The organism is Microbacterium sp. CFBP 13617 (genome assembly GCF_014839445.1).
Lineage (GTDB): Bacteria > Actinomycetota > Actinomycetes > Actinomycetales > Microbacteriaceae > Microbacterium.
The window spans coordinates 967,984-1,024,672 of record NZ_JACYNW010000001.1 but is presented as its reverse complement, the minus strand read 5'-3'; the positions used below and the strand labels follow the sequence as shown (position 1 = coordinate 1,024,672).

Below are 56,689 nucleotides of genomic sequence, written 5' to 3'. Positions count from 1 at the left end.
GGCTCGACGACGTCGAGCGTTCCGGGCCGGAGGGCGGCCATCTCGTCGACGTAGCGGTTGCGCACGGCGACCGGCCGGCGGCCCCACCCGATCCACGATGCGAGAGACCCCGACGCCGACACGTGACGGTGCGCGATCACCGGGACCGCGACCCGCCGCGCCCGCGCGATCATGTCGGCGTCGTCGAGCCACCCGGTCACCTCGACGGTGACGCCGGCGGCGGCCGCGCCGCGGACGAACGCGTCGAGGTCGGCCGCGTGGCCCTCGGACGCGCGCCCGAGCACGCTCAACCGCGTCAAGCCCGAGGCGGCGGCCGCGGCGAGTGCCTCGTCGTGCCCCTTGCCGGGGTAGAAGTAGCCGAGGACGCCGACCGCGTCGTCGGAGGGAGCGGAGACCGAGGGCGGAACGCTCGCGACGGGGAGCGGAACGACCGTCACCGGGCCGTTCCACACCCCCTCTTCCCGCAGGAGCTCCCGCTCGTGCGCGCTGTTGACGGCGACGGCGCGCGCCGCCTCGCTCACGGAGCGGTAGAACGCCCGACGCCGGGGGCGGTTGCGTTCCCCGTCGGAGGCCTGCGGCACGTCGTGCAGCGTCGCGGTCAGCGGATGCCGTCGGGCCAGCGCCTCGACGGTGCGCGTGGCCTCTTCGGGTGAGGAGCCCCAGAGCCGATCGGTGATGTGCGCGTGCACGGGCGTGCCCGGGGGAAGGGATGCCGCCTCGTCGGGCGTGATAACCCGCACCCCGGGGGCGCCGCTCACGACCTCGGCGGCCATCTCGCGCGCGTACACGGCGACGCCGTGCGGCCCCGGGTGGGCGAGCAGCACCGGGAGGGTGGCATCCGGGATCGACGTCGTCATGCGGCCTCCGCCCACGTGCGCAGCAGCGGAGCCAGACGTTCCGCGACGGCGGCGAGCAGTTCGGGGCGCTCGGCGTAGTACGCGAGATGCGCCTCGCGCACGAGAGCGGCCGGCACCGTCTCGCCGTCGACGATCCAATCGGGCCGGGGCGCGGTGTCGAGATCCCACGCGTCGACGACCCACCTCTCGAGCGGCGCACGGACGGCGGCGAGGATCGGGCGGCCCGGGTCGACCACCCGGCCGGGCGCCCCGAGGGCGGCGACGATGCGCTCCCCCAGGGGGAGGAAGAGCGCGTTGCCGGGATGATTCACCGTGCGAGCGAGATCGTCGACCACCGGAGCGAAGAGATCGGATGCCGCGACGTCGAGCCCCCGGGCCTCGCGGCGCCGCAGTTCCGCGATCGAGGCGTCGGCGATCGCGCGGACCGTCTCGGCCGGCACGCTCGAGGCGACCGGAGCGCCCAGCGCCTCGGCGACGATCCGGACGTCGTGGTACGCGACGAGCGGCGGATCTTCGGGGAAGTCGGGGAGGCGCAGAACAGCCTGGAACGGGTGCAGTCCGGCGAAGCGCACGGCCGGGACCGTGACGGTGCGGGCCGCGGCGGGAAGAGCGGCGCGCAACTGGGCGGTACCCAGCGGAAGGCCGCGGTAGTCGTCGCGGATCGGCTGCGCGACCAGGAACGCGGCATCGGCGAGGAGGACGTGCAGGCGCCGGGCATCGTCGGCGGTGAGCTCGTGCACCGCGGGGACGCGCACGGCGGGAAGAACCTCGGACGAGATCACCAGCCGCAGTGACTCCGCCTGGCAATTGCCCACCACCAGGCCGAAACCGTCGGCCGGGGCCTTCTCGCCGTAGAACTCGGCGTAGTGGCGACGGCGCGCTATCACCGCGTCGCCGTGGTCCGCAAGGCTTCGCAGTCGCGCCCTCTCACCACCCATGATGTGAAGGTATCCGTCGGTGTCATCGTCGTCCCAACCGCCCCGTTGCATTGCGATGTGCCTGGCGATGCGGTACGCGCACCGTCACGCACGCAAGCACGAGGAGAACACGAGATCGTCGTCACCACCGTCCCCCCGGTCCGGGTCGCGGCCGTCCCCTCGGCCCACCCCTATGTCGCCGCCATCACCGACCGCGACCACGTGACGCTGCTGTCGGACCCGCCGCCGCCGGGAGCCCCCGCCGGCCAATGGTGGCCGCCGCAGGTGCTGCTGCCCTCGTGGCTCGAAGCGCACGCCGACGACTTCGACCTGGTGCACCTGCACTTCGGCATCGAGTCGTACAGCCCGGACGAACTGCGCGCGACGGTCGAGACGCTCCGGCGGATCGGGCGACCCCTCGTCTACACGGTGCACGACCTCGAGAACCCGCAGCTGAGCGAGCAGGACGCGCACCGGGCGTCGCTCGTCGTTCTCGCCGCGGGCGCCGACGCCCTCGTCACCCTCACCGACACGGCCGACGCCGAGGTGCGCGGGATCGTCCACCGACCGACGACGGTGATCGCCCACCCCACGCTGCTCGGCGACGCACCACGCCCCACCGGTCACGTCCACGATGTCGCCCGCATCGGGGTGCACCTGCGCGATCTCCGCCCCAACATCGACGGGGTGGGGACCACCGCGACCCTCGTCCGCGCCGTCGCCGCCCTGCGCGCGCAGGGTGCGCGCATCGAAGCCGTCGTGCGGATGAACGAGCGGGTGCGCGACGCCGAGGCGGCGGCATCCATCGACCTCCTCGTCCGTGACGCCGACGGTGTCAGCGTCGAGCGCGGAGCCCGTCTCGACGACGACGCCCTCGCCGAGTGGCTCGCCGACCTCGACGCGTGCGTGCTGCCGTATCGGCACGGCACCCAGTCGGGCTGGGCGGAGCTCTGCTACGACCTCGCCGTTCCGGTCGTCGGCACCCGCATCGGCCACATCGCCGCCCAGCATCCCGGCGACTTCCACGCCTTCGACGTCGGCGACCCGCTCTCGCTCGCACGCGCGATGGTGGAGGCCACGGCTCCGGCCTGGTCGACGCCGGGATCGACGCCGCGCACGGCCGAGGTGGACCGGCGACGGGCCGAACGTCTTGCGGAACGGAGCGAGGTGCGTGCCGCGCACGTCGCCGTGTACCGCCACGCACTCGACACGGAGGTGGCCGCATGATCCGCGGCGCACGGTCGCTGCGGGTGCTCGTCGTCGCCCCGTCGCGCTACCCCCTGCGTCAGCCGCACGCCGGCGGACTGGAGGCGTGCGTCTGGGACCGCGTGCGCTGGCTGCGCGCGCGCGGGCACGAGGTGACCCTGTGCGCCGCCGAGGGCTCGGACTTCCTCGGTGACACGCCGGAGTTCTCTCTGCCCGCTCCCGCCTGGACGCGGCCGGAGGCGGCATCCGACACCGAGTACCCGCACGGGTATGCGGCGGCCGTCGACACCGCCTTCGATGCGGCCCGCGACCGCCTCATCGCCGACCGCCACCTGTACGACGTCGTGGACAACCACAGCCTGCATCCCGCGCCCATCCGGTGGAGCCGCGAGGCGGACATCCCGGTCGTCACGACCCTGCACACGCCGCCCCTGGAACACATGCTGGAGGCCGCGGCCGACGTGCGCGACAGCCCGCACCGTTTCATCGCCGTGAGCCAGGCGACCGCGCGCGCGTGGTCGGTCGAGGGGGTCGACGCCTTCGTCTTCCCCAACGGCATCGACACCGACCAGTGGACGCGTGGCGCCGGCGGACCGTCGTGGGTCTGGTCGGGGCGCGTCGTGCCCGAGAAGGCACCGCACCTGGCCATCGAGGCCGCCCGCTCGGCGAACGCCCACATCGTGCTCGCCGGCCGGATCGGCGACGTCGACTACTTCGAGCAGGAAGTCGTGCCCCGGCTCGGCGTGCACGCGCGCTACGTGGGCCCGCTGCATCAGCCCGACCTCTGCCGCCTCGTCGGATCGTCGGCCGTCGCCCTGGTCACGCCCATGTGGGAGGAGCCCTTCGGCCTCGTCATCGCCGAAGCGCTCGCCACCGGCACCCCCGTCGCGGCCTTCGACATCGGCGGGGTCTCCGAGGTGCTCGCGGGCATGCCCGGATCGGCGACGGTCATGCCCGGCGACGTCGTCGCGTTGGGCAAGGCCGCGGCCGAGCTCGCCGCACAGGGCGCGCGCGAACCCCTCACGCGCGTCTGGACCCGCCGGGCGGCCGTGCGACAGCACTCGCTCACGGAGCGCTACCGCGAAGTGGAGCGGGTGCTCACCCACACCGCTCAGCCCGTCGCCGCGCGACGCGTGCCGGCGGTGTCGCGGTGATCGGCTGGTACGTCCACCACCACGGCTTCGGCCACGTCGCGCGTTTCCTCGCCGTGCACCCGCACCTGCGGACCCCCGTCGTGGCGTTCTCGTCGCTCGCCCGTCCCGCCGGACTCGCCCCCGAGACCCAGTGGATCGTGCTCCCGCCGGACGCCGACGTGGTCGAGGCCGCCGACGGCACGGTGCTCGACCCGCGCGAGGCGGAACCGACCGCCCGGGGGAAGCTGCACTGGGCACCCCACGGGCACCAGGGACACCGCGCACGACTGGCCATGATCGCCTCCGCGGCGGTCGACCTCGATCTCGACGTCTTCGTCGTCGACGTCAGCGCGGAGGTCGTGGCTCTCGCGCGACTTTTGGGGCTCCGCACCGTCGCGGTGACCCAGCCCGGCGCGCGCACCGACGCGCCCCACGCCCTCGCCTACGCCCTGGCCGATCGCATCGTGGCCCCCTGGGCGCACGGCGCGGTGCCGACCCCCGCCCTCGCCGAGCACGGCGACCGCGTGGTGTGGACCGGGGGCATCTCGCGCTACGACGGACGCACCCCGCCGGAGCCCGCGACCGAGCGATCGGTGCTGCTGCTCGGCCGGGTGCTCGAGCCGGAGGTCCGCGACGAGGCCACCGCACGTCTTTCCGCCCGCGGCTGGCGGGTCACCGCGATCGGGCACGACGAGGCCTCCCGCGTCGACGACCCCTGGCCGTTGCTGGCCGGCAGCACGGTGGTCGTGAGCGCCGCGGGCCAGAACAGCGTCGCCGACCTCGCGGCATCCGGAGCCCGCGCCGTCGTCATCGCGCAGGACCGCCCCTTCGACGAGCAGCGGGCGACCGCCGACGCCCTCGCCCGCTGGGGCCTCGCGCAGCGGGCGGACGACACCGTTTCGGCCTCCGACCTGGTCGATCTGGTCGAGCGGGCCGCCTCGACCGAACCGGACTGGTCGCGCTGGCAGGTCGCGGGCGCGGCCCACCGCATGGCCGCCGCCCTCGAGGCGGTGCGGCCGTGAGGACGGCGCTCATCACGGTCGCCTCAGCGGCGCGGCGCGAACACCTCGAGCGCCAGCGCCGCGTGATCGCCGAACTCGCCGACGACATCGTGCGCGTCGAGGCGTGGCTGGACGAGACGCCCCCGGACGGTGTCGCGGAGGCGGGGACGCTCACCATGCTCGTGCCCCCGGGGCCGCACGGACTGCGGGTGGGCGAGGGGCGGAACCGCGCGGCGGACGCGGCGATCGCCGCGGGCGCCGAGCTGCTGGTGTTCCTCGACGTGGACTGCCTGCCCGGGCCCGACCTGCTGTCCGCCTACCGCGCCGCCACCCGCGCGCACCCCGACGCGGTGCTCTGCGGAGCGGTGACCTACCTGTCGAGCGTGCAACGGCCGGAGAACCTCGACGACCTGCCCCTTCTCACCCGCCCGCACCGCGCCCGCCCGGCGCTCGGACCCGGCGAGACGCGGCGGGCCACCGACCGGGATTACGACCTGTTCTGGTCGCTGTCGTTCGCCGTGACCCCGGCGACATGGGACCGCATCGGCGGCTTCCACCCCGGGTACGAGGGGTACGGGGCCGAAGACACCGACCTCGCCTGGTCGGCTCGTGCTGCGGGCGTCGAGATGCAGTGGGTCGGCGGGGCGGACGCGTACCACCAGTGGCATCCGGTCTCTTCTCCCCCGTGGCAGCACCTCGACGACATCCTGCGCAACGGGGGCACGTTCTTCGAGCGGTGGGGAGCGTGGCCGATGGGGGGATGGCTCGACGCCTTCGCCACGGCCGGGGCCATCGAGCGCCGCGGCGACGGCTGGGTGCGCGTGCGCTGAGCCGGGGGGGGGGACGGCGTTGAGTGTCCGAGACACGCCGCCATCGTGCGGCGCTCTACGGCGTGTTTTGGACACTCAACGGGTGTTTCGTCGACGCGGCGGGCGGGCGGACGACGGGCGTGCGGCCGTCGCGGGGCGGAGGGCGTGTGGCCGACGCGTGGTGGCGGGCGTGTGGCCAGCGCAGGGTGGTGCGCGTGCGCTGAGCCGTTGAGTGTCCGAGACACGCCGCCATCGTGCGGCGCGCTACGGCGTGTTTTGGACACTCAACGGGTATCCGCGGCGCGGGGCGGAGGGCGCGGGAAAGCCCCGGCGCGGACGCCGGGGCTTTCGGGGCGGGTCAGGCGCCGCGGAGCCAGACCGTGGTCTCACCGGGCAGCGTGTCGCCGTCGAGCGCGACGCTGGCGAGCAGCACCTCGCCCGCGGGCAGCGCCGCGGGCTCGGTGCCAAAGTTCGTCACGACCGTCCAGCCGTTCGGGCGGGCGAACGCCACCACGTCGTCGCGACCCGTCTCGATCCACTCCATCTGCTCGTCGGTCTGCAGCTCGTGCCGCAGGTCGAGCGCGCGGCGGTAGAGCGACAGCGTCGAGGCCGGGTCGCCGTCCTGCAGGTCGACCGCGTACGTGCCGAACCACTCCGGCTGCGGAAGGTGCGCGCCCGCCGAACCGAAGCCGAACGCCGGACCGTGCTCGGTCCAGGGCAGGGGCACGCGGCATCCGTCACGGCCCTGATCGACGCCGGGGCTGCGGAAGAACGTCGGATCCTGACGGTCGGCGTCGGGGATCTCGGCGACCTCGTGCAAGCCCAGCTCCTCGCCCTGGTACAGGTACGCCGACCCGGGAAGGCCCAGCACGAAGGCCGCGGCGGCGCGGGCGCGGCGCTCCCCGCGGCGCGAGTCGAGAGCCGGGGACTGCCCGCCGGAGAGCAACCACTCGTTGCCGTGCTTGAGGGTCGGGCGCCCCTCGGCGTCGCGCTCGGCGTCGGGGAGTCCGTACCGCGTGGCGTGGCGGACGACGTCGTGGTTCGACAGCACCCACGTGGTCGATGAGCCCGACTCCGCGGCCAGCGCGAGGTTGTCGGCGACGATGCGCCGGAACTGCGCGGGGTCGAAGTCGGCCTCGAGAAGGTCGAAGTTGAACGCCTGGCCGAGGCTGTCGGCGCTGGCGTACAGCGGCACGCGCGAGGGGTGCACCCACGCCTCGGCGACGGCGGTGCGCGGCGGGTCGTAGGAGTTGAAGACCGCGCGCCACTCGGCGTAGACCTCGTGCACGTCGTCGCGGTCGATCATCGGGTGGGTGCCGTCGTGCGGCAGGGCCTCGAGCTCGGCGCGCGAGCGCAGGGGCTCGCTGAGGTCCTTCGTGAGCATGTGCGCCACGTCGATGCGGAACCCGTCGACCCCGCGGTCGCTCCAGAAGCGCAGCGTCGTGACGAAGTCGGCGCGCACCTCGGGGTTGACCCAGTTCAGGTCGGGCTGCGAGACGTCGAAGTTGTGCAGGTACCACTGCCCGTCGGCGACCCGCTCCCACGCCGACCCGCCGAAGAGCGACACCCAGTCGGTGGGCGGCTCGGCGCCGTCGACGCCCGACCCCTCGCGGAAGACGTAGCGCTCGCGCGCCGCCGAGCCCCGGCCCGCCGCCAGCGCCTCCTGGAACCAGGCGTGCTTGTCGGAGGTGTGGTTGGGGACGATGTCGACGACAACCCGGATGCCGTGGGCGTGCAGCTGCGCGATGAGCTCGTCCATGTCGGCCAGGGTGCCCAGTCGCGGGTCGACGTCGCGGTAGTCGGCGACGTCATACCCGCCGTCGGCGAGGTCGGAGGGGTAGAAGGGGCTCAGCCAGACGGCATCCACCCCCAGCTCGGCGAGGTACGGCACGCGCGAGGTGATGCCGCGGATGTCGCCGAGGCCGTCGCCGTCGCTGTCGGCGAAGCTGCGGGGGTACACCTGGTACACCACGGCCTGACGCCACCAGTCGGGGGCATCGGACAGCTCGCGGGTACGGGCGGAGGGGGATGCGGTCGTCACGAAGAGGGTTCCTTTCGAGGGGAGGGGAGGGGAGGGGAGGGGGTCAGCCCTTGACGGCGCCCTGGGTCACGCCCGCCATCACCCAGCGCTGGGTGAAGAGATAGGCGACGATCGCGGGGGCCATGGCCATGAGGTAGGACGCGAAGGCGACGTTGTAGTTGTTGCTGAACTGCGTCTGGAAGAGGTTCTGCCGCACCGGAAGGGTTTGCAGCGTCGGGTCGCTGATGATGAGCGAGGGCATCATGAAGTCGTTCCACGCGTAGAGGAAGGCGAAGATGCCGACCGTGGCGCTCATGGGAGCCAGCAGCGGGAAGATGAGCTGCCAGAAGGTCTGCCAGGTCGTCGCGCCGTCGATCCGCGCGCTCTCTTCGAGCTCCAGCGGGATGGAACGCAGGAACGCGGTGAACAGCAGCACGCTGAAGCTCAGCTGGAACATCGTGGCGAGGATGATCACGCCGAACGGGTTGTCGAGGCCCACCCGGCCGGTGAGCTGGATCTGCGGCAGGGCGACGACCGGGAACGGGATGAACATCGCCGCGAGCAGGTAGAAGAACGAGTACCGGAAGAGCTTGCGCTCCCAGTTGCGGGCGATCGCGTACGAGGCGAACGCCGCGAGGACGATGGTCGCCATCACCGTGCCGGCCGTGACGAGGAGCGAGATCGCGAGCCCCACGGGGAACTTCGTCAGCGTCCACGCCTGCACGAAGCCGTCGAAGCTGATCGGCGAGGGGAACGAGAACGCGTTGCCGTCGACGATCTGCGTGCCGCTCTTCAGCGCCATCGAGACGGTGACGTACAGCGGCAGCAGGACGGTGAGGGAGCAGAGCACCAGGATGGTCGTCGTCGACCAGTTGATGCGCTCCATCCCGACGCGACGGATGCGGCGCTTCTGCGGCTGGTCGGCGGGGACGGCGAGTTCGGCCTGCTCGAACGCGAGCGCGGGCTGGTTGAGAGCGGTCATGACAGGGTGTTCCTTCCCCGGGTCAGCGAGAGCTGCAGGAGCGAGATGACGATGGCCACGACGAAGAAGAGCGCCGCGTTCGCCATCTGGTACGCGTAGTCCCCGCCGTTGAAGCCGAGGATGATCGACATCGCGACGCTGCGGGTCGCGGTGCCGGGACCGCCGCCGGTGAGGCCGACGATGATGTCGTAGGCGTTCAGGAAGCCCTTGAAGCCCAGGATGATGTTGATGACGACGTACCCCGCCACCAGCGGGAGGGTGATGCGCAGCAGCTGCTGGGTCTTGCTCGCCCCGTCGAGGCCCGCGGCCTCGTAGACGTCGCCGGGCACGGACAGCAGCCCCGCGATGTAGATCAGCAGCGTTCCGGGGATCGCCTGCCACGCGGTGACGATGACGATCGCGACCCACGCGAGGTCGGGGTTCGCCAGGAGCGAGGTCTCGAGCCACGGGATGCCGAGCGAGGCTCCGGCCTCGGGCACCGAGTTGCTGAAGAGGAAGTTGAAGACGTAGGCGATGATGATGCCCGAGATCACCATCGGGATGACGAAGACCGTGCGCAGCGCCTTCTTGAAGCGGATCTGCGAGGTCAGCCCCACCGCCAGCAGGAACGCCGCGATGTTGACGACGATCACCGTCGCGACCGAGAAACCGAAGGTGAACAGGTAGCTCTGCAGGATGGCCGGGTCGCTGAAGATCGCGATGTAGTTCGTCAGCCCGGTGAAATTCCACTCGCCGAGGCCGATCGAGTCGGTGAAGCTGAAGAAGATGCCGATGATGCCCGGCACCGTGATGGCGAGGGTGAACAGCACGAGGGTCGGCAGCAGGAACAGGTAGTAGATCGGCTCGACGCGGCGGCTGCTGCGCCGAGCGGTCGTCTTCCCGCCCGTCACGATCGTGGTGGTGGTGGTCATCGCGCGTCCTCCTCGACGGCTGCGTCGGTCGTGGACGCGGGCGGCTGACGGAACGCGAGCCGCGACCAGTCCTCGTCCATGGTGCGAAGGGTGGCCTCGGGCGAGGCGCCGAAGATCATCGCCTGGGCGTAGTTGAAGGTGGGGATGGTCTTGGGCACGAGCACCGAGGCACCCTGGTAGATGCGGCCCTCGTCGTAGTACGGGATCATCCCGGCGACGCGGGGGTCGCTCGGCGACGGAGCGTCCTTGGTCGGCGCGAAGCCGAGCTGCGACTCGTTGTAGGCCTCGATGATCTCGGGCTGGTACAGGTACTCGAGGAAGTCGCGCGCGGCATCCTGGTGCCGGGAGGCCTCGGGGATGATCGCCGCGAGATCCATGTTGACGCGGACGGCGAGGTCGTCGGGGTCGTCGGTCATCGGCAGCGGGAACGTGCCGACCGCCAGATCGGGCGCGGTCTTCGCGATCTCGCCCAGCGCCCACGGGCCCTGCAGGTACATCGCGGCCTCGCCCTGGGCGAACGCGAGATTGCCGTCGCCGTAGGCCCGGCTCTCGGCATCCGGATTCGTGTAGTTCTGGGCGAGCTGCATCATGCGGTCCATCGGCTCGGTGAAGTCCTTGGCGAACGAGACCTGCGACTCGGGCCCCACCTCGGCGCCCTCCGCGGCGAGGCCGTCGAAGAAGTCGAGGACGTCGAGCGAGCCGCCGACGGAGTAGTCGTACCAGCCCTGCGCCACGGTCCAGTCGTCTTTGAAGGTGCCGTAGAACGGCGTGATGCCGTTGGCTTTCAGGGTGTCGGCGACGGCGAGGAGCTCGTCGTAGGTGGTGGGGACCGACAGGCCCAGCTGCTCGAACATCTGCGTGTTGTAGATGACGGATGCCGCCATCACCGAGTACGGGAGCGCGCTGGTGCGCCCCGCGCAGGAGCCGTACTGGTCGAGGAGCGGCTGCAGGTCGTCGCGCACGCTGGCCGCCGCCTCGGTACCGCCGAGATCACTCAGCGCGCAGCGCTGCACGAAGCGGGCGACCTCGTAGTTGTAGTTCGCCAGCATGATGTCGGGCGGGTTGCCGCGCACGAAGCTCGCCGACACGACGTCGACACCCGAGCTGTCCATCTCGACGCGCACGCGATCCTGCGAGGCGTTGTACTCGGCGACCACGTCGTTCATGAACGACAGCGCCTCGCGCTTGCTGAAGGTGAATCGAATGGTCTCGCGGCCGTCGGAGGAGCAGCCGGCCAGCATCGCCATCCCGAGCACCCCCACCGTCGCCGCGGCGACCCATCGTCGGCCCGCTCTGGTCTTCGTCGACACGTGTTCCTCCTTCGCTGCACTGCGAATATGTTGTCCCGTCGAGTAAATCTACTCGTCAAATCAATGTCGTGCAGGCAGTATTGCAGCAGAACGAAAGGGGGTCAAGAGTGTCGATGGATGCCATCACGACGACGCCGTCGCTGCGTCGCCACAACCTCGATGCGGTCCTGGGCTACGTCTGGGACGCCGACGCCTTCACCGCGAGCGACGTCATTCAGGCCGTGGGCGTGACGCGCTCCACCGCCATCGACGTGCTCGACGAGCTGACCGCCCGCGGCCTGCTCACCGAGATGCCGAACGCCCGAGCGGTGGGCGAATACTCCAAGGGCCGACCGGCCCGACGCTTCGCCTTCGACCCCGGCGCGGGCCTGGTCGTCGGCGTCGACGCCGGCCGGGGCCACCTCACCGCCACCGTGGCCGACCTGCGCGGACGAGCACTCGCCACCTCGCGGCTGACCGTCGACCCCGAGCTCGATTCGCCCGAGCGACGCCGGCGCGCGGCCGAGGCGACGGTGGACGCCGCCCTCACCCGCGCACGACGCGCGCGCACCGAGATCATCGGCCTGTGCGTCGGAGTGCCCGCCCCCGTCGCCCGCTCGGGGCGCTCCCCCGTGCACCACGACGGCTTCTGGGCGCGCATGAACCCCGACTTCATCGACAGCTTCGCCGCGTGGGCACCCGTGGTGCGCGTCGAGAACGACGCCACCCTCGCCGCCGTCGCCGAGCGCACGCACGGAGCCGCGGTCGGCAGCGACGACTTCGTCGCCCTGCTCGCCGGCGAGCGTTTCGGCGCCGGCATCAGCGTCGACGGACGCCTGCTGCGCGGCGCTCACGGCGGAGCGGGCGAGACCGTGGCGTTCGATCGCGTGGACGGGGTCGGCAGCGCCTGGGGCCTCGCACCGCGATGCGTCGACGCGGCGCGCGAGGCCCTGGCCTCGGGATCCCTCCCCCTCGACAGCGCCCTGCGCGACATCGACCCCGACACCCTCGACGCCAAGACCGTGCTCGACCTCGCCGCCGCCGGCGACGCGGGGGCCCTCGGCGTCGCCCGGGCGGTGGGCCCGGCGCTCGCCGGGGTCGCGGCGGTGTTCGGCAGCCTGTTCGACGTGGAGCGCGTGGTGGTCTCGGGCGCGATCGCCGCCGGAGCCGGACCCATCATCGACGCGGCCATCGGCGCCCTGCCCGCGTCGCTGCACCTGCCGGCCCCGCGCATCATCGCCTCGACCCTCGGGGCGGACATCGTGTCGATCGGGGCCGTGGCCGCGGCCGTGGAGACGGCCCGCACGCACGCCCTCGACCTCGACGCCTTCGCCCTGCCCGCCGATCGCGCGCGGGCGTGACGGGGAGACCCTCGGGCGAAGAGAGGGTGACGGGCCGCGGCATCCGAAGCCGACGCCGACCGCACGACGAGAGGTCGGGCGGCGGCAAGCCCCCTCGCCGGATCCGCCGCTGCGGATAGCGTCGGGACCGTCTCATCCCCGATCGAGAGGAAACCGGATGCCCGCGTGGCCCGAGCACGTCTTCTGGTGGCACGTCTACCCGCTGGGATTCGTCGGCGCTCCCATCCGCGACGACGTCGACCCGGATGCCGAACCCGCACACCGCCTCGACCGCTTCGAGCCGTGGCTCGACCACGTCATCGAGCTAGGACTGAACGGCCTGCTGCTCGGCCCGGTGTTCGCGTCGGAGACGCACGGCTACGACACCGTCGATCACTTCCGCATCGATCCCCGCCTCGGCAACGACGAGGACTTCGACCGTCTCGTGTCGGCGGCGCGGGAGCGCGGCATCCGGATCCTGCTCGACGGCGTCTTCAATCACGTCGGCCGCGGGCACCCGGCGTTCCGCGCCTTCGCCGACGGCGGCGACGACCCGGGGCTGTTCCGCGCTCGTCGCGTCGACGGCCGGGTCGAGGCCGACGTCTTCGAAGGGCACGACGCGCTCGTGGCGCTGGACCACTCCTCGGAGGCCGTGGCCGATCTCGTCGTGGAGGTCATGTGCCATTGGCTGGAGCGGGGCATCGACGGCTGGCGATTGGATGCCGCCTACGCGGTGCCCCCGGAGTTCTGGTCCCGGGTGCTCCCCCGCGTGCGCGAGCGGTTCCCCGAGGTGTGGGTCGTCGGCGAGGTCATCCACGGCGACGCCGCCGAGATCGTCCGCGCCTCGAGCATGGACGCGCTCACGCAGTACGAGTTGTGGCAGGGCGTCTGGCACGGGATCTCGGACCGCAACCTGTTCGAACTGAGCCACGCGATCGAGCGTCACGACGAGCTGCTGGCGACCTTCGTGCCGCAGACCTTCGTCGGCAACCACGACGTCACGCGCATCGCCTCGGCGGTGGGCCCCGACCTCGTGCCCCACGCCCTCGCGGTGCTGTTCACCGTCGCCGGCACGCCGTCGGTCTACGCCGGCGACGAGTTCGGGTGGACCGGGGTGAAAGAGCAACGCCTCGGGGGCGACGACGCGGTGCGGCCCGAGTTCCCCGCCGATCCGGGCGAGGTCGATGCCGACGCGCGGATCCTGCGAGCGCACCAGGCGCTCATCGCCCTGCGGCGTCGGAAGCCGTGGCTCTGGCGCGCCCACACCGACGTCATCGAGGTGACGAACACCGCCGTCGCACTGCGGACGGCCGTGGGCGACGACGCCGTGGTGGTGGCGCTGAACATCGGCGACGAGCCGGTGACCCTGCCGGTCGCCGACGGGCGGACGGTGGTCGCCGGCGAGGGCACCCCGGCCGACGGGCGGCTCGAGCTGGGCCCGCGCGGGTGGGCGGTGCTGGAGGCCTGAGTCGGCGGCATCCACCTCGTTCCCGCCGGGCATGTCCCGAAACGTGCGAGTTCGACGGGCTGGAGCTGCACGAAGTGGGACATGCGACGTGGCGACGGCGACGCAGCAGCAGCGGCGACGACGTGGCAACGACGACGCAGCGGCGACGCAGCCGCTCAGGCGCCGACGCGGAAGCGGTGCTCGGGGCGGCCCGTCGAGCCGTACCGGAGGCTCACCTGCACCAGGCCGCGCTCGGCCAGGGCCGTCAGGTGCCGCTGCGCGGTCGCACGCGAGACGCCGATGCGCTCGGCCACCTCGCTCGCCGAGGCCTCGTCGGCGCCCAGAGCCGCCAGCACGGTCTGCTCGGTCGCCGAGCGGGCGAGCGACGGCCCCTCGCGCTCCCCGCGCATCACGGATGCCGCGCGGTCGATGTCGTCCTGCGACAGCGGCCGCGAGCTGGAGAGCAGGTTGCGGTACCGGGCGTAGCGGTCGAGACGCTCGGCCAGCACGCGCGTGTCGAAGGGTTTGACGAGGAAGGCCAGCGCCCCGGCGGTGAACGCACGGCGGACGGTCGTGGCATCGGTCGCCGCGGACAGCACGAACGCGTCGACGCCGACCGAGCGCACGAGGTCGACACCGTCGCCGTCGGGCAGGTACACGTCGGCCAGCAGCAGGTCGGGCTGGTGCGAGGCGACCGCGGCGCGGGCCTCGCCGACCGTCCGCGCCGGCTCCAGGGCGACGAAGCCCGGGCGGGCCGCGACGGCGTCGCGGTGCAACCCCGCCACACGGAAGTCGTCGTCGACGACCAGGACGCGGATGTCGGTCATTCGTTCTCTCCTCGCAGGACTCCCGGCAAGCGGGCGGCCACGACGGCACCGTGGCCGTCACCACCCGGGTCGACCACCCACACCTCGCCCTCGCGACGGCGGGCGAACTCGCGCGAGAGCGGCAGCCCGATCCCGAGGCCGTGCACCGCGCTCGGGTCGTCGTCGCGCTCGCGGGGGGCGAAGACGGCATCGACGTCGGCGATGCCCCCACCCGTGTCGGTCACGGTCATCACGATGGCGTCGCCGTCGCCCAGCACGGCGACCTCGACCCCGCGCGGCGCGGGGGCCGAGGCCGCGGCGGTCACCGCGTTGTCGACGAGGTTGCCGAGCACGGCCACGACGTCTTCGACGTCGTCGACGGTGCCCCGCAGGAACGTGTCGTCGGAGACCCTCAGCGTCACCCCGCGTTCGCGTGCGGCGAGCGCCTTCGCCCCGAGGAAGGACTGCAGCATCGCGTCGCCGACGAGGTCGATCCCGGGCACCGCCCAGTCGACCGAACCGCGGTCGACGAGGTCGGCGAGGAAGGCGCGGGCCTCGGCCGTGCGCTCCGCATCCAGCAGGCCCACCGCCGCGTGCAGACGGTTGGCGTTCTCGTGCCGCTGCACGCGCAGGGCGTCGCCCATCGCGCGGACGCTGTCGAGACGCCCCGACAGCGCGGCGACGTCGGTGCGGTCGCGCAGCACCGCGACGCGGCCGAGCGTGCGCGCACCGCGGCGGACAGGGCGCACGTCGATGAAGACGACCCGGCCGCCGACGGGCAGCCCCGTGCTCGCGCCGGTGCCGGCCAGGGCGGTGGCGACGGCGGGCGCGAGGGCGAGGGCGGAGAGGGGGCGGCCGACGGCATCCGTGATCCCGAGCAGTCGTTCGGCCGCGGCGGTGCAGACCCGCACGATCCCCGCGTCGTCGAGCGCGAGCACCCCCTCGTCGGCGCCCTCGAGCACGGCGGTCTGGGTCTGCACGAGAGCGACGAGCTCCTCGGGCTGCACCCCGAGCGTCAGCCGTTCGAGCCGGCGGCGCATGAGCAGCGCGACGGCCGCGCCGATGGCGACGGCCAGCAGCACCGCGACCGCGATGCCGACGAGGAGGGCGGGGAGGTCGTCGAAGACGCTCGCGCGCTCGAACCCGACGCTCACCTCGCCGACCGGGGCACCGCCGGCGGGCGGATAGACGGGGACCTTGGCGCGGGCGGACTCCCCCAGGGTGCCGACCTCCCACGTCACGACCTCGCGGCCCGCGAGCGCGTCGCTGAAGCTCGTGCTCACCACCTCGCCGAGGCGGTCCGGATCGGGGTGGGCCAGACGGATGCCGTGATCGTCGGTGATCACGACGAACAGGCCTTCGGTGCGCGCGGTGACGTCGGCGGCGTACCGCTGGAGGACACCGTCGCGGAGGGTCGCGGCGACCGGCGTGCCGGGGTCGGCGGAGTACTCGGCGACGAGGTCGCGCACCTGGGGCGACTCGGCGACCGAACGCGCGATGTTCAGGGCCGAGGAGTCGGCCTCGGCCCTCAGCTGCTGCACGCCGAGCCACGCGAACACCGCGGTGCACACCGCGACCACGGCGACCTGCGTGGCGACCTGCACGACGAGCATCCGGGTGGCGAAACGCATACGCACCTCCGGGCTCGTGCTGCGCGAAATGCGCAGAACACACGGTACGCGCATAACCCGCCGCAATGCGAGCAAGCGCGCGCCCGGGGGCACGGCATCCGTAGTGTCGCCGGATCGAGAGCGCGAGAGCCGCGCCCGTCACGACGAAGGAGTCGCGATGACCCCCCTGATCCTTGCGGCCGAAGCGGCCGAGTACCCGGTGGCCTATACGCCCGCCGACGGGGTGCTCGTGGCCCTCGGCTTCCTCATGGTCCTGTCGTTCATGGCGCTGATCATGACGCGGCGCCTGACCCCCATGGTCGCCCTCATCGTGGTTCCCACGGTCTTCGGCCTCATCGCCGGCGCGGGCCTGGGCCTCGGCGACATGGTCATCGACGCGATCAGCACGATGGCGCCCACCGCGGCCCTGCTGATGTTCGCGATCATGTACTTCGGCATCATGATCGACGTGGGGCTCTTCGACCCGCTGATCCGCGTGATCACGCGCGTGCTGGGCGACGACCCGGCCAAGATCGTGCTCGGCACCGCGATCCTCGCCGCCGCCGTGTCGCTCGACGGCGACGGGTCGACCACCTTCATCATCACCACCTCGGCGATGCTGCCGCTGTACCTGCGGCTGGGCATGAGCCCCGTCGTGCTCACCTGCGTCGCGGGACTCATGAACGGCACGATGAACATCGTGCCGTGGGGTGGCCCGACCGTGCGCGCCGCGACCGCCCTGGGCCTGCAGCCCACCGACGTGTTCGTGCCCATGATCCCCTCGTTGATCGCGGGCCTGGTCGTCGCGCTCGCCTTCGCCTGGTTCCTCGGTCTGTCCGAGCGCAAGCGTCTCGCGGGCTCGGTCGACACCTCGAAGCTCGACGCCCCCGGTGGATTCGGTCGCCTCGGCGCTCCCAAGATCTTCCGCGGCGCGGAGCACAAGCCCGGCGCGGTCGCGTCGCTGCGCACCGGCAACATCGTCACCGTCCGCGGCGGGCGCGACGCCGTCGCCGCGACCCAGCTCGTCGACACCGCCGACACCGCGATGGCCGACACGATGCTCGATCCGAACCGCGCGACCCTGCGCCCGAAGCTCATCTGGTTCAACCTCGCGCTGACGGCCGCCGTCATGGTGCTGCTGGTGATGGACCTGTTCCCGCTCGCGTTCGTCTTCATGGTCGGAGCCGCGGTCGCCCTGATCGTCAACTTCCCCAAGCTCCGCTCGCAGGCCGATGAGATCGTCGCCCACGCGCCCAGCATCGTCGGCGTCGTGTCGATGGTGCTCGCCGCCGGCGTGCTCGTCGGCGTGCTCAACGGCACGGGCATGGTCACCGCGATGGCATCGTGGATCACCGAGGTGATCCCGACGTCGATGGGCCCGTTCCTCGCCGTCATCACGGGGGTGCTGTCGATCCCGTTCACGTTCTTCATGTCGAACGACGCGTTCTACTTCGGCATTCTGCCCGTGCTCGCCGAGAGCGCCGCGAACTACGGCATCGCCCCGGTCGAGATGGCGCGCGCCTCGATCACCGGCCAGCCCGTGCACCTGCAGAGCCCGCTGGTTCCCGCCATCCTGCTGCTCGTCTCGCTCGCCGGCGTCAACCTCGGCGACCACCACAAGAAGGTGCTGTGGCGCGCGACGATCGTCTCGCTCGTCATGCTCGGCGTCGGCGTGCTGGTGGGCGCGGTGCCGCTGCTGGGCTGAGACTGCGTGCTCGAACGAAGACCCCGGATGCCTCGGCATCCGGGGTCTTCTCGGTCGACGGCGTCAGCGCGCGAGAGGCGCCGACGACCGCACGACGAGACGGGTCGGCAGGGGGGTGCTCTCGGTCGCGGTGTCGGGCTCCTCGACCGATTTCTGGCCGCGGAAAGTCACGGATTGATCAAAGTGAAGCCTCACGCCGAGCCGCCGGGCGGGGTGTCGACGGTTTCGCCGTGTTGCACCGACGACGCCGACGCCCGCGCAAGCGTTTACCGTCGTAGTCATGACTTCGCTTCCGCACGGGAACCACGAGAGCACCCCCGCGATCGGCACCACCGTCTCGGCGGACGACTTCAAGCGCGCCTTCCGGGGCCACCCGGGCGGCATCGCGGTCATCACGGCCTACGGCGAGAACGGCCCCGTCGCACTGACCGCTTCGTCGGTGTCCTCGGTCAGCGCCGACCCGCCGCTGCTGATCTTCTCGGTCTCGGCGCTGTCATCGGCGACGCCGACGATCATCGCGGCCGACACGATCGTGGTGCACCTGCTCGACGCCGAAGACATCGGGCTCGCGCGAACGGCCGCCACGAGCGGTCTCGACCGCTTCGCCGACACCTCCACCTGGTCGCGGCTGGCCACGGGCGAGCCCGTGTACCACGGGGTGCGCGCGTGGCTGCGGTGCCGGATCGTGAGCCGCATGGATGCCGGCGGCTCGACCGTCATCGCCGCCCAGGCCCTGCAGGTCGACGTCGAACGCGACCTCGAACCCGGCGAGTCCGGCGCCGCGCTGGTCTACCACAACCGCGCCTGGCACCGCCTCGGCGACCACTCCCGCCTGGACGACTGAGCCGGGCGACGGTCGCGCGGTGCGCCGTCGGCCGCGAGAACACCCGTTGTCGCCGAGCGCACACGCCGTCACGTGTGCGCTCGTGCAGAGCGTGTGACCTCGCGAGTGCGGCGGGAGGCACGGCCCCGCGGCCGGCGGGCGGCACGCTCCTGCGGCAGGCGGGCGGCGCGGTCGCGCGGCGACGACCCGCGTCAGGCCCAGGTCACCTCGGCGGTCGCGAGCACGACCTCGCCGGGGCCGAGGGCCACCACGCGAGAGGCGTCGGCGGTGCCGCACAGGCGGATCGCGGAGTCGACGAAGGCCGGCGCGGTCATGCGCACGCGCAGCGCCGTGAGGCGCCGTGCGGGGGCGTGGCGGCGCGCGGCGTCGACGAGCAGGATGCGCAGCAGCGGACCGTGCACGAGCATGTCGTCGAGCCCCTCCTCGTCGCGCGCCCAGCGGCGGTCGTAGTGCACGAGGTGGGTGTTGAACGTCAACGCCGAGAAGCGGAAGAGCTGGCGGGCGTCGAGGGTGACCTCGTCGATCCACGCGGCCTCGGCGGCGGCCGCGGGGTCGGTCCGGGGCGGGCGGGCGGGGCCCGAGGCCGCTCCGAGGAAGACGTCGTGCCAGGTGCTGCGCACCACGACCTCGCCTCCCACGGCGATCGCGCGCTCGATGTCGGCGAAGACCAGTCGGCCGCTCGCTCCCGTCTTCTCGACGAGCGAGCCCGCGGTCGCCGTCTGCGTCGCGACGTCGCCCACACGCAGGACGCCGGGGAACACCGTGTCCTCGCCCGCGTACATCCGCCGGGGCAGATCGATCTCGGGCAGGATGCCATCGCGCGCGGGCGTCCCGTCGGGGCGCAGGTCGTCGAGCGCGACGGCGAAGGGGAAGAAGACGCCTTCCCACCCGGGCGGGAGCGTCGCGCCCTCGGCACGCACCGGGTCGGCGAGGGCGAACGTGCCGCGGAAGGCCTCGACCGGCACGGCATCCAGGACCTGCGTGCGGGTGGTGCTCACGACAGCGCGCCCGAGGCGCGCAGCGCCGCGATCCGGTCGGCGTCGTACCCGGCGAGACCGGTCAGCACGGCATCGGAGTGCTCGGCGAAGCGGTTCGCGACGCGCGCCGGCGTGGCGGGGGTGGCGCTGAGCTTGATGGGCTGCCCGAACATGCGCAGCACCCCCAGGTCGCCGTAGTCGGCCTCGACGATCATGTCGCGCTCGGCGATGCCGGGGTCGTCGACCACCTCGCCGATCGTCTTGATCGCGGTGAGGGGGATGACGTCGCCGGCGAGGGCTTCGAGCTCGGCCTTGGTGCGGTCCCGGAGCCACCCCGCCACCACCGGCTTCACCCGGCGCGCGTAGACCTCCGCGTCGAACCTCTTGCGCATCGTGTCGATCTCGGGATCGTCGGCCACCTCGGGCGACCCGAACAGCTCGCAGCTCGCGCGCCACAGCTTGTCGGTGTAGGCGCCGAAGAACACCTGACCGTCGGCGCAGTCGAACAGCTCGTACGGCCGCACCCACGCGTGCTCGTTCCCCGCGGGCTGGGCCTCGACCCCGCGCACGGTGTAGTCCACGACGGCGGTCTCGGTGAGCGCCAGGATGCTGTCGACCTGGGCGACGTCGACGAGCTGGCCCTCGCCCGTGCGCTCCGCGTGCCGGAGGGCGGCGAGCGTGCCGATGACGGCGAACAACGTCGCCGAGAGATCGCCGATCGTCACCCCCACGCGCACGGGCGGCTGCCCGGGGTAGCCGTTCATCGACCACATGCCGCCGGCCGCCTGCGCGGTGTTGTCGAAGGCGGGGCGGCGGCTGCGCGACCCGGTCTGGCCGTAGCCCGAGACGGCGACGTAGACGAGGCGCGGGTTGGCCGCGCGCAGCACGTCGTAGCCGACTCCGAGCTTGTCCATCGTGCCGGGCCGGAAGTTCTCGACCAGGATGTCGGCCCGTCGCACGAGGTCGAGGAGCGTCTCGGTGCCGCCCGGAGCGGCGAGGTCGAGGCCGACGCCGAGCTTGCCGCGGTTGTACTGCGCGTAATAGGCGCTGAACTCCTCGTCGCCGTGCGTGAGGTACGGCGGGAAGCCGCGGGACACGTCGGGATCGCGGGGGTTCTCGATCTTGATGACCGTCGCGCCGAGGTCGGCGAGCGTCTGCGCGGCGTAGGGTCCGGCGAGCACGCGCGACAGGTCGAGCACGACCACGCCCGCGAGGGAGCCGGATCCGGGGGCCAGGGGAATGCTCATGCGGGGGTCTCCTCCAGGGGGACGGGGGCGGTGCGGGTGAGCGCGGCCGCGACGCGGGAGACGTGCGGGCGCCCGCGGACGCCCGCGAGCCAGGCGCTCGTGCGGGCGAGGGCGACGAGGTCGAGCCCGGTGCGGATGCCGAGACCCTCGAGCATCCACACCAGGTCTTCGGTGGCGAGGTTGCCGGTGGCGCCGGGGGCGTAGGGGCAGCGGCCGAGGCCGCCGACCGAGGAGTCGAACTCGGTCACGCCGTTCTCCACCCCCGCGAGGACGTTCGCGAGGGCCTGACCGTAGGTGTCGTGCAGGTGCAGGGCGAGGGCGGAGCGCGGGATGCCGGTACCCGCCACCGCCTCGATGACCGCCTCGACGTGTCCCGCCGTGGCGACCCCGATCGTGTCGCCCAGGGCGAGGGTGCGGCATCCGGAATCGTGCAACGCGGAGGCCGCGTCGACCACGGCGGCGAGGTCGACGTCGCCCTCCCACGGGTCGCCGAACGCCATGGAGACGTAGCCGCGCACCGGGACCCCCTCGGCCCGGGCGGCCGCGACGACGTCGGTCGCCCGGGACACCGCCCCGGCGCGGTCGGTGTTGAGGTTGGCGCGGGCGAAGGACTCGGTGGCGCTCACGACGACGGCGACCTCGCGGATCCCGGCGGAGAGGGCGTCGTCGAGGCCGCGGCGATTGGGGACGAGGGCCACCGCGCGGCTCGCGGCGGGGACGGCGACCGACGCCACGAGGGGGCGCGCGTCGGCGAGCTGCGGGATCCACGCGGGCGGGACGAAGCTGGTCAGCTCCAGCGCCGTGACGCCCGCGGCGTAGAGGCGTCGGCAGAGCTCCGCCTTGACCGCCGTGGGAACGACGTCGGTCTCGGCCTGCAGACCGTCGCGGGGACCCACCTCGTAGACGGTGACCTCGGCCGGCATTCCCGCACGGGCGACGACACGGGGGAACGGGCGGGGCGCGAGGCCCGTCACGACGAGGCTCCGCGCAGCTCGGCGAGCACCTCGCGTGCGTCCTCGACGCGGATGCGACCCTCGGCGACGATGCGGGCGGCGACGGCCGCGACCTCGTCGACCGCCGCCCCCGCGCTGGCGGCGATCGTGCGGGCGTGCAGCGTCATATGACCGCGCTGGATGCCCTCGGCAGCGAGCGCGCGGCACGCGGCGAGGTTCTGGGCGAGCCCCACCGCCGCGATGGCGGCGGCGAGCTCGCGCGCCGAGCCGACGCCCAGCAGCTGCACGGCCGCACGGGCGGCGGGGTGCGCGCGCGTCGCTCCCCCGACGAGCCCCACCGCGAGCGGCACCTCGAGGGTGCCCACCAGGTCGCCGTCGGCGTTCTGCTCGAACCGCGAGAGGGCGCGGTACGCGCCACTGCGAGCGGCGTGCGAATGGCATCCGGCCTCGACCGCCCGGGTGTCGTTGCCGGTGGCGAGCACGACCGCCGAGATGCCGTTCATGATGCCCTTGTTGTGCGTGGCGGCGCGGTACGCGTCGGCCTCGGCGAACGCGCTCGCCGCCACGATGTCGGCCACGACGCGCGGCCCGCCGAGCAGGTCGGCAGGGAAGACTGCGCGAGCGCGCGTGAGGCGCAGCTCGGCCTTGTTGGTGAGGATGCGCAGCAGCGTGCGGGCTCCGGCGATCTCGGCGATCCGGGGGGCGAGGGCCTCGGCCATCGTGTTCACGGCGTTGGCGCCCATGGCGTCGCGCACGTCGACGTGCAAGTGCAGGATGACCTGCACCCCGGCGCGGGTGGCGAGGGTGCGCACCGACACGTCGACCGCTCCCCCGCCGAGCGAGACGAGCATCGGGTCCTGCGCGTCGGCCAGGGCGAGCAACTCGTCGCGCGCCTCGAGCAGGCGCAGGCATGCCCCCTCGGGATCGACGGCGTCGAGCACCTGCACCTGGGCGATCATCACGTCGCCGGTGGACGAGGTGAAGAAGCCGCCCGTCTCGCGGGCGATGCGCGCGGCGTTCGAGGCGGCCGCGACGACCGAGGGTTCTTCGGTGGCCATCGGTACGAGCCGGTCGATGCCGTCGACGCGGAAGTTCGTGGCGACTCCGACCGGGATGCCGATGAGCCCCACCAAGTTCTCGACGAGGTGGTCGGCCTGCGACAGCGACAGACCGTCGCGGGGATCGAGGGCCGCGAGGTCGTCGGCCGACAGACCGGCGGCCTCGGCGACGCGCGCGCGCCGATCGAGCGGCTCGTGGTCGCGGAGGCCCGGGAGGCGGCTGTTCGTGGTCACGGGGGCTCCTTCGCGGGCGGGATGCCGCCGCGTCGACCGCGGCGTCCCTTCGACGCTAAGACGAGACCCGGTGGCGGCATATGGACCGCCGACACACCGGATGACTCCCCCACTGCGTCGATCACCCATCGCCGCGCGACCCCAGCCGCTCGCGCAGTTCGTCGAGGCGGACCGCCGTCGACAGGCGGAAGAAGCGCTCGTCGTCGCGCCACCCCTCGCCCAGCAGCGCGTCGAGCTTCTCGAGGCGCTGGAGGATCGTGTTCGTGTGGAAGGTGAGGGCCCGCGCCGTGCGCGTGGGGCTGGCGCCGTGGCGCACGAAGGCCCGCAGGGTCGCGAGCAGATCGCTGCCGCGAGACGCGTCGTGCCGCCGGACGGCGCCGAGCATCGTGTCGAGGAAGGCGTCGAGCACCCGCCGGTCGGCACCGATGGTGGCCGCGTACGGCAGGAGGTCGTCGGCGGGGACCCGCGCGTCGTCGATGCCCAGGGCCTGGGCGAGGGCGAGGGCGGAACGCACGTCGGCGGCCGCCCGCACGAGGGCTCCCGCCTCGACGCGCACGGTCACGGCCAGCACCTCGGTGTGGACGAGGGCGCGCACCGCCTCGTACGAGGCGGGGTCGAGGGGATCGCCGTGGGCGGCCAGCACCAAGCCGTCGAGCTCCCCGACCAGGGCGGCGGGCCCCAGCCGCCGGGCCACCACGCGGGCGATCTCGGGACGACGCTCCGCCGGCACGGCGAACGCCGTCACCGCCCCCACGGCCGTCTCGTCGATTCCCGCGCGCCGCGCGGCCGCCGCGACGTCGGCGCGACGCTGCGGCGAGGCCGTGACCAGATCGAGCAGCAGGTCGGACCGCTGGCGGTGCCCGGCCTCGGCGACGGCCTCCTCCGACAGGGCGAGCAGCGCCGCCACCTGCCCCGCCCGTTCGACGGTGCGCAGGTCGACCTCGTCGAGCGATCGTGCCGGAGGCCCCACGACGATCGCCCCGAACACCCGACCGCCGGCGACGACGGCGCTGACGATCCCGGCATCCGGGAGCCGGATGGGTCTTCCCTCGGCACGGCTGTGGTCGAGCGCGCGCTGCACCGCCGCCGTCGGGGTCGCCGCGTCGTCGCCCCCGGCGCGCACGCCTCCCGCGGCGTCGACGATCGTCACGGCCGCCTGCAACGCCGTCGACAGCGTGGCGGCCACGGGCGCCAGTCCGCCGCCGGCCAGCACCGCGTCGACGAGCTCGCGATGCACGCGGTTGGCGCGGTCGCGCGCGGCGACGTGCGCGGTCAGCTCGGCCACCGCCGCCTCGGCGCGGAGCGCCTGCGTGCGGGCATCGGCGAGCGCCGCCGCCGTCTGCAGCACCACCGACGCGTGGGCGGCGAGGGCGGCCAGCAGCGCGATGTCGTCGGGGGTGTAGGCGCGCTCGTGCCGTTCGGCGACGAAGAGCACCCCCAGCACGGCGGAGTCCGAGAGCAGGGGAACGCCCAGCAGCGACACGATCCCCTCAGCCTCGACCGCGGCGTCGATGCCCGAGGCGTGCCGCTCGGGGGCGACGGCGTCGTACCGCCGCACCGCCCGGGGCAGCCGCGTCTCGGCGATCGCGCTCACCAGACCGCGCCCCGGGGGGACCTCGAGGTCGCGCAGTGCGCCCGTCACCGCCCCGCGGGTCGCGCGCACGCGCAGCGCCCCGTCGACGCCGTCGAACTCCGACAGGTAGGCGACGTCGGCGGCGAGCAGCTCCTGCGCCCGCTCGACGAGACGCTCGAGAACGGCGTCGGCGTCGCGCATCGCGGCCAGCTCGCGCGCGCTGGCGTAGAGGGCCGCGAGCTCGCCGGCCCGGCGACGCAGTCCCTCGACCTCGCTGCCGACGGCGTCCGCGGACCGGTCGGGGTGGATCACGGGATCGCTCAGTCCGTCGTCATCCGCACGCCGAGCACCGGCACCGCGTCGAGCAGGTCGAGGGTGTACCTCTCGGTGGGCGCGGCCAGCAGCTGCTCGGTGGGGCCCGACTCGACGATGCGCCCGTGACGCATGACGGCGATCTCGTCGCTGACGTAGCGGACGACGGCCAGGTTGTGCGAGATGAAGAGCATCGACAGGCCGAAGCGCTCCTGCAGCTCGCGCAGCAGGTTGAGCACCGAGCCCTGCACCGACACGTCGAGGGCGCTGGTCACCTCGTCGGCGATGAGCACGCTCGGCTCGCCCGCGAGAGCGCGGGCGATCGTGACGCGCTGCCGCTGGCCGCCCGAGAACGCGGCGGGCAGGTCGCCGGCACGGTCGGGATCGAGGTGCACGAGCCCGAGCAGCTCCCGCACCCGCGCGACGCGGGCATCGCGCGAGAAGGACTTCCCGCTCGCGCGGAGGGCCTCGGCGATCGACTCGCCGATGCTCATGCGCGGATCCAGCGCCGAGAACGGGTCCTGGAACACGAGCTGCAGACGGCGACGCGCCTCGCGTGCGTCTCTTCCCCGACCGGATGCCACGACCCCGCCGACCCGCACCTCTCCGGCGGCGGGCGGCACGAGGCCCACCGCGGCCGCGGCGATCGTGCTCTTGCCCGACCCCGATTCGCCCACGAGGCCCAGCGTCCGTCCCGCGGGGACGACGAGCGAGACGTCGTCGACGACGGTGGCCCGGCCGTATCGGACGGACAGGCGGTCGATCTCGAGGGCGTTCACACCCCCACCTCCTCGGCGAGGGCAGCGGCGGCCAGTTCCGGCGGGATGACCGGAAGAGGGCGCGTGCGGTCGGACGTCATGTCGGGCAGGCACGCGATCAGCGCGCGCGAGTACGGGTGGGTGGCGTCGTCGCGGATGCGCTGGGCGTCGAGCTCCTCGACGATCAGGCCGTCCTTCATGACGAGGACGCGATCGCAGAACGCCGAGACGAGCGCGATGTCGTGCGAGATGAAGACGATCGCCGCGCCCGTGTCGCGCTGCGCCCGGCGGAGCACGCCCATCACCTGTCGCTGCACGGTGACGTCGAGGGCGGTGGTGGGCTCGTCGGCGATGATGAGCTTGGGTCGGCCGGTGAGGGCCTGACCGATCATCGCGCGCTGGCGCATCCCGCCGCTGAACTGGTGCGGGTACTGCGACAGGCGCCGCTTCGCGTCGGCGATCCCGACGGCCTCGAGCGCGGCGGCCGCGTGCGCGCGGGCATCGGCGCGCGACATCTTCAGGTGCACCTCGGGAACCTCGGTGAGTTGGCGGCCGATCGTCAGCGCGGGGTTCAACGAGGTGAGCGGGTCCTGGAACACCATGCCGAGCTCCACACCGAGCGTGGAACGATCGGCCGCGGTGAGCGGGCGCGTCATGTCGATGCCGTCGAAGGTGTGAGCGCTCGTCGTGATCCGCGCATCGGTGCCGAGCAGACCCGCGAGGGCCATGGCCGTGAGCGATTTGCCCGAGCCCGACTCGCCCACGATGCCCACGACCTCGCCCGGGAGGATGCGCAGCCCGACGCCGCGGACGCGCTCGACCTCGCCGCCGTCGGGGGTGGCGAACGCGATGCGCAGGTCGGCGATCTCGGCGACGGGTTCGCCCGCCGTCGCCGCCGGTCGTGCGGGGGCGGCCGCGACCCCGGAGCGACGCAGCGGGGCCACCGCGCCGAGGGCACGTCGGGCCACGGCCGCTCGGCCCCCGCCGCGCGCGTCTCCGAGCGCCTCGCTCACGAAGGTGAACACCAGGCCCGCGAGCACCACGGCGATGCCGGGGCCGATGGCGGCGAGCGGGTTGACGTAGATGCGGGTGATGCCGTCCTGCAGCAGTCGCCCCCAGTCGTACTCGGGCGCCTGCACACCGAGACCCAGGAACGACAGTCCCGCGAACGACAGCAGCGTCACGCTGGCGGTGGCCGCGGCGTTGACGAACAGCGGGTTGGTGATGTTGGGCAGGATGTGGCGCACCAGGATGCCGAACGGTCCGACGCCGACGACGCGGGCGGCCCGCACGTAGTCGCGGCCCGAGACCGACGACGCCAGGTTGTAGACCAGACGCGCCATGAAGGGGATGCCCGAGATGCCGATCGCGAGCATCGCCGTCACGGCGCTCGCGCCCCAGATGACGGTGAAGAACAGCACCATCAGCAGCCAGGGGAAGGCGAGGAGCACGTCGAGCAGGCCGGTGGCCAGTCGACGTGCGTGCCGCGGCAGGATCACGGCGATCAGGCCGTAGGCGATGCCGCCCACCGTGGAGACCACCGTGGCACCCAGGGTCAACAGCAGCGAGATGCGGGCTGCGACGAGCACGCGCGCGAAGATGTCGCGGCCGAGGTCGTCGGTGCCGAACGGGTGCGCGAGGCTCGGCGGCAGCAACCGCGCGGGGACGTTCGAGGTCTCGGCCGCGTCGAGGAAGAGCGTGGGTCCCGCGGTCGCGAGGAACAGGAACAGCAGCACGCCGATGAGAGCGGCGATGCCGGCCGGAGACAGCAGTCGTGAGCGCCAGGTCATGGGTCAGCCCTCCGTGATCGAGGACCGCGGGTCGACGGTCACCAGGATGAGATCGACGACGAGGTTCACGCCGAGGATGATGAGCGCGTAGACCACGACGAGCCCCTGCACGATCGGGTAGTCCTTCGCCCCGACCGCCGGGACCATGACCCCGCCCATTCCGGGGATCGCGAACACCGTCTCGATCAGCACGGTGCCGGCGATCATGCCGCTCAGCAGCAGCCCGCTCACCGTGAGCGAGGCGGTGATGATGTTCGGCAGCGCGTGGCGCAGGTAGACGAGCCGCCCCGGAAGACGCTTCGCCCGCGCGGTGGTCATGTAGGTCGCTCCCAGCACACCCGACATCTCGACCTGCACGATGCGGGCGAGGTAGGCGAGGGGCCCGAGGGCGAGCGCGAGCACCGGCAGCACGGCATCCTCGGGCTTTCCCCATCCGGCTGCGGGGAGCCATTTGAGCTGCACGGCGAAGAGGGCGATGAGCCCGACGGCGAGCAGGAAGCCGGGCACCGCGATGAGCATGCCCAGCACGCCCGAGATGAGCGCGTCGGCGACCTTGCGACCCGGACGCTGCAGGGCGACGGCGGCGCCGATGCCGATCGGGACCGCGGCGACCAGGGCGAGCAGGAAGCTCAGCACCCCCAGCGTGACGGTCGCCGGAAAACGTTGACCGATGGTCTCGGAGACCGACCGGCCGGTGCGGATCGACTCCCCGAAGTCGCCGCGCAGAAGGTGCGCGACGTAGTCGAAGAACTGCTGCGGCAGCGGCTTGTCGAGACCGAGCTCGGCGCGGGTGGCCGCGACCAGTTCGGGCGAGGCCTGGATGCCGAGGGCCGCCCGCACGGGATCGCCCGGCACGAGGTGGATGAGGAAGAACGACGCGACGACGACGACGGCGAGTGAGACGAGCAGTCGTCCCAGTCGTCGCACGAGGAACGCCGCGCGAGGAGAGAGCCGCGGACCGCGGCCGCGCCCCTCCGCCCGCACCGCCAGGGCGGCGGTGGGGGCGCCGGCCAGGTCGGCGACGACGGGCGGAGGGGTGGCGGTCATGGGATCAGCCCTGCATCCGGATCGAGGTGGGGTTGAGGAAGTTCGGCTGCTCGAACGTCGCGCCGCTCATGTAGTTCGGCAGGATGTTGTCGATCACCGGGAAGGTGTCGAAGCGCTCGATGAGCTCCTTCTCGGCCTGCTGCCACAGTCCGCACGCGGCGTCGGGGGTGGCGGTCTTGGCCTGGGTGGCCAGGGCGTTGTACTCGGGGTTGTCGACGAACATAAAGTTCAAGCCACCCTGGTCGGGAGTCGCTCCGCCGAAGAAGAGGTCGAGCACGACGGGGCTTCCCGGCCCGATCTGCACCCACCCGGTGTCCCAGTCGAAGCTCGTGTAGAGCTGGTCGGACCAGGCGGCGGCGTCGTTGGCCGACAGCTCGGTGACCACGCCGAGTGAGTCCCACGTCTCTTTGACGAGTTCGGCGGCCGGAGCGTGCGAGGCGGTGGGGGCGTCGTAGATGAACTTCACGTTCAGCGGCTGTCCGTTCTTCTGACGGATGCCGTCGCTGCCGAGGGTCCAGCCGGCTTCGTCGAGCAGTTCGCCGGCGCGATCGAGGTCGGTGGCCGGCAGGCTCCAGCTGGGCGGGTCCTGCACGCACAGCAGCGGCGTCTTCATGACGAGACCGCTGGAAGGCAGGCCCGTGGCGCCGGCGATGACCGGGCCGACCTCGTCGCGATTGATCGCGGTCGAGAGGGCCTCGCGCACGAGCGGGTCGGAGAAGGGCCGGCCCTCGCGCTCGTTGAACAGGATCTGACCGACCGGGTTGCGCACGCCCGCGTACGTGATGCCGGCGCCCTCGAGGCGGTCCTGGTCGGGGCCGGTGACCACGCCGGAGTTCAGCTCGCCCGAGAGCAGCAGGTTGGTCACGGTGCTCTGGTCGGACACGATGCGCGCCTCGATGGTCTCGGGCAGCCCCTCGGTCTCGTTCGTGACGCCGTAGGGGCCCCACGTGTAGCCGTCGCGCTGGGTGAAGACGTACGCGTCGCCGGCGCGCGCCTCGCTCAGCTGGAACATGCCCGTGCCGTTCGTGGTGTCCGACAGCGAGGCGACGTCGGCCAGACCGGCGTCGCACACCATCATGATCGTGCCGAGGTTGACGGCCAGGAACGGGTCGTTGACCGTGCTGGTCACGGTGACGACGTTGCCCTCGGCCGTGGCCGACACGGCCTCGGTGATGACGGTGCCGTACGAGAAGGTCGCGTTGGCGGGATCGGCGTTGTAGTTGAGGTTGTCGGCGACGGTCTGCGCGGTGAACTCCGAGCCGTCGGCGCAGGTGATGCCGTCCTTCAGCGTGAAGGTGGCCGAGGTGCCCTCGTCGGTCCAGCTCTCGGCGAGCCAGGGTTCGTACTCGCCGTCGGGGGTGACGTAGATGAGCGACTCGTAGGCGATGGTGACGACGTCGAAGGTGTCGGGCGAGACGGCCTTCATCGGGTCGAGGTCGCCCGGGTCGTCGCTGATCGCTTTGACGAACGTGCCGCCCGAGACGACCGAGCCCCCTCCCCCGCTGCTGTCAGAGGGCGCCGCGCACGACGCCAGTGTCAATGCGAGAAGGACGACCCCGGCCGCGGCCGGGACGAGAGTGCTGCGTTTCATTGCCATGCTCCTTGATTCGGGGGAAGCGACGGTGGTGCAGGGGTGGTGCAGGTGTCAGCGCGCGGGGATGGGTGCGGCGAGATGGCTCAGGGGGCCGGCGGCTTTGACCGAGACCTTGAGGGTGGGGCGGGTCGTGTACGACAGCGACGTCTCGAGGACGTCGACGATCTCGACCGCGAGGGGATCGGCCCCCGCCTGGATGGCCTTCGCGATCGCCGCTTCCGAGGCGGCCGCGATCGCGGCATCCCGGTCTTCGGCGTCGGAGATCTGGTCGGCGCGGCCCCCGGCGAGCGAGATGGCCGCTCCGACGGCGTTGGCGACGTCGGCCCGGTCGGGGCGGAGCACGTCACCGGCCCCCGGCAGATCGTCGGGAACGAGTTGGGCGCCGCCGCCGACGACGATCAGCGGCAGGTCGACGCGGCCGAGCGACAGCCGTTCGACGGCCTCCTCGATGCGTTCGTGCGCGTGGGCGAGGGCGCGGGCCAGCATGTCGCGGTGACCCGCCGACAGCGGGGGGAGCGAACGACCCCGGATGCCGTGCCCCGCGGCCGCGGCGGCATCGGTGAGCGTCGGGGTGGAGCCGCCGAACAGCAGTCCCTCTTCGGCGATGCGGTACCCCACCGACCCCGGGCCGACGGCACCGGTGCGGGGGTCGATGATCGTGCCCCCGCCGATGCCGAGGCTGAGGATGTCGGGCATGCGGAAGTTGGTGCGCACGCCGCCGATGTCGCGGGGCAGGGTCGATTCGCGGGGGAATCCGTCGACGAGCACGCCGAGGTCGCTCGTGGTGCCGCCGACGTCGACGACGATGGCGTTCTGGGCGCCCGAGAGGAAGGCGGCTCCGCGGAGGGAGTTCGCCGGCCCCGACCCGATGGTCAGCACCGGGTAGCGCACGGCGTAGTCGAGCGACATCAGGGTGCCGTCGTTCTGCGCGAAGAAGGTCGAGACGTCGAGACCCTCCTCGGCGACGACGTCGACGAGGGCGCGGGTCACCTCGCTCGCGACGCCGCGCAGGGCCGCGTTGAGCACCGTGGCGTTCTCGCGCTCGAGCAACCCGTCCGGACCGATGTCCTGGCTGAGGAACACCGGCACGTTCTCGCCGATGTGGTCGTGCACGAGCTGCTCGACGTCGCGCTCCTGCTCGGGAGACGAGGGGGCGAAGATCCCGCACACCGCCACGCTGTCGAACCGTCCGTCGAGGCCGTCGAGGAACCGCCGGATGCCGTCGCGATCGAGCGGCGAGATGGGCGTGCCGTCGACCATGTGCCCGCCGCCGAGCATGGCCGCCCCCGCCAGCACCTGGGTGCTGAGGTCGGTCGGCCAGCCCGTCAGCGGCGGCCACTCGGTGGCCGCGGGAGCCCCGAGCCGCACGAGCGCGACGCGGTCCAGGCCCCGACGGGCGACGATCGCGTTGGTCGCGTGGGTGGTGCCGAGCATGACGCGCGACACCCGGTCGCGGTCCTCGGCGAGCTGCGCGAGCACGGCGGCGATACCGGCACGGATGCCGCCGATGACGTCGGCCGTGGTCGGCTGCTTCGTCCAGGCGATCACCGACCCCGTGGCATCCACGACGACCGCGTCGGTGTTGGTGCCGCCGACGTCGACGCCGATGGACAGGTCGCGAACGGCGATCATCGCGCGTCCTTCCGCTCGAAGGGGACGTAGGGCAGGTCGTAGCCGAAGGCGCGGGGGCCGGCGATCTCGAGGCCGCGCTCGGTGCGCCACAGGGGGTCGCACGCCCAGGCCAGCACCGACACGCGCTGGCCGTAGCGCAGCATCTCGGTCGAGATGGCGTGACCGGTCTCGAGGTCGACGACGGTGATGAGGTCGGGCACGGTCGCCAGCACCTCGCCGTCTTCGAGCACGACGAGGTTCTCGTTGCGCAGCTCGACGCGCTGCAGGCGCCCGCGGTCGTCGCCGATCCCGGCGATCGTGATCGAGCCGCGCACGAACCCGCCCTCGGTGCGGCGCGAGACGTCGACGATCTTGCCCGAGATGAGCACGTCGGCGTCGAGCTCGTCGGCGATGGCGGCCACCGGCTCGGCGGCCGACAGCAGCGCGCGTCCGACGCGGATGGCCGTGCTGATCGTGCCCGGGATGACCGCTCCGCGAGCCGTCTCGGCGGTGAGCAGGTAGTGGGCGCCGAGGCAGATGCCCCCGGCGGCCACTGTGACGGCGCGGGCGTGCCGCTCGAGCCAGCCGAGGTCGACCGTGCGCAGGGTCACGACGTTGCCGACGACGTCGCTGAGCACCGCGAACTCGCACGGGACGCCGGCGACGTTGGTGGAGATCATGGTCGCCTCCGGGAACGCGCGGCCCATGCCGTCGGCATCCAGCAGGGCCACGCCCAGGCGAGCGGCCCATCCGGCGGGCGAGACGCCGTTGCTGCCGCCGATCTCGGCGGGCATGATCGCGGTGATCGTGCGCCCGGCGACGCGTTCGGCCTCACGCAGCAGGGTCTCGACCTGCTGCACCGACGAGAGCATCTCGATGCCGACGGTCGGTGCGCCGATGCCGCTCATCATGATGACGGCGTCGTCGGGTCCGAGGTCGTCGAGGCTCAGCAGCCGCACCGGCCCGTGCTCGCGGATCGCGCGCTCGGTCGTCAGCTGCGAGGTGTAGACGGCGCCGCCGCCGCCCGTGCCGAAGATCGCCGCGCCCGCGGCGAGCGCGGCGATGTCGTCGGCCGTGACGTGCTCGGGGGCGCGGGCCGCGGTCGGCGTGACGGGAGACGGAAGTGCCATGACACGACACTAAGCACCGTCCCCGCGAGCGACAATGTGGTGAGCAGACAGGGAATCGGCGTACATTGTGCTGGTGGCACAGCTCACCACTTCCGACCTTCTCGCTCAGACCGAACGCCTGGGCATCGCCCACGCCGCCGGCCCCGAGGGCGGAGCGACGATCGAACGCGTCGACGTGTCGACCCTCGCCGATCTGCCCGGCCTGACCGTGGGCACCCTGGCCGTCGTGGCCGGCGACGACCCGCCCGCGCCGTACCTCGTCGACGTGGCCCTGCGCCAGGCCAGCGCGCGCGGGCTGGCGGGCCTCGTCATGCCCGCGGGCTTCACGGCGACCGAGACCGCGACCGTGCTGGCGCTGCGCGGCGGCGTTCCCGTGCTCGTGTCGCTCGCGGCGCCCGCTCCCGACCTCGCCGTGGCGATCGACCGGGTGATCAGCGGGGGCGCGGCCGAGTCGATGACCCGCGCGGCCTTCGCGGTCGAGAAGGCGACGCAGGCCGCGGCTGCGGGCGAGGGAGACGCGGTGGCGGCGATCCTCGACGCCGCGGGCACCGCCCTGGGCGTGCGGGTGAGCCTGCGCGAAGACCTGGCGACCTCGTGGACCGACGCCGACGCGGTGTTCGCGGGCGAGGTGCCCATCGGCAGGCTGGTCGCCGAGACCTCGGATCCGGCCGCCACTGTCGCGCTGCCGGTCGTGGCCTCGCTCGTGTCGCGGGCCATGCAGCGGCACCTGCAGGACCGCTTCGCCCCGAACCAGTCGCGCGCCGACCTCATCGTCGAGCTGATCCTCGCCGAGGCCGGTCGCGTCGACGGGTTCGTCGCTCCGGCCGCACGCCTCGGTCTGCCGCTGCAGCTCTCGCACGCCGTCGCGTGGATGCGTCCGCAGCACCGCACCGACCCGGGGCTGCGCGCCCCGCGCTTCGTCGAGGCCGCCCTCGAGCTGTTCACCCTGCAGCTCATCGAGGACCGCCCCGAGCTGTGGCACATCGCCTTCCTGCAGGACGACGTCCTCGTCGTCAGCAGCGAGGACCACGGCGCGGGCGACCACCAGCGGCGCCTGCGCGACGTCGTGTCGCGCGTGCAGGCCCAGGCACGCCGACTCATCGGCGACGACTGGACGTACACGGTCGGTCTCGGCACCCCGCAGACCGGAGCCGCGGGCCTGCGGCAGTCGGCTGCCGAGGCGCGCGTCGCCGCCGACTCCGCCATCGCCGGCGGTCGATTGGATGCCATCGAGCTCACCGACGTGACCGGGCTCCGACGTCTGCTGCTCGACTTCTACGCCTCGCCGGTGAGCCGCAATCTGCTCGACGACATCCTCCACCCGCTCGACGTGCTGGGCCCCGAGAAGGCGACGACGGCCGTGCGCACGCTGCTGTCGTACCTCGGCCACCGTCATTCGCTCGCGCAGGCCGGGCGCGAGCTGAACCTGCACCCCAATGCGGTCGGCTACCGCATCCGACGCGCGCGCGAGCTGCTCGGGGTCGACCTCGACGACCCCGACACCCGCTTCGCGGTCGAGCTGGCGTGCCGCGTGCGCCTGCTGGGCTCGGGGCGCTGAGGACGGCGCCGGGGCGTGATCGCGGCGCCGGCGTGGGGCGATGGCCCTCGGTCACTGCGGCGCTCGCTGTGCCGACGGCACACTTCGACCCGGTGATCCTGTGCCCGGGCGACGATGAGGTTCGAGGGACCCCGGGGTAGCGTCGATGACATGCTCTCCACCGATTTCCGCGCGCTCGGGCTCGAGGACATCCGCGGCACGCTGGGCGAGCCGGAGGGCCCCTCGCTGCAGAAGATCACCGACCACCTCGATGAGAACTGCCTGCGCTTCCTGGCCCACTCGCCGTTCGCCACCCTCGCCACCGCCGATCGCGACGGAACGTGCGACTGCTCGCCGCGCGGCGACTACCCCGGTTTCGTGCGGGCGATCGACGACCGCACCGTCGTGCTTCCCGACCGCCTCGGCAACAAGATCGCCGACTCGATGCGCAACATCGTCGACAACGGCCACGCCGCCCTGCTGTGCTTCGTGCCGGGAATGAGCGAGACGCTGCGCATCAACGGCACCGCGTTCGTCACCGACGACCCCACCCTGCTGCGCTCCCTCGAGCAGGACCACACCGTGCCCGACCTCGCGATCGTGCTGCGCATCGAGCAGGTGTACCTGCACTGCGGGCGCGCTCTGCTGCGCGGCGGGATCTGGGACGCCGACATGCAGGACCTGGCCACACAGGTGCCGACCTCGGGCCAGATCTGGGCGAGCACCTCGGGATGGGATGCCGCGGTCGGCGACGTCATCGACGAGGCGATGTCCGGCGCTTACCGGGCGTTGTACTGAGGTGCGCAGCCGCGAGGGACTGATGCCCCTGGTGGTCCGCGAGATCATCCGCCAGACGCCCGACATCGTGAGCATCCGCCTGCAGAACGTCGATGGATCCCCCCTCCCCGCCTGGAACCCCGGCGCCCATATCGACCTGCAGCTGATCACGCGCCACGAGCGGCAGTACTCGCTGTGCGGCGACCCCGCCGACACCGCGTCGTACCGCATCGCCGTGCGCCGCGAGGAACTGTCGCGCGGCGGCTCGCACTACATCCACGCGTTCCTGCGCGAGGGCAGCACCGTCTGGGTGCGCCCGCCCCGCAACCTGTTCGAGCTCGGCGAGGCGCCGGCGTACCTGCTGTTGGCCGCCGGGATCGGGATCACGCCGATCCTGTCGATGGCCCGTCATCTGGCCGCCGTCGACGCCGACTGGAGGATGATCGTCGTCGCCCGAGAGCGTGACGGCGTCGCCTTCGCCGACGAGATCGCCGCCCTCGGCGATCGCGCCATCGTCCACGTCAGCCGCGAGCAGGGGCGTCTCGACCTCGGCGCGGTCGTCGACGGGATCGCCCCCGGCACCGACGTCTACGCGTGCGGCCCGGCGTCCTTCGTCGACGCGCTGTGGGCGCTGACCCCGACACTGCCCGAGGGGTCCGGCATCCATCTCGAGCGTTTCGAGCCCCGGAAGCGGGAGTTCGGGCCGAACGAGGCCTTCACCGCCACCGCCGCCCGGTCCGGTGTGACCGTCGAGGTGCCCGCGACCCGGTCGCTGCTCGAGTCGCTCCAGGGCGCCGGGGTGCCGATGAACGGCTCCTGCCTGCGCGGGGTCTGCGGCTCGTGCGCCGTGCCCGTGCTGGATGGGGCGGTGGACCACCGCGATTCGCTGACGGTGGACGACGACTCCCGCATCATCTACCCGTGCGTCTCGCGCGCTCGTGCGGGAGAGACGCTCGTCCTGAACGCCTGAACGCTCCGCGCGGGCGGGAACGCGTCGACCGGGCGCGGGGATCGCGCTCACGCACGCGCCGAGACGCGACGCACCGGATCGTCGAGCGTCCGCACGCGACGGCCCCGCGCGACGGCTGGCCCGTCGGGGGCGGCCCGCCGCCCCCGACAGCCCGGTCACACCGCCCGGTGCGTGAACCGCCCGCCGAGCAGGGTCGCCGCCACGGTCAGCTCGCGCAGGTCGTCGCGGTCGCACGCGAAGGGGTCGCGTTCGAGCACCACGAGGTCGGCCGGCTGCCCGACGGCGAGGGTGCTGCGGCTGCTCGCCGCCAGCGCGACGTCGAGCGGAAGGCGTTGTTCCGGATGCCAGGCCTCGCGGTCGCCGCGGCTGCGCGAGGTCGCCGACGCGATCGCGTGCCACGGGTCGAGCGGGGCGACGGGGGCGTCGGAGCCGAGGCGCAGGACCGCGCCCGACCGATGCAGAGAGCCGAACGCGAAGGCCCGGTCGGTGCGTCCCGACCAGTGCAGGTCGGCGATGTCGCGGTCGTCCATCGCGTGCTCGGGCTGCACGCTGGCGATGAGGCCCGCCCGGCGGAATCGGGCGAAATCGCCGTCGCTCACGAGTTGCGCGTGCTCGATGATGCCGGGCATGCCGAGGGTCTCGAACACACCGATCACCTCGGCGTTCGCGCGGTCGCCGATGGCATGCACGGCGGGGAGGATGCCGCCCTGCTTCGCGCGTCGGAGCAGTCGGTGCAGCTCGTCGACCGAGACGCTCTGCACGCCGCACGCGTGGGCGTGCAGGGGGTCGGCACCGGGGTACGGGTCCCAGCACCACGCCGTGCGCGTGTTGAGGGAGCCGTCGACGACGACCTTCAGCCGGCCCATGGTGACGAGTCCGTCGGCGTCGAGCGGGTCGCCCGTCCGCAGGCCCGCGGCGATGGCCTGCTCGAGTCGGTCGGGCCACACCGAGGCGTCGACCCGCAGCGCACGCACGCCCGCGGCGACCCGCTCGGGCCACTCGAGGAAGTTCGGGACGTTCTCGTAGTCGACGATGCCGACCACACCGCGCCGGGCAGCGGCGTCGGCGACCTCGCCATATGCCTCGACCGGAATGGATGCCGCCTGCTGGAACCGCTGCAGGGCGGCGATCCATTCGAACTCGGCGACGACGCCGCTGGCGTCGGGGCGGAGGCCGAGGCGTTCGGCCCCGCGGGAGTTCATCCACCCGGCGTGCAGGTCGCCGCTGACGAGCACCACCGGAACGTCGGGGAACGCGTCGTCGAGGAGTCGGAGTGTGGTCGGAGTGGTCCACAACCCGTCGCGGTAGCCGTAGCCGACGAGCACCCCGTCGGTTCGCGGCGCCCCGGCGACGAGCGCCCGACGCACGGCATCCACGACCTCATCGGGGCTGTGCGTGCCGGCGACGTCGACGCGGCGGCTCGAGATGACCCACTGCGAGAAGTGCACGTGGGCGTCCCAGAGGCCGGGACCGATCGCGCGGCCGTCGAGCTCGACGACCTCGCCCTCGGCCGGCGCGGAACCGGCCGGGACGATCGAGGCGATGAGGCCGTCGCGCACGACGACGTCGACGGGCTCGCCGCCGTACGGCCGGCCCGAGCGCAGGGTGAGCGCGCTCACAGAGCGGGCACCGGGGCGCCGACGAGGCCGAAGAGGTCCTTCGGATCGTCGGGGGCGGCCACGAGGTCGATCTCGAGCGCCAGTTCGGTGCCCGCGACGCTGTCGCGCAGGAACCGCAGCGCCGAGAAGTCCTCGATTGCGAAGCCGACCGAGTCGAAGACGGTCACCTGGTCGTCGGAGGTGCGCCCCGGCGCGCGGTCGGTGAGCACCTCCCAGAACTCCGTCACCGGGAAGTCGGCGGCGACCCGCTGGATCTCGCCCTCGATCCGGGTCTGCGGGGCGTACTCCACGAACACCGGTCCGCGCGACAGGATCGCGGGGTCGAGCTCGGTCTTACCGGGGCAGTCGCCGCCGATGGCGTTGATGTGCATTCCCGCTGTCACGTCGGCATCGCTGAGCACCGTCGCCGCCGCCTTGTCGGCGGTGCAGGTCGTGACGATGTCGGCGCCGCGAGCGGCCTCGGCCGCCGAGTCGCACACCTCGATGTCGAAGCCGAGCGGGGTGAGGTTGCGCACGAGCTTGGCGGTGGCCGCGGGGTCGACGTCGAACACGCGCAGACGATCCACGCCCAGCACACCGCGGAACGCGAGGGCCTGGAACTCCGCCTGACTCCCCGCGCCGATCATCGCCATCGTGCGCGGGTCGGGGCGGGCCAGTCGGCGCGCCACCATGGCCGAGGTCGCGGCGGTGCGCAACGCCGTGAGCAGCGTCATCTCCGACAGGAACACCGGGTAGCCGTTGTGCACGTCGGCGAGCACGCCGAACGCGGTGACGGTCTGGTACCCGCGGCCGGGGTTGAAGGGATGCCCGTTCACGTACTTGAAGGCGTACGTGTCGGGATCGCTGATGGGCATGAGCTCGATCACCCCGAACGGGGTGTGGCTGGCCATGCGCTCGACCTTGTCGAACGACGACCAGCGACGGTAGTCGGCCTCGAGGTACGCGACCATGTCGGTCATGAGCCGTTCGGCTCCGTTCGTCGCGACCCAGCGCACCATGGCATCCACGCCTACGAATCCGGTCATCGTTCTTCTCGTTCCTCTCGTTGGCGGATGGCATCCATCCGACCGGCCAGGGCCGGGTTCTCATAGGGGCCGGGAGCGCGCAGCGCCGCGACGATGCGGTCGACGACCGCGGCGGGCTTGTCCTGGCTGAGCTTCTGCTTCGCCTCGAACCGTGTGACGGGTAGGCGGAACCCGACCGTCCCGTGCACGATCCGCTCGGCGTACGCGGTGTTCTCGAGGCTCCGGTGCATCAGGAAGGGGTTCGGCAAGGGCGCCTCGAAGTGCGTGACGAGCCGGTCGAGCACCGCGAGGTTCTCGTCGTCGCTCAGCAGCTCGGGCGTGCCGTACAGGTGCGCGACGACGAAGTTCCACGTCGGCACGGCCGGCGACACGTCGTACCAGCCGGGCGAGACGTAGCCGCTCGGCCCCGACACCACCACCATCACCTCGTGCGCGCCGAGCTCGTGCAGCGCCTCGTCGGGGCGCCCCACGTGGCTCACGATCGAGAACCCGTCGCCCGCGTCGTCGACGAGCACCGGATAGTGGGATGCCACGAGCCCCCGCCCGGGCACATGACTCACCAGCGTGGCCCAGGGGTTCTCGCGCACCAGCTCGCGCACCGCGTCGAGGTCGGTCAGGGCGTAGTCGGGGGCGTGTCTCACGACGTCTCCTCCGGGGCGGTGGTCGGCGGGGCGGTGGTCGGCGGGGCGGCGGGCGGCGCGGTCGTCGACCGGGCGGTCGTCGGCGGGCCGAAGATCAGCACGAGCTCGGCCGGGGCGTCCGAGGCATTGCGCACGCCGTGCACCATGCCCGCCGGGGCGTACGCGCCGTCTCCCGCCCTGAGCACCCGGTCGACCCCGTCGGCGGTGAAGACGATCTCGCCCGCGGTGACCACGTACATCTCGTCGCTGCTGTCGGCCGAGCAGCTGTCGGCGGCGCCGGTGAGGTGGCGGTGCTCGCCCTCCGAGGCCCCGGGGGCCAGGTGGTACAGCATCACCTGGGCGCCGAGGGCCGTGGCATCCGGGAAGTACCACTCGATGCCCACGCGCCCCTCCCCCTCGTAGAGGGTCCAGTCGTGGTGGCCGTCTCCGCGGCGCTGAATCTGCACGGGGGTCCTCACATCGCCGGGGCGACGGTCGCGTCGACCGCGAACGCCGACAGGTCGTCGGTGGTGTCGCCGCCCATCGCGAGCTCGGCCAGCGCCAGACCGATCGCCGGGGTGAACTTGAACGCGTGGCCGGCGCCCAGCGCCACGATGATGTCGGGCTGCTCGACGAGGGGGCCGATGACGAAGCGGCGGTCGGGGGTCAGCGCGTACTGGCACGTGACGGTGCGCAGCACCGGGCCGCTCGCGGGGATCGTCGCCGAGAGGAACGCCGCCAGCTCGGCCGTGCGCTCATCCGACGGGACGAACGTGCGCTCCGCCGGTGACATGTGCACCTCCGAGACGTCGCGCGCCGCCTTGATGGTGGGCTCGCCGTAGGTCGGGAAACCGTAGAAGCACTGCTCGTCCTCCCAGATCCAGACGGGGAACCTGTCGCGCTCGAACGCCTCGGGCTCGGATGGCGCGAAGTAGCTCACCTGCTCCTGCATGACCTCGAGCGGGATCCGGATGCCGAGCGGCTCGAGCAGCGTGTTCGTCCACGCGTCGGCGGCCACGACGACGCGGCGAGCGCGCACCTCGCCGGACGAGGTCGAGACGATCACGCCGTCGCCGTCGGGGATGAGGCGGTCGACCCGCGTGCGGTCCCGCAGGTCGGCGCCCCGCACCCGGGCGTGCATCTGCAGCGTCGCGACCGTGCGGGCGGCGTGGGCGATTCCCGAGTCGGGCGTGTAGACGGTGGTGACGCCGGCGGGCACCGAGAACTGCGGCCACCGCTCGTGCACCTCGTCGGGGCCGAGCAGGTCGAACGGCACGTCGTTGTCGGTCAGGCTCCGCGCGAAGTCGGCGGCGTCGTACGGGCCGCCGTCGGGGATGAACACGACGCCGCCGGTGATGCTCAGCAGTCGCTCCCCCGTGGCCGCCTCGAGCGCCGCCCACTCGCGGTACGCCGCCTGCGCGAAGCGTACGTACGCGGCCGAGCCGTACGAGGTGCGCACGATGCGCGAGGTGTCGTGCGAGGCGCCGCGCACGTGCCCGAGCTCGAACTGCTCGAAGGCGACCGTGCGCGCGCCCCGACCGGCCAGGTGGTAAGCGGCGGCGCTGCCGAGGGCTCCGAGGCCGACGACGGCGACGTCGAACTGCTCCATGGCGGGTCCTTTCGAGGGGCCGGTCGGGTGCCCGGCGAATCTCAGCCATTATTCGAACCCCGCGCGGCGGGGCTGTTACGGTCACCGTGAGATGCAAAACGTCACGGTCGAGATTGCGATCGCGGCGGAAGGGATGCCATGAGCGCGAGGATCGAGCACGCGATCGCCGCCCTGCGCGCGGTCGCGGCACGCCCCGACCCCACCCGGCCGCTTCCGCTGTCGTCGATCGCCCGCGGCGCACGCGCGAGCCTCAGCACCGTGTCGAGGCTGTGCGCCGAGCTCGCCGACCTCGGCCTGCTCGCCCGGGCCGACGACTACGGCAGCTACCGCGTCGGATCCCGCGCCCTCGCCCTGTCGGGTCGGGCGTCCGCGGCGCTCGCCCCGGTCGTGAGGTTCGAGCTGCACCGCATCGCGCAGGAGACCACCGAGACGGTCGTCCTCGCGGCCCCCGAGACGGGCGGGGCACGCGTGCTCGCGACCGTCGGTTCGGGGTGGACCCTGCACGTGCCCGTGACCCTCGGCGAACTCGTCACCGACGAGCGTCGCGCCCTCGTGCGGGCCACGCGCGGCGGCGATGGCCTCGTCGAGTCGCAGCTCGGCCGAGCGGTCGAGATCGCCGTCCGGCTCACGACACCCGACGGGCGGACGGTGGCCGCCCTCGCGGTGAGCCTCCCGGTCTATCGCGCCGCCCGCGCCCGCCCCCGCGTGCGCCGCGTCCTCGCCGATGCGCGGCGCGCGTTCGAGCAGGCCCTGACCGAGGCGCACGTCGGGCCCGGCCGCGGGGACGCCGCCGCCGTCGAGCCGACCCGCGCCCTCGAGGCGGCGACGCGCGTGCTCGAACACCTGGCCGACGGCCCCGACTCGGTGGCGGGCATCGCGTCCGCCGCGCGACTCCGCCCCGACCGCGCGCGTCGAGTGGTCGACGCCCTCGTCCGAGCGGGAACGGTCGCGCGCGACGCCGAGTCCGACCGCCTGCATCTCGACCTCGCCCTGCACGCCTGGCATCGCGCAGCGACCGAGCCCCTCCTCGCGCGCACCGGCCCCGCCCGTGCCGCCGCGACCGCGGCCCGCGCCGAGGCCTGCGTCTTCGTCACCGCGCTCAAGGGCATGCGCAGTTTCACCCTGGTCGAGCACATCGAACCCCTCGCCGAGGGCCTGATCATGGCGCCCTGGCTGGGTCGGCCGCATCCGCTCGTCGGCTCCGACGGAGGACCCACCCTCGCGATGGACTTCACCCTCGATCAGCTGGGCGCGCTCTTCCCCCGCCGGCACGGGGCCGCCGAGTACGCGCAGTTCACCGGACGCGTCGAGCGCGTGCGCGCCGACGGCGTGCTGACCATGGAGTCCATCGACGAGTTCGGCATCACCTCGATCTCCGCCCCCGTGCGCGACGCCGCGGGCCAGGTCGCCGCCGCCGCCTGCATCGTTGGGGCGACCGAGAACGTCAAACCGCGCCTCGCCGGCCTCGAGGCCGCGGCCCGCGCCCTCGCCGCGGAGCTCTCCGCCGACCTGCACGCCCCGGGCTCGGCATCCATTCCCGCCCTCGCCCCGATGGGCGTTGCGCCCATACCGCCGCGTCGCTGACGCGGCTATCGTCGCTCGCACCCCGAACGAAGGACCCCGGATGCCGTTCACCCCCGACCCCGCGATCTTCTACGACACCGCCGGTGACGCCGACGACCCGACGGTGGTGTTGATCGCCGGCGGCGGCGCGCAGCTCATCGCCTGGCACGTCGACCTGGTCGCCCGACTGGTCGAGCGGGGTCTGCACGTCGTGCGCATGGACAACCGCGACGTGGGGCTCTCGGCCCGTTTCGGCGGACCCGACGACATCGACGGCGGGTACGGTCTCGAAGAGATGGGCGACGACGTCGTGCGCGTGCTCGACGACCTCGGCCTCGACGCGGCGCACCTCGTCGGGCACTCGATGGGCGGGATGATGGCGCAGATGGCCGCGATCCGGCATCCCGAGAGGGTCCGGAGCCTGGGTCTGCTGTCGACCATCCCGGGGCGCGATGCCCGCTACGTGCTCCACGACGAGAGGCCCGAGCTCATGCGGGCTCCGCTGCGATACTCGCGCGCCGAGATCACCGCCGGGGCCGCCGCCTTCGCCTCCGCGACCGCGGGCGAGCGCTACCCGCTCGACGTCGAATGGAACGCGTGGGCGGCGGGCGAGGCGTTCGACCGCGGGTACTTCCCCGAGGGCTTCTCGCGGCAGTGGTCGGCGTTGCTGCGCGCGCCCGAGCGGCTCGAGGCCCTCCGCGCCCTCGACGTTCCCGCCCTGGTCTTCCACGGCCGCGACGACGACGTGCTGCACTGGAACGCAGCGGTCGACATGGCCGCGGCGCTTCGCGGCGCCGAGCTGCAGGTGCACCCCGGCATGGGGCACTTCATCGCCCCCGAGCTCTGGCCCGAGCTGATCGGCGGGATCGTCCGCGCCGTCACCGCCGGCGAGTCCCGCGCGTAGCCGTCGCTGCCGCGGCACGCGCGCGGCGAACCGCGCAAGCGTGCGACCGCCGGGGCGGGTCAGTGGGCGGCGTCGGCGGGGGCGTCGCGCTTCACCAGGCGCGTGACCCCGGTCATGATGCCGACGATGATGAGCCCCAGGATCAGGCCGAACACCGCCGACATCGCGGTCTCGACGATCCAGACGATCACGGGGCCGGCGGCCTCGATCGCGTGGGTCACGAGGTGCACGACCTCGTACGGTCCGGCCCACAGCGTCTCGGAGAGGTTCTGCAGCACCAGGTGCCCACCGACCCACAGCATCGCGACCGTGCCGATGACGCTGATCACGCGGAACACCGCGGGCATGGATGCCACGATCCGCACGCCGAAGCGACGCACCCCGCGTGATGCGCTCTTCATCAACCGCAGGCCGATGTCGTCGACCTTCACCAGCAGGGCGACCGCGCCGTAGACGACCACCGTCATGGCCAGGCCGATCACGAGCAGGGCGCCCAGCGTCATCCAGATGCCGAAGCCGGGGTCGAGGCTCGACAGCGCGATCAGCATGATCTCGGTGCTGAGGATGAGGTCGGTGCGCACCGCACCCAGAACGAGCTTCTTCTCGTCGCGGGGACCGTCGTCGTCGTGCGCGCCGTGATGCACGCCGAACCACTCGAGCGCCTTCTCGGCGCCCTCGAAGCACAGGAACCCGCCGCCGATGATGAGCAGGTAGGGAAGCACCCACGGCGCGAACGCGGTGAGCAGCAGCGCGATCGGGATGATGATCACGTACTTGTTGATGATGCTGCCGAGCGCGATCTTCCACACCACGGGCAGTTCGCGCGCGGGGGTGAGTCCCTGCACGTACTGCGGCGTGACGGCGGCATCGTCGATGACGACTCCCGCGGTCTTCGCGCTGGCGCGCATGGCGGCGCTGAGGATGTCATCGACGACGGCGAGCAGACCGACCGACATGTGTGTTTCTCCCGGGGGTACGAGGGCGCGGGCGCGAACGGCCCACAGCCCCGAGGTTAGCGGGCGCGAGACGGTCCCCCGCCGTGTGGCCGGTTCGCGAACGTCCGCGGCCCCGCGTCGAGACCGGCCCTCCGATCCCCGTGCGCACGGCTTCACCCCGGGCCCGACACGCCCCGACACCCGGCATCACGACGTGTCGGCCGGGGGGCGGCCCTGGCTAGGGTGGGCAGACGCGAACAGCAGGGAGTCCCATGTCGTTCATCACCCGCGGTTTCTCGGGTCGGCGCCGCGAGCGCGATCCTCGGCTGCCCCCGGGGCAGACACTCGTGGCCGACTGGCCCGTGCTCTCGGCGGGGCCCACGCCGACCGTCGCCGACGACGCGTGGGAGTTCGTGATCGGCACCGAGAACGACGTGCACCGCTGGACCCGAGCCGAGCTCGAAGCCCTCGGGGTCGAAGACGTCACCGTCGACATCCACTGCGTCACGCACTGGACGAAGCTCGACATGGCGTGGCGGGGCGTCTCGCTCGACCGCGTCTTCGCCGAGGTCGAGACCGCGCACCGCTTCGCGATGGTGCACTCGTTCGGCGGGTACACCACCAATGTGGCGCTCGACGATCTGCTCGGCGGAAAGAGCTGGATCGCGTTCGAGGCCGAGGGCGCACCCCTCACCGCCGAGCACGGCGGCCCCGCCCGGCTGCTCGTGCCCCACCTGTACTTCTGGAAGAGCGCGAAGTGGGTGCAGGGCCTGGTCACCATGCCCCGCGACTCGCCGGGCTTCTGGGAGCAGAACGGCTACCACCCGCACGGCGATCCCTGGCGCGAGGAACGGTACGAGTGAACCGCCGCCCCGCCTGGCACGTCGCGACCGTCGTCGAGAGTCGACCCGAGACGACCACGGCCCGCCGCCTCGAACTCGAGGTGCCCACGTGGCCGGGCAACGACGCGGGGGCGCACGTCGATGTGCGCCTCACCGCACCCGACGGCTACCAGGCGTCGCGCTCCTACTCGCTCGCCTCGTCGGAAGACGGGACGCGCGTGACGCTCGCCGTCGATGAGATCCCCGACGGCGAGGTGTCGCCCTTCCTCGTGCACGATCTGCGCGTCGGCGACCGCATCGAGCTGCACGGCCCGCTGGGGGCGTTCTTCGTGTGGCGTTCCTCCGACGACCCGGCCCCCGTGCAGCTGATCGCGGGCGGGTCGGGAGTGGTGCCGCTGTACGCGATGGCCGCGGCGCACGCGCGGAGCGGCGAAGCCACCCCGCTGCGCCTGCTGTACTCGGTGCGTTCGCCGGGCGACGTGTTCTTCCGCCCCGAGCTCGAGGCGCTCGCCGATCGCGGTCTGCCCCTCGACCTGGTCTACACGCGCACCGCCCCGCCGGGAGTCTCGGCACCGCCGGGGCGTCTCACCGCCGAGGGGCTGCGACGAGCCGTCTTCCCCGCTGCCCAGCGGCCCCGGGTCTACGTCTGCGGGCCCACGCCGTTCGTCGAGGCCGTCGCCGGCTGGCTCGTCGACGACGGTCACGCTCCCGCGGCGGTGCGCACCGAGAGGTTCGGGGGCGCCTGACGGCCGCTCTCCACGACGACGCCGGGAATGCGAAAAGCCCCGGCGGACCGGGGCTTTTTCGGCGGAGACGGAGGGATTTGAACCCTCGGTCCCCTTACGGGGACTCCACCTTAGCAGGGTGGTGCACTAGGCCTGACTATGCGACGTCTCCAGGTGATCGACGCCTTTCGGCACGAACACACCGGTCCATACTAACCGGTCGCCGCCCGGCATCCGAACCACGATCCGGATGCCGGGCGGCGGGGGTCAGCGCACGTTGCCGTTCGAGCAGGTGGCCTGCGCGGCGGTCTGCCCGGCGATGCCCGAGGGCAGCACGATCGCCTCCGACGTCGGCGCCGGGGTCGGCTCGGTTCCGTCGGTGGGCGCGGGGGCTGCGGTCTCGGTCGGAGCCGGGGCGCCGTTCTCGTCGACCACCACGCCGTCGCCGTCGCTGAGGTTGCCCGAGAGCTGCAGCGGCTGGTTCGCCGCGAGCGCGGCCCACAGCGTGTCGGCGTCTTCGCGGTCGGGGACCACGCGGTTCGCGTCGGACGGGTCGGTGTAGGTGGGGTACTGCACGAAGACGATCTCGTTGAACGGCACGTCCTTCACGGCCGAGGCGATCTGCACCAGCGTGAGGGGGTTGGTCAGCGAGGTCGACGGGTCGACGTTACGCAGCGCGGTCGAGGCGAGCTTGTACAGCGTCGCCGGGTTCGACAGCACCTCCTGGCTCTTCAGCTTGTTGGCGAGGCGCGACATGTACTGCTGCTGGTTCGAGATGCGCCCGAGGTCGCCGCCGTCTCCGACACCGTGGCGGGTGCGCAGGAACTGCAGGGCGTCGAGGCCGACGACCGTGCGCGTTCCGGCGGGCCAGTCGATGCCGGTGTAGGGGTCTTTGATGCCGTTCGCGATGCAGACGTCGACGCCGCCGATCGCGTCGGTGATGTTGATGACGCCGCCGAAGCTGACCTTCGCGGCGAACGGGATCTCGAGGCCGCTGAGCTGCGAGATCGTCTCGACGACGCACGAGAGCCCGCCGTACGAGAACGCACTGTTGATCTGCTGCTTGCTCATGGCCGAGTTCTCGTAGCCGTCTTTGTCGGTGCACGCCGGGATCGGCACCATCAGGTCACGCGGGAACGAGATGACGGTCACGCGACGAGGGGCGTCGGAGATGTGCACCAGCATGTTGACGTCGTTGAGGCTGCCCTCGGCGTCGTCGCCCGTGCACCGATCCCCGAAGAGCTGGGCGAATTCGGGCTCGCACTCATCGGTGCCGATGAGCAGCATGTTCACCCCGCCCTTCAACTCCCCGATGTCCGGCGGGACGGCCGGCTGGTTCTTCAGCTCGACCGCGTCGGCGGTGAAGCTGCGGGTCAGGTCGATCGCGGCGTAGGCCAGAACGGCACCGCCCGACACCAGCAGCACAGCGAGCACGATGGCGAGGCCGCGGAACAGTTGCGCCAGCGGCCCCGGCGACGTCAGCCGGCCGTGGCGCGCGATGGTCTTCTGACCGCGCGGTGTGGTCTTGCTCACTCGGGTCCTCTCGAACGGATGCCACCGGCCCGGCAGCACGTCGACTCCGCCGCAGGGCAGGAGGTCGCAGTAATACTAGGGACGCGCGGCTGAGAATGCCGTGACTGTCGCGAGGCGCCAGGCACATCACCCGCGATAGGCGTCACGGCGGTGCGCGATCGACACGATCTCGATCACCAACTTCTGGTCGACGATCCGGTAGAGGACTCGATACTCGCCGCGGCGAGCGGAGTACAGCGGCGCGAGCGGCTCTCGCAGCGGCTTGCCCACTCGCCGCGGATTCTCGCGCAAAGCGCCCGCGATGAACTCGAATGCCGCAGCGGCGACCTTCTCGGGCAGGTCGTGTTCGAGCGCGCGCCGGGCGGCCCGCGTGAAGACGACGTCGTACTCCGGGTTCACGAAGACAGGCGTCCGCGCCGGATCATCGCCGCCCGAACGTCTTCGAGAGAAGACGTCTCTCCGGAGGCGAGATCGGCCAGACCCTCACGCACCGCCGCAACCTCATCCGGGCGGCTGAGAATGTCGACCGTCTCGAGGAGAGCGTCGTAGTCATCAGCGCTGAGCAGCACTGCGACACGGTCACCGTTCCGGGTGACGTCGAAGCGCTCGTGCGTCGTGACGGCCGACTCGACCAGCTTCGACAGGTTTGCCCGGGCGTCGGCGAGAGAGAGGGTGGTCATGTACAGAATTGTAGCGTTTTGGCATGAGCGATCCGCGAGATCTCACGCAGGACTGCTACGACTAAGAACATGGACAGAGCTGAGCGACCGATTCGGCGGCAGTATCCGCCCTTCGGCGAAGTCCCCGCGGCCGTCTCTGGGGCATCCGAGCTGCGTCTGGAGATCGAGGGCGCGACTGCGTCCCTGACGGGGTTCGCCTGCTCTGCCTTCGGCTTGTCGGCAACACTGCGCACCGCCGCACGGGTACCGGACGGTGTCACCACCGTCTACGCCTTTGCCGAACATCGGCGGGTAGAGGGTGCGGTGGACGTGTGGGTCACTCCTTCGGACTCTGCCGGCGAACGGGGCGCGAGGACATATGCCCACCTGCGCGGGGGTGGGGGAGGAACCAACGGCACGGTCCACTCCGCATCCTTTGACATCTGGTTCCCCATCGACGTAGCTGCTCTGAGCGGTGACCTGACGATCGAGATGGTGTGGCCAGCGCACGATGCGACGGTTCGGACTCGCATCGCCGGCTCATCGTTACGGCAGGCCGCTGATCGAGCGGACGTGCGCTTCGTCAACATCTGAGGAGGGGCGGGCGACCCGCCGCTTCAGGTCAATCCGTTCACGAGCACGCCCCCGAGCGAGTTATGCCCGTCCCCGCGTGGGGAATCCTCCCTAGCGGCGGCGAGCTCACCTGCCGTTCTCCTCAACTTCCGCGAACGAAGCACGGGGACGAAAGAACCCCGCCCAAACTTTTGTTCGGGCGGGGTTCGAGTGAGCACCATCTGGCGGAGGGTGTGGGATTCGAACCCACGGGACATCTCTGCCCACTGGTTTTCAAGACCAGGTCCATCGGCCGCTCGGACAACCCTCCCGGTCGTTCGAGTCTATCGAGCGTGTGAACCTGCGCGTACGTCCGGTCGTCACTCGGCCTCGGACGCGACCGTGGTACGCGCGGCCCGTCGCGCTGTCCACCAGGCCCCCGCGAAGCAGCCGAGGGCGACCAGCCAGAACGCCCGCGCGGACCACAGGGCGGGTTCCGATTCCACGCGCACCCCGTCGGTCGCTCCAAGGATCGCGAGCACCGTGCGCACTCCTCCGGCCCGCCCGCGCACGCCGACCGGGTCGACGGCGGTCGCGCTCAGCGTTATCGCGACATCGAGCGCCAGCGCCCCGAGCGGCACGAGGAACCACGCGGCAGCCGGCCGTTCACCTCGCAGGACCCGCCCCACGGCGGTCACGAGCAGCGCTACAGGGAGCACGACGAAGAACCACGCGACGGCGCCGAGCAGCAGCCCGATCACCACCAGGAACAGGGTGGCGCCGAGGCCACCCACCACGCCCTCGAAGTATTCGGGATCGCGCAGGATGCCGGGAACCGACAACGCCAGGACGCCGACGGGCAGCACGCCCAGTGGCCACCAGAGGAATGACCGGCGAAGGCGGGTCTTCGCCTGCACGGCCGGGAACACCATCTGGATCGTCAGCGCCGACACGGCGAGGGGCACCCCACCGGCGCCGATGATCGACGCCGCACCGTCGTTGGCGCTCGGGTCGAAGAACAGCAGCAGAACCGCCGCCACGACGACCCCCGCCAGCACGATCACCGCCACGGGGAGCGCCACGCTGACGTCCACCCGCGAAGAACCCGGAGTCTCGCGCGGAGGGCGGTTCCGTCGTGCGCGCGATGCCATGGTGACGATTATCGACGGCGCGAGCCGTCGCCGCACCGGCGTTGCGCCCGCCCGCGTCCATCCCCCGCCGACCGCGGCGCGCGCTGGATATCGTCGACCGCATGGCGATGACGATCCGCGGCTCCCTGGCATCCTTCTTCCTCCGTCTCGGGCGGCAGGTGTGGGTGCGCGCGGCGATCTTCACGCTGACCGCCGTCGTCGTCGCCCTCGCCGCGAACGTCCTCGGCCCTCTGCTGCCCTTCGAGTTCGGGATCGACCTCGCGCAGAATTCGGTCGGATCGCTGCTGCAGATCATCGCCACGGCGATGCTCACCGTCAGCACCTTCTCGGTGACGGCGATGGTCACCGCGTTCTCGGCGGCCACAACCACGGCGACGCCCCGCTCGACGCCCCTGCTCATCGCCGACCCGACGTCGCAGAACGCGGTCTCGACATTCATCGGGGCGTTCACCTTCTCGCTCGTGGGCATCGTCGCCCTGTCGACCGGCTACTACCTGCCGCAGGGGCGCACGATCCTCTTCGTCGCCACGCTCGTCGTCATCGGCATCGTCGTGTTCACCTTGCTGCGGTGGATCTCGCACCTGTCGACGTTCGGGCGCATGTCCGATGTCATCGACCGCGTCGAACGGGCCGCGACCACGTCGCTCGAGCTCCACGCCGCCGCCCCCACCCTCGGCGCGCGGCCGGCGGTCACCGTGCCTCCGGATGCCGTACACGTCCACGCCGAGAAGGTCGGCTACGTCACGCACGTCGACGTCGCCGCGCTCGACCGCCTCGCCCGTCGGCACGGACTCGACGTCCACGTACGCGCGACACCCGGTCGCATCGCCGACGCCCGGGTTCCGCTCGCGTCCGTGACCGGGGCGGTCGACGATTCCGTGCGCACCGGCCTCCGTCGTGCGTTCCGCATCGAGAACCACCGCACGTTCGAGCAGGACCCCCGATTCGGTGTGATCGCCCTGACCGAGATCGGCAGCCGCGCCCTCTCGGCCGCGACGAACGACCCGGGCACGGCGATCGAGGTCATCGCCTCGCTGCAGCGCGTGTTCACCCGAGCTCTGGCGGCCGAACCCGACGCAGACGTGGCGTACGAGCGAGTCTGGGTTCCCGCCCCGATGCTCACCGATCTCGTCGACGACGCCTTCCGTCCGCTGGCGCGCGACGGCGCGGCCGACGTCGAGGTGCAGGTGCGCCTGCAGAAATGCCTCGCCTCGCTCGCGGCATCCGCTCCCGCGCGCGCCGGAGTGTTCCGCGATGCCGGCCGCGCGGCGTTCGCTCGCAGCCGACGCGACCTCGACCCGGCAGACACGCGGATGCTGCGCGCGGCCGTGCGGGAGGCGTGGGGGCGCTGAGCCTCCGGGGGGGCGTCAAGCGGCCGGTTCCGTCGACGGGCTCAGGAACCTCTGAGGCGGGATCTAGAGCGCGCGGAGGATCGCGGCGACGCCGCCCTCGCTCACCGACAGGCCCACCTCACCGGCCGCGGCGTGCACCTCGGGCGGCCCCTGGTGCATCGCGATCGCTCGACCGCCGTTGCGCAGGGCCCACTGCATCATCTCGATGTCGTTGCGTCCGTCGCCCATGACGAGGACCCGTGCGGCCGGGATGTCGAGCCACCCGCGCACCAACTCGAGGGCGGTGGACTTGTCGACGCCCTGGGGCGCGATGTCGAGCCACGCCGTCCAGCCGATCGCGTACGAGACCTGGGTGAGGCCGATGCGTTCGACGAGTTCGAGGAAGTCCTGATCGGTCTGCTCGGGGGCGACGACGACGACGCGGCACACGGGCTGGTTCGACAGCTCGGCGAAACTCACCTTGTTGGCGCCCTGCAGGTTCCAGTCGTCGAGGTAGTCGGTGAACAGCCGCGAGCCGTCGGGGAGTTCGACCAGGAAGTGGGCGCCCGAGAGGTGCTCCCCCAGGAGCGTGAGCACCTGGGTCGGGTCGAACGTCTCGACGTGCGCGCGTTCGTACACCGCGGCGTTGCCGTCGCCGACGCGTCGCATGACGATGGCGCCGTTCGAGCACACCGCGTACTCGGGCTGGATGCCGAGGCGCTCCATGATCGGGTGGGTGCTGTCCCAGCTGCGCCCGGTGGCGAGCATGACCTCGTGGCCCGCCGCGTGCGCGTCGGCGACGGCCTCGACCACGCCGGGGCTGAGGGTGTCGTCTTCGAGCAGCACGGTGCCGTCGATGTCGAGGGCGATGAGCATGCGCCCGACGGGTGCGTCGTCGGCGATGCGCTCGACGACGTCGACCGCCTCGTGCTGCGCGGCGATCTCGACGTCACCGGTCTCGGGCAGGGCGGCCTCGCGACTCACGCGACCGGCTCCATGACCTCGAGCCCGCCGAGGTACGGGCGCAGGACCTCGGGGACCGTGACCGATCCGTCGGCCCGCTGGTGAGTCTCGAGAAGGGCGACGATCCAGCGGGTGGTCGCGAGCGTGCCGTTCAACGTCGCCACGGGCTGCGTCTTGCCCCCGCCCTCGGGCCGGAAGCGGGTCTCGAGACGGCGGGCCTGGTACGTGGTGCAGTTCGACGTGCTCGTCAGCTCGCGGTAGGAGTCCTGCGTGGGGACCCAGGCCTCGATGTCGAACTTGCGCGCGGCGCTGGAGCCGAGGTCACCCGCGGCGACGTCGATGACGCGGTACGAGAGGCCGAGGTCCTGCAGCATGCCCTCCTGCATCGCGACGAGGCGGTCGTGTTCGGCCTCGGAGTCGGCGGGGTCGGTGTAGACGAACATCTCGAGCTTGTTGAACTGGTGCACGCGGATGATGCCGCGGGTGTCCTTGCCGTACGAACCCGCTTCGCTGCGGTAGCAGGTGGACCAGCCCGCGTAGCGCTTGGCGCCCCGCTCGAGGTCGAGGATCTCGTCCATGTGGTACCCGGCGAGGGGGACCTCGCTCGTGCCGACGAGGTAGAGGTCTTCTTTGGGCAGGTGATACACCTCGTCGGCGTGTTGGCCCAGGAACCCCGTGCCGCGCATGACCTCGGGGCGCACGAGCGTCGGCGGGATCATCGGGGTGAAGCCCGCCTGCAGCGCCCGGTCGAGGGCGAGGGTCATGAGCGCCAGCTCGAGACGCGCGCCGATGCCGGTGAGGAAGTAGAAGCGACTGCCCGACACCTTGGTGCCGCGCTCCATGTCGATCGCACCGAGCTTCTCGCCGAGCGCGAGGTGGTCGAGCGGTTCGAAGTCGTACGTGGGGATCTCGCCGTGGGTGCGCAGGGTGACGAAGTTCTCTTCGCCGCCGGCGGGCACCCCGTCGAGCACGATGTTCTCGATGCGGGCGAGGGCCGCGTCGGCGACCGCCTCGGCTTCGCCCACCGCGTGCTGCGCCGCCTTGACCTGCTCGCTGAGCTGCTTCGCCTCGGCCACCAAGGCGGCCTTCTCGTCTTTCGGCGCCTGCGCGACGCGCTTGCCGTGCGCGTTCTGCGCGGCGCGCAGTTCTTCGAATGCGGTGATGGCGGCGCGGCGGTCGCGGTCGGCGGCGAGGGCGTCGTCCACCGAATCCGGCGACTCCCCGCGGGCGATCTGGGAGCGCTTCACGAGCTCGGGATCTTCACGCAGCAGAGTCAGGTCGATCACGCGTCCATCCTATGGTCGGCATCCCCCGGGGATCCGCCCCGACCTCGACCGTGAACGGCAGGCGGTCGGCCGCGGAACGGCGTGTGCACGCCCCGTGACGCATGGGCCATCGGCATCCCCCCGTCAAGCCCGGTCCCGCTGCCGGGTCGCGGCCCACCGCGGTCCTAGGGTGGACCCATGGCCGCCCCTGACGAGCCGCGTGACGACGCGGAGTCCCCCGAGACCGTCCCCGCCGATGCCCCCGCCGCGGTGAAGGCGGATGCCGCTGCGGCCGAAGGCTCGAGCGACGACTTCCACGCCGCGCGACTCGGCGGCGACGTCGACGACCACGTTCATAAGGACGCTCCCGACCCGAAGGACGCCGCGGAGCCCGACGACGTCATCCACCAGCCCGAGGATGTCCAGCCGGACACCTCGGACGAGAGCTCCGGCGAGGCCCAGCGCGTCTCGGCGGACGGCGACGAGGCACCCATGGACGCCGAGCCCACCGCGAAGAAGCGCGCCGCGCTGATCTACAACCCCACCAAGGTCGAGCCTGAGCAGCTGCGTGCGCGCGTGGCCGAGATGGCCGCCGCGGCAGGCTGGGCCGAGCCTCTGTTCTACGAGACGACCGTCGACGACCTCGGCGACGACTCGACGCGCGCCGCCCTCGAAGAGAAAGTGGATGCCGTTGTCGTAGCCGGCGGCGACGGCACGGTTCGCGCGGTCGCCGAGGCGCTGACCTCCTCGGGCGTCCCCCTCACGATCGTGCCGAGCGGCACGGGGAACCTCCTCGCCCGCAACCTGAACCTTCCGCTGAGCGACACCGACGCGATGATCCGCGCCACGTTCGAAGGCGACATCCTCCCCATCGACACCGGACTCGCCCGCATCCGCCGGGCCGACGGCGAAATCGAGGAGCACGGGTTCTCGGTCATGGCTGGCATCGGCCTGGACGCCGCAATGATTCAGAACACGCGCGACGACTTGAAGAAGCAGGTCGGCTGGGTCGCGTACGTCGACGGAGCGGCGCGGTCGCTCGTCTCGGCGAAGCCCTTCCGCGTCATGTACCAGCTCAACGGACACCGTCTGCACTCGGCGAAGGTGCAGAGCGTGCTGTTCGCGAACTGCGGCGCCCTGCAGGGCGGCGTGGCGCTGATCCCCGACGCCTCCGTCGCCGACGGCCGACTCGACGTGGCCGTCCTCCAGCCGAGCGGCGTGCTGGGCTGGTTGGGTGTCTGGCGGAGCATCGTGTGGGACAACTCCGTCCTGCGCAAGTTCCGCGCGGGGCGCCGCGTGCTCGAACGCCGCAAGGACACCTCTGTGCGCTACCTGCGCGGCACGGGCATCGAGTTGGCGACGTCCCCCGCACAGCCGATCGAACTGGACGGCGACGAGTTCGGCGAGGCGACACGCATCTACACGCGCATCATCGCCGGAGGTCTCTCCGTCGCGCTGCCGAAGGGGCACGACGTCTCGACGCTCTGACGCGCGCGCCGCGCGCGGCCCCTCGTCGAGAACTCACTCGTTCGTCGAGGACGCACGCGTTCGGCGACCGGCGGATGCGGTCTCGACAAACGTGTGCGGTCTCGTCGGGCGCGGGCGGGCCGAGGCGGGCGGCGGCGGCGGCGGCGGCGGCGGGCGAGTGTCAAGCCCGGACGCACGGATGCCGTGGCGGATACCGTCGAACAATGGCAACGCCCTCGATCGTCTGGTTCCGCGACGACCTCCGGCTCACCGACAACCCGGCGCTGCGCGCGGCCCTCGACCGCGAGGAACCGATCGTGGCGCTCTACGTGTTCGACGAGGAGTCCGACGGGGTCCGCGAGATCGGCGGAGCCGCCCGCTGGTGGCTGCACGGGTCGCTGACCTCGCTCGGTGAGCGCCTGGCGGAACGCGGCTCCCAGCTCGTGCTGCGCCGCGGCCGCGCGGCGGAGGTGGTCCCCGCCGTCGTCGACGAAGTGGGCGCCGGCGCGGTGTTCTGGAACCGCCGCTACGGCGGCGTCGAGCGCGAGATCGACGCGGGCATCAAAGAGGCCCTGCGCGATAGCGGGGTCACCGTCGCGTCGTTCGCCGCGAACCTCCTCTACGAGCCGTGGACGGTGCGCACGCAGGCCGACAAGCCCTACGGCGTCTACACGCCCTTCGCCCGCGCCGTGCAGAAGCTGCCGGCCCCGCGCCCGCCGATGGCCGAGGCGCGCAAGGTCCCCGGCTTCGACGGGCGCGTCGACGGGGACGACCTCGGCGCCTGGTCGCTGCTGCCGACCACGCCCGACTGGGCCGGCGGCCTGCGCGAGACGTGGGAACCGGGCGAGCCCGCGGCGAAGGCGCGACTGAGGGAGTTCCTCGAGGACGACCTCGGCGGGTACTCGCAGTACCGCGACGAATTCGCGGGCGGTGCGACGTCGAACCTCTCACCGCGACTGCGCTGGGGCGAGCTGAGCCCGTACCAGGTGTGGCACGACACCGTTCAGCACCGTGGATCGGGCGAACACGCGAAGAGCGCGAGCGGATTCCTCTCGGAGGTCGTGTGGCGGGAGTTCGCCTGGCACGTGACCTTCTACGCCCCCGACATCGCGACCAAGAACTGGCGTCGCGAGTACGACGCCTTCCCGTGGCCCCCGCTCGATCGGTCGCACCTCGAGGCCTGGCAGCAGGGTCGCACCGGGGTCGCCGTCGTCGACGCGGGCATGCGCCAGCTGTGGAGGACCGGGGTCATGCACAACCGCGTGCGCATGGTCACGGCGTCGTTCCTCATCAAGAACCTGCTGATCGACTGGCGTGAGGGCGAGCAGTGGTTCTGGGATTGCCTGGTCGACGCGGATGCCGCGAGCAACCCGTTCAACTGGCAGTGGGTCGCGGGGTCCGGCGCCGACGCCGCACCGTACTTCCGCGTGTTCAATCCCGACACGCAGCGCAAGAAGTTCGACAAGCACGACCAGTACGTG

50 protein-coding genes and 2 tRNA genes (2 of these 52 running past the window's edge) are annotated in these 56,689 nt (G+C 72.2%); 19 read left to right on the top strand and 33 right to left on the bottom strand.

The annotated features are described in order from the left end of the window. Together IFU40_RS04525 and IFU40_RS04520 are read right to left on the bottom strand one after the other, a co-directional pair. Positions 1-857, bottom strand: the 5' portion of a protein-coding gene (locus tag IFU40_RS04525; RefSeq protein WP_191925518.1) for a glycosyltransferase. It extends 136 nt beyond the left edge of the window; 857 of the gene's 993 nt are visible here — the first part of the coding sequence; it begins with the start codon at positions 855-857; its stop codon lies beyond the left edge, outside the window. Continuing rightward, positions 854-1,744 carry a WcbI family polysaccharide biosynthesis putative acetyltransferase gene (locus IFU40_RS04520; protein WP_342343474.1) on the bottom strand — a complete coding sequence of 297 codons (891 nt, stop codon included), beginning with the start codon at positions 1,742-1,744 and terminating at the stop codon, positions 854-856. The genes IFU40_RS04525 and IFU40_RS04520 overlap by 4 nt, the downstream gene beginning before the upstream one ends. A gap of 108 nt (positions 1,745-1,852) precedes the next feature. Here IFU40_RS04520 and IFU40_RS04515 point away from each other — a divergent pair, with 108 nt between their 5' ends. From IFU40_RS04515 to IFU40_RS04500, 4 genes are read left to right on the top strand one after another with little or no spacing between them, the layout of a single operon-like run. Next, a complete protein-coding gene (locus IFU40_RS04515; protein WP_191925516.1) occupies positions 1,853-3,001 on the top strand; it encodes a glycosyltransferase in 1,149 nt (382 codons plus the stop codon). Next, positions 2,998-4,134 carry a glycosyltransferase gene (locus tag IFU40_RS04510; protein ID WP_191915577.1) on the top strand — a complete coding sequence of 379 codons (1,137 nt, stop codon included), beginning with the start codon at positions 2,998-3,000 and terminating at the stop codon, positions 4,132-4,134. Before IFU40_RS04515 ends, IFU40_RS04510 begins: the two co-directional genes overlap by 4 nt. Then, entirely contained in the window at positions 4,131-5,135 is a 1,005-nt protein-coding gene (locus IFU40_RS04505; RefSeq protein ID WP_191925515.1) for a hypothetical protein, read from the top strand. The genes IFU40_RS04510 and IFU40_RS04505 overlap by 4 nt, the downstream gene beginning before the upstream one ends. Beyond that, positions 5,132-5,944: a glycosyltransferase family 2 protein gene (locus IFU40_RS04500; protein WP_191925514.1), complete on the top strand. Its 813-nt coding sequence runs from the start codon at positions 5,132-5,134 to the stop codon at positions 5,942-5,944. Before IFU40_RS04505 ends, IFU40_RS04500 begins: the two co-directional genes overlap by 4 nt. A 337-nt stretch (positions 5,945-6,281) precedes the next feature. Here the strand turns inward: IFU40_RS04500 and IFU40_RS04495 are convergent, their stop codons facing one another. From IFU40_RS04495 to IFU40_RS04480, 4 genes are read right to left on the bottom strand one after another with little or no spacing between them, the layout of a single operon-like run. Continuing rightward, complete coding sequence (locus IFU40_RS04495; RefSeq protein ID WP_191925513.1) at positions 6,282-7,964, bottom strand: alpha-amylase family glycosyl hydrolase; 1,683 nt, start codon at positions 7,962-7,964, stop codon at positions 6,282-6,284. Positions 7,965-8,007: 43 nt separating this feature from the next. Further along, positions 8,008-8,925: a carbohydrate ABC transporter permease gene (locus IFU40_RS04490; protein ID WP_191915573.1), complete on the bottom strand. Its 918-nt coding sequence runs from the start codon at positions 8,923-8,925 to the stop codon at positions 8,008-8,010. Further along, the gene (locus IFU40_RS04485; RefSeq protein ID WP_191915572.1) at positions 8,922-9,836 is read right to left on the bottom strand and encodes a carbohydrate ABC transporter permease; all 915 of its coding nucleotides are present in this window, start codon (positions 9,834-9,836) and stop codon (positions 8,922-8,924) included. The genes IFU40_RS04490 and IFU40_RS04485 overlap by 4 nt, the downstream gene beginning before the upstream one ends. Then, positions 9,833-11,083 carry an ABC transporter substrate-binding protein gene (locus IFU40_RS04480; RefSeq protein WP_194716851.1) on the bottom strand — a complete coding sequence of 417 codons (1,251 nt, stop codon included), beginning with the start codon at positions 11,081-11,083 and terminating at the stop codon, positions 9,833-9,835. The genes IFU40_RS04485 and IFU40_RS04480 overlap by 4 nt, the downstream gene beginning before the upstream one ends. Positions 11,084-11,259: 176 nt before the next feature. Here IFU40_RS04480 and IFU40_RS04475 point away from each other — a divergent pair, with 176 nt between their 5' ends. Beyond that, the gene (locus tag IFU40_RS04475; protein ID WP_191925512.1) at positions 11,260-12,486 is read left to right on the top strand and encodes an ROK family protein; all 1,227 of its coding nucleotides are present in this window, start codon (positions 11,260-11,262) and stop codon (positions 12,484-12,486) included. Positions 12,487-12,643: 157 nt separating this feature from the next. Further along, positions 12,644-13,933 (top strand): alpha-amylase family glycosyl hydrolase, encoded by a 1,290-nt coding sequence (locus tag IFU40_RS04470; RefSeq protein WP_191925511.1) that lies wholly within the window; start codon positions 12,644-12,646, stop codon positions 13,931-13,933. A 155-nt stretch (positions 13,934-14,088) separates the two neighbouring features. Here IFU40_RS04470 and IFU40_RS04465 read toward each other — a convergent pair whose 3' ends face one another. Next, entirely contained in the window at positions 14,089-14,739 is a 651-nt protein-coding gene (locus IFU40_RS04465) for a response regulator (protein ID WP_191925510.1), read from the bottom strand. After that, positions 14,736-16,349, bottom strand: a complete 1,614-nt coding sequence (locus IFU40_RS04460) for a sensor histidine kinase (protein WP_191925509.1) — start codon at positions 16,347-16,349, stop codon at positions 14,736-14,738. The genes IFU40_RS04465 and IFU40_RS04460 overlap by 4 nt, the downstream gene beginning before the upstream one ends. Positions 16,350-16,506: 157 nt before the next feature. Here IFU40_RS04460 and IFU40_RS04455 point away from each other — a divergent pair, with 157 nt between their 5' ends. Further along, complete coding sequence (locus IFU40_RS04455) at positions 16,507-18,033, top strand: CitMHS family transporter (protein ID WP_055940633.1); 1,527 nt, start codon at positions 16,507-16,509, stop codon at positions 18,031-18,033. Between the two features lie 280 nt (positions 18,034-18,313). Beyond that, on the top strand, positions 18,314-18,877 hold the full coding sequence (locus tag IFU40_RS04450) for a flavin reductase family protein (RefSeq protein WP_191925508.1): 564 nt from the start codon (positions 18,314-18,316) through the stop codon (positions 18,875-18,877). A 191-nt stretch (positions 18,878-19,068) separates the two neighbouring features. On the opposite strand, the gene IFU40_RS04445 is transcribed toward IFU40_RS04450, so the two are convergent. Genes IFU40_RS04445 through IFU40_RS04395 form a run of 11 tightly spaced genes read right to left on the bottom strand, consistent with a single transcriptional unit; the run spans position 19,069 to position 33,161 of the window. Continuing rightward, on the bottom strand, positions 19,069-19,875 hold the full coding sequence (locus IFU40_RS04445; protein WP_191925507.1) for a hypothetical protein: 807 nt from the start codon (positions 19,873-19,875) through the stop codon (positions 19,069-19,071). Beyond that, positions 19,872-21,101: a CaiB/BaiF CoA transferase family protein gene (locus IFU40_RS04440; RefSeq protein WP_055833007.1), complete on the bottom strand. Its 1,230-nt coding sequence runs from the start codon at positions 21,099-21,101 to the stop codon at positions 19,872-19,874. Before IFU40_RS04440 ends, IFU40_RS04445 begins: the two co-directional genes overlap by 4 nt. Further along, a complete protein-coding gene (locus IFU40_RS04435) occupies positions 21,098-22,075 on the bottom strand; it encodes a hydroxymethylglutaryl-CoA lyase (RefSeq protein ID WP_342343473.1) in 978 nt (325 codons plus the stop codon). The genes IFU40_RS04440 and IFU40_RS04435 overlap by 4 nt, the downstream gene beginning before the upstream one ends. Next, positions 22,072-23,475, bottom strand: coding sequence for a hydroxymethylglutaryl-CoA reductase, degradative (locus IFU40_RS04430; RefSeq protein ID WP_191925506.1), 1,404 nt, complete (start codon positions 23,473-23,475; stop codon positions 22,072-22,074). The genes IFU40_RS04435 and IFU40_RS04430 overlap by 4 nt, the downstream gene beginning before the upstream one ends. After that, entirely contained in the window at positions 23,468-25,231 is a 1,764-nt protein-coding gene (locus IFU40_RS04425; RefSeq protein ID WP_191925505.1) for a GAF domain-containing protein, read from the bottom strand. The genes IFU40_RS04430 and IFU40_RS04425 overlap by 8 nt, the downstream gene beginning before the upstream one ends. An 8-nt stretch (positions 25,232-25,239) precedes the next feature. Then, a complete protein-coding gene (locus IFU40_RS04420; RefSeq protein ID WP_191925504.1) occupies positions 25,240-26,010 on the bottom strand; it encodes an ATP-binding cassette domain-containing protein in 771 nt (256 codons plus the stop codon). Beyond that, on the bottom strand, positions 26,007-27,779 hold the full coding sequence (locus IFU40_RS04415) for a dipeptide/oligopeptide/nickel ABC transporter permease/ATP-binding protein (RefSeq protein WP_191925503.1): 1,773 nt from the start codon (positions 27,777-27,779) through the stop codon (positions 26,007-26,009). Before IFU40_RS04415 ends, IFU40_RS04420 begins: the two co-directional genes overlap by 4 nt. A gap of 3 nt (positions 27,780-27,782) precedes the next feature. Beyond that, positions 27,783-28,826: an ABC transporter permease gene (locus IFU40_RS04410; protein WP_082509749.1), complete on the bottom strand. Its 1,044-nt coding sequence runs from the start codon at positions 28,824-28,826 to the stop codon at positions 27,783-27,785. A 4-nt stretch (positions 28,827-28,830) separates the two neighbouring features. Continuing rightward, entirely contained in the window at positions 28,831-30,417 is a 1,587-nt protein-coding gene (locus tag IFU40_RS04405) for an ABC transporter substrate-binding protein (protein ID WP_055833000.1), read from the bottom strand. 54 nt (positions 30,418-30,471) lie between these two features. Next, the gene (locus IFU40_RS04400) at positions 30,472-32,052 is read right to left on the bottom strand and encodes a hydantoinase/oxoprolinase family protein (RefSeq protein WP_055832998.1); all 1,581 of its coding nucleotides are present in this window, start codon (positions 32,050-32,052) and stop codon (positions 30,472-30,474) included. Continuing rightward, positions 32,049-33,161 carry a DUF917 domain-containing protein gene (locus IFU40_RS04395; RefSeq protein ID WP_055832995.1) on the bottom strand — a complete coding sequence of 371 codons (1,113 nt, stop codon included), beginning with the start codon at positions 33,159-33,161 and terminating at the stop codon, positions 32,049-32,051. The genes IFU40_RS04400 and IFU40_RS04395 overlap by 4 nt, the downstream gene beginning before the upstream one ends. 73 nt (positions 33,162-33,234) lie before the next feature. Here IFU40_RS04395 and IFU40_RS17165 point away from each other — a divergent pair, with 73 nt between their 5' ends. From IFU40_RS17165 to IFU40_RS04380, 3 genes are all read left to right on the top strand, one after another. Beyond that, positions 33,235-34,719 carry a helix-turn-helix domain-containing protein gene (locus IFU40_RS17165; protein WP_191925502.1) on the top strand — a complete coding sequence of 495 codons (1,485 nt, stop codon included), beginning with the start codon at positions 33,235-33,237 and terminating at the stop codon, positions 34,717-34,719. A gap of 150 nt (positions 34,720-34,869) precedes the next feature. After that, entirely contained in the window at positions 34,870-35,496 is a 627-nt protein-coding gene (locus tag IFU40_RS04385) for an MSMEG_1061 family FMN-dependent PPOX-type flavoprotein (RefSeq protein WP_156458899.1), read from the top strand. Between the two features lie 22 nt (positions 35,497-35,518). Then, positions 35,519-36,445: a PDR/VanB family oxidoreductase gene (locus IFU40_RS04380; protein WP_191925501.1), complete on the top strand. Its 927-nt coding sequence runs from the start codon at positions 35,519-35,521 to the stop codon at positions 36,443-36,445. A gap of 155 nt (positions 36,446-36,600) precedes the next feature. Here the strand turns inward: IFU40_RS04380 and IFU40_RS04375 are convergent, their stop codons facing one another. From IFU40_RS04375 to solA, 5 genes are read right to left on the bottom strand one after another with little or no spacing between them, the layout of a single operon-like run. Then, positions 36,601-38,064, bottom strand: a complete 1,464-nt coding sequence (locus IFU40_RS04375; protein WP_191925500.1) for an amidohydrolase family protein — start codon at positions 38,062-38,064, stop codon at positions 36,601-36,603. Further along, complete coding sequence (locus IFU40_RS04370) at positions 38,061-39,089, bottom strand: ornithine cyclodeaminase (protein WP_070409230.1); 1,029 nt, start codon at positions 39,087-39,089, stop codon at positions 38,061-38,063. Before IFU40_RS04370 ends, IFU40_RS04375 begins: the two co-directional genes overlap by 4 nt. Continuing rightward, the gene (locus IFU40_RS04365) at positions 39,086-39,730 is read right to left on the bottom strand and encodes an FMN-binding negative transcriptional regulator (protein WP_191925499.1); all 645 of its coding nucleotides are present in this window, start codon (positions 39,728-39,730) and stop codon (positions 39,086-39,088) included. The genes IFU40_RS04370 and IFU40_RS04365 overlap by 4 nt, the downstream gene beginning before the upstream one ends. After that, positions 39,727-40,176: a cupin domain-containing protein gene (locus IFU40_RS04360; RefSeq protein WP_191925498.1), complete on the bottom strand. Its 450-nt coding sequence runs from the start codon at positions 40,174-40,176 to the stop codon at positions 39,727-39,729. Before IFU40_RS04360 ends, IFU40_RS04365 begins: the two co-directional genes overlap by 4 nt. A gap of 8 nt (positions 40,177-40,184) precedes the next feature. Then, positions 40,185-41,318: an N-methyl-L-tryptophan oxidase gene (gene solA / locus IFU40_RS04355; RefSeq protein ID WP_191925497.1), complete on the bottom strand. Its 1,134-nt coding sequence runs from the start codon at positions 41,316-41,318 to the stop codon at positions 40,185-40,187. 138 nt (positions 41,319-41,456) lie between these two features. Here solA and IFU40_RS04350 point away from each other — a divergent pair, with 138 nt between their 5' ends. Beyond that, positions 41,457-42,902, top strand: a complete 1,446-nt coding sequence (locus IFU40_RS04350; protein WP_191925496.1) for an IclR family transcriptional regulator domain-containing protein — start codon at positions 41,457-41,459, stop codon at positions 42,900-42,902. A 40-nt stretch (positions 42,903-42,942) separates the two neighbouring features. Further along, positions 42,943-43,785: an alpha/beta fold hydrolase gene (locus IFU40_RS04345; protein ID WP_070409225.1), complete on the top strand. Its 843-nt coding sequence runs from the start codon at positions 42,943-42,945 to the stop codon at positions 43,783-43,785. Between the two features lie 59 nt (positions 43,786-43,844). Here IFU40_RS04345 and IFU40_RS04340 read toward each other — a convergent pair whose 3' ends face one another. Then, entirely contained in the window at positions 43,845-44,741 is an 897-nt protein-coding gene (locus IFU40_RS04340) for a DUF808 domain-containing protein (protein WP_191925495.1), read from the bottom strand. Positions 44,742-44,992: 251 nt separating this feature from the next. Here IFU40_RS04340 and IFU40_RS04335 point away from each other — a divergent pair, with 251 nt between their 5' ends. Next, positions 44,993-45,583: a molybdopterin-dependent oxidoreductase gene (locus IFU40_RS04335; protein ID WP_070409223.1), complete on the top strand. Its 591-nt coding sequence runs from the start codon at positions 44,993-44,995 to the stop codon at positions 45,581-45,583. Further along, complete coding sequence (locus tag IFU40_RS04330; RefSeq protein WP_191925494.1) at positions 45,580-46,308, top strand: FAD-binding oxidoreductase; 729 nt, start codon at positions 45,580-45,582, stop codon at positions 46,306-46,308. Before IFU40_RS04335 ends, IFU40_RS04330 begins: the two co-directional genes overlap by 4 nt. Positions 46,309-46,370: 62 nt before the next feature. Here the strand turns inward: IFU40_RS04330 and IFU40_RS04325 are convergent. The 4 genes from IFU40_RS04325 to IFU40_RS04310 all read right to left on the bottom strand — a co-directional run bounded on the left by IFU40_RS04325 (position 46,371) and on the right by IFU40_RS04310 (position 48,500). Continuing rightward, positions 46,371-46,459, bottom strand: a tRNA-Ser gene (locus tag IFU40_RS04325). A gap of 95 nt (positions 46,460-46,554) precedes the next feature. After that, the gene (locus IFU40_RS04320; RefSeq protein WP_055832953.1) at positions 46,555-47,820 is read right to left on the bottom strand and encodes an LCP family protein; all 1,266 of its coding nucleotides are present in this window, start codon (positions 47,818-47,820) and stop codon (positions 46,555-46,557) included. Between the two features lie 126 nt (positions 47,821-47,946). Continuing rightward, positions 47,947-48,219 carry a type II toxin-antitoxin system RelE/ParE family toxin gene (locus IFU40_RS04315; protein ID WP_191925493.1) on the bottom strand — a complete coding sequence of 91 codons (273 nt, stop codon included), beginning with the start codon at positions 48,217-48,219 and terminating at the stop codon, positions 47,947-47,949. Further along, entirely contained in the window at positions 48,216-48,500 is a 285-nt protein-coding gene (locus IFU40_RS04310; protein ID WP_082509747.1) for a type II toxin-antitoxin system Phd/YefM family antitoxin, read from the bottom strand. Before IFU40_RS04310 ends, IFU40_RS04315 begins: the two co-directional genes overlap by 4 nt. 69 nt (positions 48,501-48,569) lie before the next feature. On the opposite strand from IFU40_RS04310, the gene IFU40_RS04305 reads away from it, so the two are divergent. Then, complete coding sequence (locus tag IFU40_RS04305) at positions 48,570-49,073, top strand: hypothetical protein (RefSeq protein ID WP_191925492.1); 504 nt, start codon at positions 48,570-48,572, stop codon at positions 49,071-49,073. A gap of 201 nt (positions 49,074-49,274) precedes the next feature. Here IFU40_RS04305 and IFU40_RS04300 read toward each other — a convergent pair. Then, positions 49,275-49,362: transfer RNA gene (locus IFU40_RS04300), tRNA-Ser, on the bottom strand. A gap of 49 nt (positions 49,363-49,411) precedes the next feature. After that, on the bottom strand, positions 49,412-50,182 hold the full coding sequence (locus tag IFU40_RS04295; protein WP_206754867.1) for a hypothetical protein: 771 nt from the start codon (positions 50,180-50,182) through the stop codon (positions 49,412-49,414). 101 nt (positions 50,183-50,283) lie between these two features. Here IFU40_RS04295 and IFU40_RS04290 point away from each other — a divergent pair, with 101 nt between their 5' ends. Continuing rightward, entirely contained in the window at positions 50,284-51,534 is a 1,251-nt protein-coding gene (locus IFU40_RS04290) for a DUF2254 domain-containing protein (RefSeq protein ID WP_191925490.1), read from the top strand. 63 nt (positions 51,535-51,597) lie between these two features. Here IFU40_RS04290 and IFU40_RS04285 read toward each other — a convergent pair whose 3' ends face one another. Both IFU40_RS04285 and serS read right to left on the bottom strand, forming a co-directional pair. Then, on the bottom strand, positions 51,598-52,497 hold the full coding sequence (locus IFU40_RS04285) for an HAD-IIB family hydrolase (RefSeq protein ID WP_191925489.1): 900 nt from the start codon (positions 52,495-52,497) through the stop codon (positions 51,598-51,600). Next, positions 52,494-53,762, bottom strand: a complete 1,269-nt coding sequence (serS, locus tag IFU40_RS04280; RefSeq protein WP_191925488.1) for a serine--tRNA ligase — start codon at positions 53,760-53,762, stop codon at positions 52,494-52,496. Before serS ends, IFU40_RS04285 begins: the two co-directional genes overlap by 4 nt. A gap of 177 nt (positions 53,763-53,939) precedes the next feature. Between serS and IFU40_RS04275 the strand changes: the two genes are divergently transcribed. Together IFU40_RS04275 and IFU40_RS04270 are read left to right on the top strand one after the other, a co-directional pair. After that, on the top strand, positions 53,940-55,229 hold the full coding sequence (locus IFU40_RS04275) for a diacylglycerol/lipid kinase family protein (protein ID WP_191925487.1): 1,290 nt from the start codon (positions 53,940-53,942) through the stop codon (positions 55,227-55,229). A 203-nt stretch (positions 55,230-55,432) separates the two neighbouring features. Further along, positions 55,433-56,689, top strand: the 5' portion of a protein-coding gene (locus IFU40_RS04270; RefSeq protein WP_191925486.1) for a cryptochrome/photolyase family protein. Its footprint extends 114 nt past the window's final position; only the first 1,257 of its 1,371 coding nucleotides appear in the window; its start codon is at positions 55,433-55,435; its stop codon lies off the right edge, out of view.

What these genes read in the sequence shown, in the direction of transcription:
- IFU40_RS04510 (WP_191915577.1), top strand. Translation starts at nt 2,998, where the DNA reads ATGATCCGCGGCGCACGGTCGCTGCGGGTGCTCGTCGTCGCCCCGTCG.
- IFU40_RS04490 (WP_191915573.1), bottom strand. Translation starts at nt 8,925, where the DNA reads ATGACCGCTCTCAACCAGCCCGCGCTCGCGTTCGAGCAGGCCGAACTC.
- IFU40_RS04485 (WP_191915572.1), bottom strand. Translation starts at nt 9,836, where the DNA reads ATGACCACCACCACCACGATCGTGACGGGCGGGAAGACGACCGCTCGG.
- IFU40_RS04480 (WP_194716851.1), bottom strand. Translation starts at nt 11,083, where the DNA reads ATGGCGATGCTGGCCGGCTGCTCCTCCGACGGCCGCGAGACCATTCGA.
- IFU40_RS04475 (WP_191925512.1), top strand. Translation starts at nt 11,260, where the DNA reads ATGGATGCCATCACGACGACGCCGTCGCTGCGTCGCCACAACCTCGAT.
- IFU40_RS04470 (WP_191925511.1), top strand. Translation starts at nt 12,644, where the DNA reads ATGCCCGCGTGGCCCGAGCACGTCTTCTGGTGGCACGTCTACCCGCTG.
- IFU40_RS04465 (WP_191925510.1), bottom strand. Translation starts at nt 14,739, where the DNA reads ATGACCGACATCCGCGTCCTGGTCGTCGACGACGACTTCCGTGTGGCG.
- IFU40_RS04460 (WP_191925509.1), bottom strand. Translation starts at nt 16,349, where the DNA reads ATGCGTTTCGCCACCCGGATGCTCGTCGTGCAGGTCGCCACGCAGGTC.
- IFU40_RS04455 (WP_055940633.1), top strand. Translation starts at nt 16,507, where the DNA reads ATGACCCCCCTGATCCTTGCGGCCGAAGCGGCCGAGTACCCGGTGGCC.
- IFU40_RS04450 (WP_191925508.1), top strand. Translation starts at nt 18,314, where the DNA reads ATGACTTCGCTTCCGCACGGGAACCACGAGAGCACCCCCGCGATCGGC.
- IFU40_RS04440 (WP_055833007.1), bottom strand. Translation starts at nt 21,101, where the DNA reads ATGAGCATTCCCCTGGCCCCCGGATCCGGCTCCCTCGCGGGCGTGGTC.
- IFU40_RS04430 (WP_191925506.1), bottom strand. Translation starts at nt 23,475, where the DNA reads ATGGGTGATCGACGCAGTGGGGGAGTCATCCGGTGTGTCGGCGGTCCA.
- IFU40_RS04415 (WP_191925503.1), bottom strand. Translation starts at nt 27,779, where the DNA reads ATGACCTGGCGCTCACGACTGCTGTCTCCGGCCGGCATCGCCGCTCTC.
- IFU40_RS04410 (WP_082509749.1), bottom strand. Translation starts at nt 28,826, where the DNA reads ATGACCGCCACCCCTCCGCCCGTCGTCGCCGACCTGGCCGGCGCCCCC.
- IFU40_RS04405 (WP_055833000.1), bottom strand. Translation starts at nt 30,417, where the DNA reads ATGAAACGCAGCACTCTCGTCCCGGCCGCGGCCGGGGTCGTCCTTCTC.
- IFU40_RS04400 (WP_055832998.1), bottom strand. Translation starts at nt 32,052, where the DNA reads ATGATCGCCGTTCGCGACCTGTCCATCGGCGTCGACGTCGGCGGCACC.
- IFU40_RS04395 (WP_055832995.1), bottom strand. Translation starts at nt 33,161, where the DNA reads ATGGCACTTCCGTCTCCCGTCACGCCGACCGCGGCCCGCGCCCCCGAG.
- IFU40_RS04385 (WP_156458899.1), top strand. Translation starts at nt 34,870, where the DNA reads ATGCTCTCCACCGATTTCCGCGCGCTCGGGCTCGAGGACATCCGCGGC.
- IFU40_RS04380 (WP_191925501.1), top strand. Translation starts at nt 35,519, where the DNA reads ATGCCCCTGGTGGTCCGCGAGATCATCCGCCAGACGCCCGACATCGTG.
- IFU40_RS04370 (WP_070409230.1), bottom strand. Translation starts at nt 39,089, where the DNA reads ATGACCGGATTCGTAGGCGTGGATGCCATGGTGCGCTGGGTCGCGACG.
- solA (WP_191925497.1), bottom strand. Translation starts at nt 41,318, where the DNA reads ATGGAGCAGTTCGACGTCGCCGTCGTCGGCCTCGGAGCCCTCGGCAGC.
- IFU40_RS04350 (WP_191925496.1), top strand. Translation starts at nt 41,457, where the DNA reads ATGAGCGCGAGGATCGAGCACGCGATCGCCGCCCTGCGCGCGGTCGCG.
- IFU40_RS04345 (WP_070409225.1), top strand. Translation starts at nt 42,943, where the DNA reads ATGCCGTTCACCCCCGACCCCGCGATCTTCTACGACACCGCCGGTGAC.
- IFU40_RS04340 (WP_191925495.1), bottom strand. Translation starts at nt 44,741, where the DNA reads ATGTCGGTCGGTCTGCTCGCCGTCGTCGATGACATCCTCAGCGCCGCC.
- IFU40_RS04335 (WP_070409223.1), top strand. Translation starts at nt 44,993, where the DNA reads ATGTCGTTCATCACCCGCGGTTTCTCGGGTCGGCGCCGCGAGCGCGAT.
- IFU40_RS04310 (WP_082509747.1), bottom strand. Translation starts at nt 48,500, where the DNA reads ATGACCACCCTCTCTCTCGCCGACGCCCGGGCAAACCTGTCGAAGCTG.
- IFU40_RS04305 (WP_191925492.1), top strand. Translation starts at nt 48,570, where the DNA reads ATGGACAGAGCTGAGCGACCGATTCGGCGGCAGTATCCGCCCTTCGGC.
- IFU40_RS04295 (WP_206754867.1), bottom strand. Translation starts at nt 50,182, where the DNA reads ATGGCATCGCGCGCACGACGGAACCGCCCTCCGCGCGAGACTCCGGGT.
- IFU40_RS04290 (WP_191925490.1), top strand. Translation starts at nt 50,284, where the DNA reads ATGGCGATGACGATCCGCGGCTCCCTGGCATCCTTCTTCCTCCGTCTC.
- IFU40_RS04275 (WP_191925487.1), top strand. Translation starts at nt 53,940, where the DNA reads ATGGCCGCCCCTGACGAGCCGCGTGACGACGCGGAGTCCCCCGAGACC.